Origin of the sequence: Streptomyces olivaceoviridis, from assembly GCF_014650115.1 — a bacterium.
In the GTDB taxonomy this organism is placed as follows: domain Bacteria; phylum Actinomycetota; class Actinomycetes; order Streptomycetales; family Streptomycetaceae; genus Streptomyces; species Streptomyces olivaceoviridis.
Genome location: NZ_BMUI01000022.1, coordinates 1 through 56,705, shown reverse-complemented (window position 1 = coordinate 56,705; position 56,705 = coordinate 1). Strand labels below are relative to the sequence as shown.

Genomic DNA, 56,705 nt, shown 5'->3' with positions numbered 1-56,705 from the left:
GGTGAAGCGCGGGATACCGGGCCGCGCGATCGTTATCGTGGCGCAACCTTCTCGGCGGGACCCGCGCGGAGACACGAGCCGGCCGCGGCGGGCCTTCCGATGACCTGGCATGGGGGAGCCGAGTCGGGCAGTTCGGGAGGACCGGCCGCGGCCGGGGTCCGGGGTGCTGTGGCGGTCAGACGGCTTCGGCGGCCTCCGGCAGGTCGACGGCGAGCTGGTCACTGAGGTCGACCACGGCGGCGAGGTCGCCGTGGTCGCGGGCGGCCGTGTCGACCGTCTTTCGGATACGAGTGTTCACACGCTCGGAGCGGACCTTCTTGGCGATCTCCATGGCGCGCGTGGCATAGGCCGTGCTCTCCTCGGGCTCGCGCTGGAGCAGGTGCACGGTGGCCATGCCGATGAGGTTGAGCGCGTACGACCGCTGGTGCTCGGAGTCGTCGGCGAACAGCTCCACGGCGCGCCGCATGAGCGGCTCGGCGAGGGAGGCGTAGGTGGGGCTGCGCCCGGCCACGTAGGCGAGGTCGCGGAAGGAGTGGGAGTTCTCGCCGTACAGCTCGGCCTCGGAGAAGAAACGGATCCAGTCGGGATCGGGCTCGTCCCACTCGTCGACCTCGGCGAAGGTGTCCTCGGCCATGCGGACGGCGCGCTTGGTCCTGCCGGGCTGGCCCATGTTGGCGTAGGCGCGGGCCTCCATCGCATACAGCATGGACTGGGTGCGCGGGCTCGCGCAGTCGCGGCTGCCGTACTGGGCGAGGTGGATCAGCTCCAGGGCGTCCTCGGGCCGGCCGAGATGGATCATCTGGCGGCTCATGCTGGAGAGGATGTACGAGCCGAGCGGCTTGTCCCCGGCTTCCTTGGCCGCGTGCAGGGCGAGCACGAAGTACTTCTGGGCGGTGGGCTGGAGGCCGACGTCGTACGACATCCAGCCGGCCAGCTCGGCCAGCTCGGCGGCGACCTGGAACAGCTTGCGGGTGACGGCCTCGGGCTGGGGCTCCTGGAGCAGGTCGGTGACCTCGTGCAGCTGGCCGACGACCGCCTTGCGGCGCAGGCCGCCGCCGCACTGGGCGTCCCACTGGCGGAACATGCGCGTGGTGGACTCCAGCAGCTCCAGCTCCGGCCGGGACAGCGGGCCCGGCCTGCGCGCGTCGTGGGCGGGCTGGGGCTCGGCCGGGGCCGGGGCGGCCGGGGTGGGCACGAGCCAGCGCTGCATGGGCTCGATGAGGGAGGGGCCGGCGGACAGCGCGAGCGAGGTCCCGAGGAAGCCGCGCCGGGCGAGCATCAGGTCGCTGCGGGAGAACTCGCCGAGCAGGGCGACGGTCTGCGGTCCCGTCCAGGGCAGGTCGACTCCGGAGGCGGCGGGCGACTGGCGGGCGGCGCGCAGGCCGAGGTCCTCGATGGAGACGACACAGCCGAAGCGCTCGGAGAACAGCTCCGAGAGGATGCGCGGGATCGGTTCGCGCGGGTTCTCGCCGTCCAGCCAGCGGCGTACCCGCGAGGTGTCGGTGGAGATGTGGTTGGCACCCAACTGGCGTGCCCTGCGGTTCACTTGGCGGGCCAGCTCGCCCTTGGACCAGCCGCTGCGCACGAACCACGAACCGAGCAGCTCATTGGGGCGCTTGTCAGCGTGTGTCCCGCTTCCGCCACTGCCGCCCACTGGAACGCCCCCATCCCTGAGACCACTTGCCGCCCGATGCGCCAAGCCCTATCAGAATGCCGGTAAATAGGGCCTCCCGTCCGCCGGTTCTCACCCTTCGAACGGTTTGACGACTTGCCTCCGGCATACCCGCGAGTGCATGTGCCCCGGGGACTCGCACACTCACAGTAATCCTACGATCACCCGTCCAACCACAGGGATCCCTGAAACGCCACCATTCGCCACCCCTTCGAATGAACTCACGGTGGCCCGCGCGCGATTCACTTGACACAGGACGGCCGGAAGTCGGCGGAGTGATGCACTCAGGGGCGCGCGGCCCTCCGATACGCCACCCTCCGCACCTCAAGGCGCTGCCTTAGCGCCGCGTCGCCGGGGGGAGGCGGAGCCGTAGCGTTACGTTCCGTTTCCGTCTCGTTCCGTGGCGTGACCACCGGCGCGCTGGACCCGTTGGAGGGGGCATGGGCTTCACGATCGGCGGCATCCGCGAGATCCGTTCGGGCACGCGCCGGCGCGGCCGGTCGGCGGAGTGCACCGCCGTCGCCGAGTTCACCGGACTGTGGGGCTGGGACGTGGTGCCGGGGGCGCGGGCCGCCGGGGGCGCCTGCTCGTGCGGGCGGTCCGACTGCCCGGCGCCGGGCGCGCATCCACTGGACTTCGCCCCGCCCGTGCCGGCCGGGGCCACGCTGGACGAGGTGGGCAAGGCCTGGTCGGAGTTACCGGGCGCCTCGGTGATGCTGCCGGTGGGCCGGGCCTTCGACGTCATCGAGGTCTCGGAGCCGGCTGGCCGCCGCGCCCTGGTCCGCCTGGAGCGGATGGGCCTCCCGCTCGGCCCGGTGACCGCGACCCCCGACGGCCGCGCCCACTTCTTCGTCGCGCCCGGCGCCGCCGCCGACCTCCCCCGGCTGCTCTACCGCATGGGCTGGGACGACCCGGGCGCGCTGGACCTGCGCGGCCTCGGCCCCGGCACGCACATCACCGCGCCGCCCTCCGACCGGGGCGGCCTGGGCCCGGTGCGCTGGCTGCGCCCGCCCGCGCTGGACTCGGCGACGCGCCCCCCGGCGGCCCGGCTGCTGCTCGGCACGCTGGCGTACGTGGCCCACCGGTCGCGGGCCAGGGCGTAGGACGGCCCGGCCAAGACGAAGCTCCCGTCCCCGACTGCACCTCGGGGCGGGAGCTTCTTGGTGACCACGTGACCACCTGCCGGCGTGCGCGGGTGGTTCACTCTCCGATAAGCGCATCCACGAACGCCTCCGGCTCGAACGGCGCGAGGTCGTCCGCGCCCTCGCCGAGCCCGACCAGCTTGACCGGCACGCCCAGCTCGCGCTGGACCGCGATGACGATGCCGCCCTTGGCCGTACCGTCCAGCTTCGTCAGCACGATGCCGGTGATGTCCACGACCTCGGCGAACACGCGGGCCTGGACCAGGCCGTTCTGGCCGGTGGTGGCGTCCAGGACGAGCAGCACCTCGTCCAGCGGCGCGTGCTTCTCGACGACGCGCTTGACCTTGCCCAGCTCGTCCATGAGGCCGGTCTTGGTGTGCAGGCGGCCGGCGGTGTCGATGAGGACGACGTCGACCCCCATCTCCTTGCCCTCCTTGACCGCGTCGAAGGCGACGGAGGCGGGGTCGCCGGCCTCGGGGCCGCGCACGGTGTAGGCGCCGACGCGCTCGCCCCAGGTCTGGAGCTGGTCGGCGGCGGCGGCGCGGAAGGTGTCGGCGGCGCCGAGCACGACGCTGCGGCCGTCGGCGACGAGCACGCGGGCGAGCTTGCCCGTGGTGGTGGTCTTGCCGGTGCCGTTGACGCCGACGACCATCACGATGCCCGGCTTGCGGTCCTCGGGCTCGGTCCTGACCGTGCGGTCGACGTCGGTGCCGATCAGCTTGACCAGCTCCTCGCGGAGCAGGCCGCGCAGCTCCTCGGGGGTGCGGGTGCCGAGGACCCGGACGCGTTCGCGCAGGCGCTCGACCAGTTCCTGGGTGGGCTGCACGCCGACGTCGGCGGTCAGCAGCGTGTCCTCGATCTCCTCCCAGGTGTCCTCGTCCAGGTGCTCGCGCGAGAGCAGCGTGAGCAGGCCCTTTCCGAGGGCGTTCTGCGAGCGGGACAGGCGGGTGCGCAGGCGGACCAGCCGGCCTGCCGTGGGCTCCGGGATCTCGATCTCGATCTCGGGAGCCTCGACCACGGGAGGCTCCTCGACGGCGACCGGTGCGGGGCCGCCGGGAAGATCCACCTCCTCGATCGTCCGGCGCGGTTCGTCGCGCGGCGTCTCCGCCTCGTCGCCGACGTGCGGCTCGGCCGGGGGCGCGGTGATGTCGGGCGCTTCGGGGGGCGGCGGGGGCAGCGGCTTCCGGCGCCGGCTGCCCACGATCAGCCCGCCGAGCGCGCCGAGCACGACCACGGCGATGACTACAGCAAGGATGATGGTTTCCATAACCCGTCCAGTATCGGCCATGGGGTCTGCGCGGACCCCGTTTGTGGCTTCCTCCGAGAGACAAACGCCACGTATTGCCAGGAGTAGGAGCAAAGTACGATGGTGGGCGCGCTATTGACGCGCGTAGAGTCCCCTCGTCCCTGTCCCCCCACGTCTGGCACCTCTTTCATGACGAAAACCGTCGAGACCGAAGGCGCTCTCGAAACGCGCGGTATCGAACAGGTCCCCGACCACGAGCGCACGGCGAAGACCCGGGAACTGTTCCCCACCTGGGTCGGTGCGAACATCAGCGTGCTGCTGCTGACGATGGGCGCGAGCCTGGTCGTGGCGTACCACCTGAACATCTGGCAGGCGCTGGTCGTCGCGGTGGCGGCGCCGGTCGTGTCGTACGGCCTCGTCGGCCTGATCGGCATCGCGGGCAAGCGGGGCGGCGCGCCCGGCATGGCGCTGTCGCGGGCGGTGTTCGGACAGCGCGGCAACCTGCTGCCCGGTTCGCTGATCTGGGTCGCGCGCTGGGGCTGGGAGACGATCAACGCGGTGACCGGCGCCTACGCGATGCTCACCATCCTGGACATCCTGTTCGGCATCAGGGCGAACAGCGTGCTGGACATGGTGACGCTGCTGGTGTTCGTCGTCGCGACCTTCGCGATCTCCGGGCTCGGCATCAACGCCGTGCAGAGGTGCAACAAGTACGCGACCTACCTCTTCGGTGTCTTCTCGGTGCTGGTCCTGGCCTATCTGGTGGCGAACACCGACTGGTCGCAGGTGATGGACCACAGCGCCGGTTCCACGGCCGCGGTGATCACCGGCATCGGCATGATCGCGGCGGGCGGGGTGAGCTGGATCCCGACCGCCCCGGACTTCACCCGCTACCTGCCGCGCACGGCCTCGTCCAAGGCGATCGTGGGTACGGCGGTGGGCGGCGCCGGTGTCGTCGTGCTGCCCATGGTCCTGATGGGCGCGGTGATGGCCGTCGCCACGCCGGACCTGGCCTCGGCGAGCGACCCGGTGTCCTTCCTCGGCGAGATCCTGCCGACCTGGATCGCCGTGCCGTACCTGTTCATCGCGCTGATCGGCATGCTGCTGATCAACTCGATGTCGATGTACTCGGCGGGCTTCACCGCGCAGACCCTGGGCTTCACGGTGCCGCGGCACTGGGCGGTCTCGGTCAACGCCGTGATCTCGCTGGTCTTCGGCGGGGTGCTGATGCTGGTGGCGACGAGCTTCATGGGCTCGTTCATCGCCTTCCTGTCGCTGCTGGCGGTCGCCTTCTCGGCCTGGGTCGGCGTGTTCGGCGCGGACATGTTCCGCCGCACGGAGTACGACGGCCGGGCCATGGCCGACACCACCCGCGCCAGCGCCTACTGGTACAAGGGCGGCTTCTCCCCCGCGGCCGTGGCCGCCTGGGCGGTCGGCCTGGTGTCGGGCCTGATGTTCACCACCTCGGACTGGTTCACCGGCCCGCTCGCGACGAACAACGTGATCGGCGAGTACGGCCTCGGCTGGGTCGCGACGATCGTGATCTCCGGCGGCCTGTACCTGGTGCTGCCGAAGCCGGCCCCGGCGCACCCGGCCGGGACGACCGAGCCGGCCGGGGAGCGCACGACCGCCGGCGTGTGACGCGCCTCGGCCGGACGGGTCGCTCCCGCGCCCGCAGGGGCCCTCGCCCCCGGTCATCCCGCGAGCCTGCCCGCCCGGTCCTGGATATCTGACGTATCGTCAGCTAGGGTCCCCCTCCACCGCAGCGCACCGGAGGGGGACCTTCCCATGCCCGTCACGGTCGTACGTTTCAATCTCGTCGCGCCCGGCGCCCCTCCCGCCGCCCTCTCCGCCCGCTACCGGGCCGCCCTGGAGATGGCCGCGTACGCGGACGAGCACGGGATCAGCACGGTGCAGACCGAGGAGCACCACGGTGCCGACGACAACTGGCTGCCGTCGCCGTTCGCCTTCGCGGGCGCGGTGTTCGGAGCGACCCGCCGGATCGCGGTGACGGTGTCGGCGGCGATCGGCCCGCTGCACGACCCGCTGCGGCTGGCGGAGGAGATCGCCGTGCTGGACCTGCTCAGCGGCGGCCGGCTGGTGACCGTGGCCGGGATCGGGTACCGGCCGGAGGAGTACGCCCTGTTCGGCGTGGACTGGCACCGGCGCGGCCGGCTCCAGGACGAACTGCTTCAGACGCTGCTGGCGGCGTGGACCGGCGAGGAGTTCACCTACCGGGGCCGGCGGGTACGGCTCACCCCGCGCCCTTACACCGATCCGCACCCGCTGCTGCTGGTCGGCGGTTCCTCCAGGGCCGCCGCCCGCCGGGCCGCCCGGCTCGGCCTGCCGTTCTTCCCGAGCGCGCACCTGCCGGAGCTGGAGACGTACTACAAGGGGAAGCTGACCGAGTACGGCACCGAGGGCTGGACCATGATGCCGGCGGCCGAGACCCCGCTGCTCCACCTGGCCGAGGACCCGGACCGGGCGTGGGCCGAGTACGGCGGGCACCTCCTGCACGAGGCGCGGACGTACGCCTCCTGGCAGTCGGGTGGGATCCGCTCGGCGGTGCGGTCGGCGGCCACGACCGTGGCGGAGCTGCGCGCGGAGGGCGTGTACCGGATCCTCACACCGGAGCAGTGCGTGGCGCAGGGCCTGGACAGCCTGGTGCTGCATCCGCTGGCGGGCGGCATGCCGGTGGAGGAGGGCTGGCGCAGCCTCCGGCTGTTCGCGCGGCGGGTCATTCCGGCGCTGGAGGGCTGAGCCGGGCGGTGCGGCCGTACGACACCGCCACCCCCGGTCCGGGCAGTGGCCGGGCCGGGGGCGGCGGACGGTTCGAGGAGAGGGGCAGCGGGGACTTGGCCCTTCTCCCCGAGTTCGGGGGGCCTCGCTACGAGGCTCAGCCCATCTCCTCCAGGGACTTGCCCTTCGTCTCCTTGACGAACTTCAGGACGAACGGGATGGAGAGCGCGGCGAAGACGGTGTAGATCACGTAGGTGCCGGAGAGGTTCCAGTCGGCCAGCGACGGGAAGCTCGCGGTGATGGCCCAGTTGGCGATCCACTGCGCGGCGGCGGCCACGCCCAGGGCGGCGGCACGGATCTTGTTCGGGAACATCTCGCCGAGGAAGACCCAGACGACCACGCCCCAGGAGAGGGCGAAGAAGAGGACGAACACGTGGGCGGCGATCAGGGCGACCCAGCCCTGGGTGCTCGGCAGCTTGCCGTCGACCAGGTGGTAGCTGAACGCCCAGGCCTCCAGGGCCAGGCCGACGACCATGCCGATCGAGCCGATGAGGGCGAGCGGCTTGCGGCCGACGCGGTCCACGAAGATCATCGCGATCACGGTGCCCATGATGTTGATGATCGAGGTCGTGAAGGAGTAGAAGAACGACTCCGTCGGGTCGACACCGACCGACTGCCACAGCGTCGAGGAGTAGTAGAAGGCGACGTTGATGCCGACGAACTGCTGGAAGACCGACAGGCCGATACCGACCCAGACGATCGGCTTGAAGAAGAAGGAGCCGCCGAGCAGGTCCTTGAAGGTGGACTTGTGCTCGCTCTTCATCGCCAGCTCGATCTCGGCGACGCGGGCGTCCAGGTCGATGTCCTGGCCCTCGACCTCGGCGAGGATCTCACGGGCGCGCTCGTGCTTGCCGACGGAGAGCAGGAAGCGCGGGGACTCGGGAATCGCGAAGGAGAGCAGGCCGTAGAGGACGGCCGGGACGACCATCACACCGAGCATGACCTGCCAGGCCTCCAGGCCCATCAGCTTGCCGCGCTGGTCGCCGCCGGCGGCGTTGAGCAGGCCCCAGTTGACCAGCTGCGAGATGGCGATGCCGACGACGATCGCGGCCTGCTGGAAGGAGCCGAGCCGGCCGCGGTAGGCGGGCGGGGCGACCTCGGCGATGTAGGCCGGGCCGATGACGGACGCCATGCCGATGGCGAAGCCGCCGACGATGCGCCAGAGGGCGAGGTCCCACAGCGCGAAGGGCAGCGCGGAGCCGACGGCGCTGATGGTGAAGAGGACCGCGGCGATCTGCATACAGCGGATGCGGCCGATCCGGTCGGCGATGCGGCCGGCGGTGGCGGCGCCGATGGCACAGCCGATCAGGGCGATCGCGATGACCTGGGCGAGGGCGGCGGACCCGATGTCGTAACGGCCGCGGATGGCCTCGACGGCGCCGTTGATGACGGAGCTGTCGTAGCCGAAGAGGAAGCCGCCCATGGCGGCTGCCGCCGCGATGAAGATGACGTGCCCGAGATGTTCGGGGTGAGCCGTCCTGGCTCCTGGCTGAGGTGCCTGCGCTGTGCTGGTCACGTGTAACTCCTCGGGCCACGGCAGCGCTGCCGCGGGTATGGGGCCCTTACAGGTAGGACCTGAAGGTAAAAGCAACGTTGCAGAGACTATGCCTTCAAGTTTCGAAGTCAATACTTCAACAGCTGTGAGTTTTCAGATATGCCCATGATCTGCGTGTTCATTTCTTGAACACAGAGTCAGTTGATCTTGAGGAAGTCCTACCGAAGGCGCTGGGAGATGACCTTCGAGACGCCATCGCCCTGCATGGATACCCCGTAGAGCGCGTCGGCGACCTCCATCGTGCGCTTCTGGTGCGTGATCACGATCAGCTGCGAGGTCTCCTGCAACTCCTGCATGATCCGGATCAGCCGCTGGAGGTTGGTGTCGTCCAGCGCGGCCTCGACCTCGTCCATGACGTAGAAGGGGCTCGGCCGGGCCTTGAAGATCGACACCAGCAGCGCGACGGCCGTCAGCGAGCGCTCGCCGCCCGACAGCAGGGAGAGCCGCTTGACCTTCTTGCCCGGCGGGCGCGCCTCGACGTCCACGCCCGTGGTGAGCATGTTCTCGGGGTCCGTCAGGATCAGCCGGCCCTCGCCACCGGGGAAGAGGCGACTGAAGACCCCCTCGAACTCCCGGGCGGTGTCCCGGTATGCCTCGGTGAAGACCTGCTCGACGCGCTCGTCGACCTCCTTCACCACCTGGAGCAGGTCGGCGCGGGTCTTCTTCAGGTCCTCCAGCTGCTCGCTGAGGAACTTGTGCCGCTCCTCCAGCGCCGCGAACTCCTCCAGCGCCAGCGGGTTGACCTTGCCCAGCTGCTGGTACGCCCGCTCGGCCGCCTTGAGCCGCTTCTCCTGCTCGGCCCGCGCGAAGCGGCGCGGCTGGTTGCGCGGGTGGTCCGGGTCCTCGGGCAGCTGCTCGCCATCGGCGGGGGGCGAGGGCGGCACGAGCTGGTGCGGCCCGTACTCCGCCACCAGACCCTCCGGCTCGACACCCAGCTCCTCCAGCGCCTTGGTCTCCAGCTGCTCGATGCGCAGCCGCTTCTCCGCACCGAGTACCTCGCCCCGGTGAACTGAATCCGTCAACTTGTCGAGTTCGGCCTTCAGTTCACGTCCCGCCGTACGGGCGGCGGCCAGCTCCTGCTCACCCCGGGCCTTCGCGGCCTCGGCGGCGGAACGCTCCTGCTCCGCGCGGGCGAGGGACACCTCGACGTGCGCGAGCAGTTGTCGGGCGCCGCCGGCGACGGCCTCCGCGACCGCCGCCTCGTGCCGCAGCCGGGCCCGGCGCCGCTCGGCACGCGCGCGTGCCTCGCGTTCGGCGCGGGCCGCCCGGTCGAGCGAGTCGGCGCGTCCGGCGAGCCCCTTGACCCGCTCCTCGTGCGTACGGACCTGGAGGCGGGCCTCCATCTCGGTCTGCCTCGCGTTGGCCCCGTCGGCGGCGAGCCGGTCGCGCACCGAGGTGTCCGGCTCCTCCTCCACCGGCATCTCCTCGGCCACCGCCAGCCGCTCGGCGAGTTCCTCGGCCTCCTGTACGGCCTTCTCCAGCGCCTCCTGCGCGCGGGCAGCCGCCGCGGATGACCGCTCGGCCTCCCCGGCGGCGCCCCGGGCCTGTCCGGCGAGCCGGCCGAGCTGCTGGGCCACGGCCGACTTCTCCCGGTCGGCCGCCCGTCGCCGCTCCCCCAGTTCCTCCACCAGGGCCGCGGCCTGCCCGCGCTGCTCGGCCGCGGCCCGCTGGGCCTCGGTCAGCTCCCGGCAGCGCACCTCCAGCTCGGCCAGCTCGGCCGCGGCCTCGTCGACGGAGGCCCGCACCTCCAGCAGGCTGGGCGCGCCCGCCGAGCCGCCGTGCGCGAAGTGGGCGCCGAGGAGGTCGCCCTCGGCGGTGACGGCGGTCAGCTCGGGATGGGCGCGGACCAGGGCCTCGGCGTCGTCCAGGGTGTCGACCACGACGATGCCGGCCAGGAGGCGGCGGACGGCCGGCATCAGCTCGGCGGGACCGCGGACGAGGTCGGCGGCGGGCCGGTGGTCGGGGGCGACGAGGTCAGCGGCGGGGCGGTGGTCGGGCGCGACGAGGTCGGCGGCGGGGCGGTGGTCGGGCGCGACGAGGGGGGCGGTGGGTCGGTGGTCGGGCGCGACGCGATCGGCGGCGGGCCGGGGGTCGGGCGCGACGAGGGGGGCGGTGGGCCGGGGGTCGGGCGCGGGACCGTCGTGGTTGCTCGCGGCGTTCTCCGGGCCCCCTCGCGGCGCTGATCCGCCCTGGTCGAGTGCCGGTTCGACGTGGTTGCCGGCGCCGTTCCCCGTGGCCCCGTCCGGCACGTTCTCGGGGGCTCCCGCGAGGAGGAGGGTCGCTCGGCCGCCGTCCTGTTTGCGGAGGAGGTTGATGGCCTCGCTCGCCGCCGCGGGGGTCGTCACGGCGACGGCGTCCGCCGCTGTGCCCAGGGCCGCGGCCAGCGGCATCTCGTAGCCCGGTGTGATCGTCAGCAGCTCTGCCGCAGGGCCGAGGACTCCGGTGAGGCGGTCCCGGGCGCCGAGCAGTATGCCGGTGCCGTCCTTCCGGCGCAGGCCCAGCGCCAGCGCGTCGTGGCGGGCCCGGGTCGCGGCACGGCTGCGCTCGGCGGCGGTCAGGGCCTCGCGGGCCGTGGTCAGGGCGGTCTCGGCCTCCGCCAGCCGCCGTTTCGCCGTCTCGTGCTGCTCGGCCAGGTCGGCGTCGCCGGCGTCGAGGCCGTCGACCTCGGCCTGGAGGGCCTCGTACTCCTCCTGGGCGCGGACGGCGCGTTCCTGTGCCTCGTCGCGGGCCGTGGCCAGCCGGTCGATCTCGGCCTGGGCGGAGGCGGCGCGCGAACGGGCCGCGTTGACCTGTCCGGAGAGGCGGGCCAGCCCCTCGCGGCGGTCGGCGATGGCACGGGCGACGTCCTTCAGCCGGCGTTCCTCGACGGCCAGCTCGCGCTCCAGTTCGGCCCGGTGGGCGACGGTGTCGTCCAGTGCCCGCTGGGCCGCTTCCAGGGCGGCCTCCAGTTCGGCCTCCTGCTCGCGGATGCGGGCGGCCTCGCGCTCCAGGTCCTCCGGGTCCCGGCCGCGCCGCTCGTCGGGGGGCGCGGAGGTGGCGCTCTTGACCCGGGCGTCGGCCAGCGAGACCGTGCCGCGCACGCGTTCGGCCAGCTGGGACAGCTCGTACCAGGTCTGCTGGGCGCGCTGGAGGCGCGGGGCGAGCCGGCGTACCTCGTCCTCCAGCAGGGCCTCGCGGTGCAGGGCCTTCTTCAGCTCCTGCTCGGCGGTCTCCTTGCGCTCCTTCAGGGCCGCCTCGTCGGCGATCTCGGCCCGGAGGGCTTCGCGCAGGCGGACGAGGTCGTCGGCGAGGAGGCGCAGGCGGGCGTCGCGGAGGTCGGCCTGGATGACGGCGGCCCGGCGGGCGACGGCGGCCTGCCGGCCGAGGGGCTTGAGCTGGCGCCGCAGCTCGTCCGTCAGGTCCTGCACGCGCGCGAGGTTGGCCTGCATCGCGTCCAGCTTGCGGAGCGCCTTCTCCTTGCGCTTGCGGTGCTTGAGGACGCCGGCCGCCTCCTCGATGAAGGCGCGGCGGCCCATGGGGTCGGCGTGCAGGACCGAGTCGAGCTGGCCCTGGCCGACGATGACGTGCATCTCGCGGCCGATGCCGGAGTCGGAGAGCAGTTCCTGGATGTCGAGGAGACGGCAGGTGTCGCCGTTGATCTGGTACTCGCTGCCGCCGTTGCGGAACATGATCCGCGTGATGGTGACCTCGGCGTACTCGATGGGCAGCGCGCCGTCGGAGTTGTCGATCGTCAGGGACACCTCGGCGCGGCCGAGCGGCGGACGGCCGGTGGTGCCGGCGAAGATGACGTCCTCCATCTTGCCGCCGCGCAGCGACTTGGCGCCCTGTTCGCCCATGACCCAGCTGAGCGCGTCCACGACATTGGACTTGCCCGAGCCGTTCGGTCCGACGACACACGTGATGCCCGGTTCGAGCCGGAGTGTGGTCGCCGAGGCGAACGACTTGAACCCGCGGAGGGTCAGGGCCTTGAGGTGCACGCCGCTGGACTCTACCCGCCGCCGCTATCTCACTCCATGAACCCTCGCAACCGCGCGGTTTCACTCGTGACCATGCAGGGCACACCAGATGTTAAAGAGCGCGAAAGGATGCACGGGCTAACGAGCGGCGGGGGAAGAAACGGCCCGGGGGAAGACGGGGGGGAAGAACGAAGGGACGCCGAAGCGTCCCTTGCAACTCTGACGGCTGGATCTCAGCCGTCCGATCAACTGAGCGGTTGATACGGGCAGCCCGATCGTTGCGACTGCTGTCGTGGAGCGATGCAACGATCAGGTGAGCGCAGGCTCCGCCTGGTGTGCGTCGATGCTCTCCATGATCCTGTCCTGAGAAGCGGCAGCCGTCAGCGCTTCGTTCTCCGCCTGGATCCGTACGAGCTCGGACTCCAGGTCCTGGACGCGCTGCTGCAACCGTCGCATCTCGGCGAGGAGTCGAGGGTCGGAGCCGCCGACGTAACCGAGAAGCGCCTTTGCCATGATGGATGGTCCTCCACACTGAGTGACCGACCGATGCGGTGTGGGTCGTGAGGGATTTCGCACCCGTGGTGCTTGGCACATCCGGGTGTTGCTCTGGTGTTGCTCCATGCCAAACAGCTAAGGTGCGCGGGGCTTTCAGCGTCTCACCAAAAAGTTTGACGGTCAACACGATCACGCCCCGTATTGGCGGGCGAACCGGGGCGCGCGGCCGGTGAAGCGGCGGCGCTGCGCATCTTCCGGACCCTCAGGGCGTGGCGACCAGCAGTAAAAGCGGAGCCTGCCATGCCACGCCTGTCTTGGCAACCACCAGGGCGTTTCCGTCTTCCGCATGTGCCCCCGGCAGCTTGCCACGCTCCGGCGGGCGGGACCGAGCCCTCCGGATCAGCGGATGGCGAAGCCGTCGTAGCCGCCGCGCGGTGTGTCCCAGATCTCGGTGACACCGTCCACATGCCCGGGCGTGTCGCTGCCCTGGAGCCAGTCCAGCAGCCCCTCGCACCCCTCCCGCGGCCCCTCCGCGACCACCTGGACCCGGCCGTCGGTCAAATTGAGAGCAAAACCACTCAGACCGCCGATCTCCAGCGCCTTGGCGCGCGTGAACCAGCGGAATCCCACGCCCTGTACGTGTCCACGCACCCAGGCGATCAGTCGCACTTCCTCACTCATGGGTGCAACCTAACCGGCCGGTGTCGGCCGGGACACATCGTCCCCGAGCACCATGGGGTACGGTCCGGAATCAATCCATCTCATATGAAACCCACTCGATCGAGTGGGTTTGGTTGGCCAGGGGGAGTCACTCGCCACAAGTCGCTCGCCGGGGACTCACTCGCCGTGCAGGCGCCGGTCGACCGCAGGCACGAGGAAGAGGGCAAGGACATGGGACGCCACCGACGCTCCGCCGCCGGCCGCGCCGCCACGGGCCGCGCCACGGGGGACGACCACACGCAGCACTCGGGCTCCGGGAGCGACGACCCCCAGCACTCGTCCGCGGGGGAACGGCGGGTGCCGACGGGCATCGCGCCCTACCTGAACCCGGAGGGCTACGCCGAGGCCGCGGCGAAGGCCCAGGCGTACCTGTTCGCGACGGGCGACGACTCGACGCCGGGCACGCCCGGCGCCGGCGACGGCGGTTCCACCCCGGCCGGCGGGCACCGGCGGCGGAACAAGCTCGGGCGGCCGGTGCGCGTGGGCCTGCTCGGCGTGTCCGTGGCCGTCGCCCTCGGCACGGTCGCGGTGGCCACGGGTGTCGTACCGGGCCTGGAGCACCACCGGCTCGGCGGTGGTACGCACACCACCGGCGGGGACCGGCTACGGACCGCGGCGGCCCCCAGCAACACGGCCGGCGAGCAGGGCGGTGCCTCGGGCCGCGCGGAGGTGTCCGGCAGCGGGAACAGTGCGCGCGGCGGCTCCGCGAGCGCGTCGGCGTCCGTCTCGGCGTCGGCGTCGACCTCCGCCTCGCATTCGCCCTCCTCTACGCACTCCCCCTCCGCGCCTGCCTCGAAGCCGACCTCCTCCCCTAAGCCGACGCTCCCCTCGAAGCCGACGCTCCCCTCGAAGAGGGCCACCGCATCGAAGACGGTGTCCCCGTCGAAGTCGGCGTCCCCGTCGAAGAGGGCCACCCCCTCCAAGACCGCGTCCCCCTGGAAGCCGACGTCCCCCGCGAAGACGGCGTCCGGCTCGAAGGCGGCCACCCCCTCCAAGACGGCGGCCGAGAAGCCGACGCCGGCCAGGACGACGCCGAGGACCACGCCGAGGACCACGCCCTCCGCACCTGCCAAGTCGGCGGCACCACCCAAACCGACTGCACCGACCAAGCCGGCGGCACCATCCAAACCGCCCACTGCGTCCAAACCAGCGGCACCGGCCAAGCCGCCCATGCCGAGGGCCACCCCGACCCGTACAGCCACCCCGACCCGTACAGCCATCCCGACCCGTACAGCCATCCCGACCCATACGGCCACCCCGACCCGTACAGCCACCCCCACCCATACAGCCACCCCGTCCCCCACGGCCACCAAGGCGCCGCCGTCGACGTCCTCGCCGGTGACGGTGTCGCGGGAGGCCGCTGCCGAGGCGCAGGTGCTGAAGCTCGTCAACGACGAGCGGGCGAAGGTCGGCCGTAGCCCGCTGGCGGCGAACTCCTCGCTGACGCAGCTGGCCGGGGCCTTCAGTGACGACATGGCGGCGCGCGGCTACTTCGACCACACCGACCCGGACGGCAGGACGCCGTGGGACCGGGCTGCGGCGGCCGGCATCACCGATCTCGGCGGCGAGAACACAGCCCGCGGTCAGGCCGACGCCGCGGCCGTGATGGCTGCCTGGATGAACAGCCCCGGTGACCGTGCCAACATCCTGAACGGCGGCTTCAAGTCCCTCGGTGTCGGCGTGCACTTCGGCCCGGGCGGACCTTGGTGGACGCAGGACTTCGGGTACTGAGCAGAGCCCCGGGCAGAGCCCCCGCCCCCGCAGCAGGCGTTACGCGGCGACGCGTCCGCGGGTGAAGATCTTCGCCGTCTCCGTCACCCGGCGCCCCAGGTGCTCGGCGGTGGCCACGTCGGCCTTGTGGACGCCCTCGGGGCCCTGGTCGTTGTTGCTCTGGGCGGCGGCGCCGGCGAAGAAGCCGAGGCGGTTCAGGTCGTGCTCCGAGGCGGTGCTGCTGTTCCAGCCGGGGAGCAGACCGAGGTTGACCCAGTGCATGCCGTGCTGGGCGGCGAGCGTCTGGAAGAACTGAAGGGTGTGCAGCTTGTCGCCGCTCTTGGAGGCGGAGTTGGTGAAGCCGGCGGCCAGCTTGTCCTTCCAGCCCTGGCCGGACCAGCGCTTGGAGGTGGCCTCGGCGAAGACGTGGAAGGCGCCGGAGGCGGTGCCCATGTAGGTGGGCGAGCCGAAGACGATCACGTCGGAGCGGTCCAGCGTCTCCCACTGCTCGTCGGTGATCCCGTCCACCTTGATCAGGTGCACCTCGGCACCCGCGTCGAGGGCGCCGGCGCGGACGGCCTCGGCGAGGACTGCGGTGTGGCCGTAGCCGGAGTGGTAGGCGATGGAAACGACGGGGGTGGTCATGAGGACTCCTCGAAACGAACAGCGGTGAACGGCGGCTCAGGAGAAGAGAGCAGCCCGCGAGCACTAACCACAGGAAAGCACTAACTAGAAGTTAGTGCAACCTGGTGGAGAGCGCTGTGCGGGCGTACTCTTGCGGGTATGACCGTGACCACCCAGGACCACGACGACCTCGCCTACAACGTCTTCGCCAAGGCGTGCCCGTCACGGGCCACGCTGGAGCACGTCACGGGCCGCTGGGGCGGGCTGACGCTCGGCGCGCTGTACGAGGGTCCGCTGCGCTTCAACGAACTGCGCCGGCGCGTGGACGGGGTGAGCGAGAAGATGCTGTCCCAGACGCTGCACGCGCTGGAACGCGACGGCCTGGTGCACCGCGAGGCCCAGCCGACGAACCCGCCGCGCGTGGACTACGAGCTGACGCCCCTGGGACGGCAGGTCGCCGAGCGGCTGCTGGCGCTCATCCACTGCGTGGAGGGCTCGATGGACGACGTCCTCGCGTCCCGCGCGCGTTACGACGAGACGCGCGGCGCCCTCTGACACTGGGGGCAGAAGTAGCTGGACCGGTTCATCCAGGGGCGCCGACGCATGGGGGTGCCGCAGCGGCGGCAGGGCTCGCCCTCCCGGCCGTAGGCGTCCAGGGAACGGTCGAAGTAGCCGGATTCGCCGTTGACGTTGACGTACAGGCTGTCGAAGCTGGTGCCGCCGACGGCGAGGGCCGCGTTCATCACGTCCCGGATGTGACCGAGGAGTTCCGCCGTGACCGGGCGGGTGAAGTTCGCCGTGGGGCGTTCGTAGTGGATGCGGGCGCGCCACAGGGCCTCGTCCGCGTAGATGTTGCCGACGCCGCTGATCAGCGACTGGTCCAGCAGGGCCCGCTTGATGGTGGTCCGCTTGCGGCGCAGTGCCTGGTGGAAGGCCTCGTCGTCGAACAGCGGGTCCAGCGGGTCGCGGGCGATGTGCGCGATGACGTCGGGCAGGCCGTCGGGGGTGTTGTCGTGCAACGACAGCCCGCCGAAGGTGCGCTGGTCGACGAAGCGGAGTTCCGTGCCGAGGGTGTCGGCGAACCGCACACGGATGCGCAGGTGCTTCTCGTCCGCCGTCTCGTGCGGCTGGACCAGTAGCTGGCCGCTCATGCCGAGGTGGGCGAGGACGGACTGGTTCGTCTCCTCCAGCGGCAGCCACAGGTACTTGCCGCGCCGCCGGGGCGTGCCGATGTGGTGGCCCTTGAGCCGGTGCGCGAAGTCGTCGGGCCCGGCGACATGCCGGCGTACGGCTCGCGGGTGCAGCACCTCGGTCTCGGTGACGGTCCGGTGGGCGACCCAGCGCTCCAGGCCCCGGCGGACGACTTCGACCTCGGGCAACTCGGGCACGACACTCCTTCGGGCGACTGCGGAAGAGCTGAGGGCAGGGTATCCCGGGGCCCGGGGGTCCCACCGGGCCGGTGGATCCCCTCTGCCTGCCGGCGGCGCCCGTGGATGGCCGAGCGCCCGTCCCGCGGGTGGCGGGGCGGGCGCTCGGGTGGTGCTGTTCTGTTCCGGTCAGGCGGTGGCGGACGACGCGTCGCCGCCCTTGACGGCCTGGCTGCCCCTGACGGCCTCGTCGGCCGTCTCCTTGATGGGCTCCTTGGCCACCTTGGCCCGCTCGTCCGCGGCGGCCCGGATGGCCCGCCAGGCGGACTCGGCTGCCTGCTGTTCCGCCTCCTTCTTGCTGCGGCCGGTGCCGGTGCCGTACGAGACGCCCCCGACGCGGGCGGCAGCAGTGAAGGTCTTCTCGTGGTCGGGGCCGGTCTCCGTGACCAGGTACTCGGGCACGCCGAGCCCCTCGATCGCGGTGAGCTCCTGGAGGGACGTCTTCCAGTCCAGGCCGGCACCGAGGTTGGAGGACTTCTCGATCAGCGGGTCGAACAGGCGGTGCACCAGTTCGGAGGCCGCGTCGAGGCCCTGGTCGAGATAGACCGCACCGATCACCGCTTCAAGGGTGTCGGCGAGGATGGATGCCTTGTCCCGGCCGCCCGTGCCCTCTTCACCCCGGCCAAGCCGGATGAAGGCGCCCAGGTCGAGGCCGCGCCCGACCTCCGCCAACGCACGCGAGTTGACCACCGCGGCCCGCAGCTTGGCCAGCTGGCCTTCGGGCAGGTCGGGGTGGGTGCGGTACAGCGTGTCCGTGACGACGAGGCCCAGCACGGAGTCCCCGAGGAACTCCAGGCGCTCGTTCGTCGGCAGACCGCCGTTCTCGTACGCGTAGGAACGGTGGGTCAGCGCTCGCACCAGAAGGGCGGACTCGACCTGGTAGCCGAGCCGCCCTTCCAGAAGCGTGTGGGACGAGGCCTGGTTGTCCGCAGAGGTTTTCTTCGGCGTGGACACAGTGCCTCTCACCAGCCCGCTCAGACTTCGAGGACCTGGCGCTTGTTGTAGGTGCCGCAAGACGGGCACGCGATGTGCTGCTGCTTGGGCTCGTGGCAGCGCTCGCACGCAACCAGGGTGGGGACCGCAGCCTTCCACTGCGACCGGCGGTGGCGCGTGTTGCTGCGCGACATCTTCCGCTTCGGAACAGCCACGGCTACTTCTCCTGCTTCTCGTCGACGCCCGCTTCGGCGCCGCTCATCTCGTCCTTATCGCCGGCTTCGAGTGAATCGGCGAATCCCTGCAAAGCCGCCCAACGGATGTCGACGGCGTCGTGGTGGTGGTCCGGGTCGTCCGCCAGCCGCGCCCCGCACTCGGAGCACAGACCGGGGCAGCCTTCCTGGCACACCGGCTGCATCGGCAGTGCGAGCACCACCGCATCGCGCAGCACGGGTTCGAGGTCGATCAGACCGTCCTCGATAAAGAGCCTGTCCTCGTCGTCCTCGGCGTCGTCGCCCGGTTCCGCGATCACACGGCCCCGGTCGTCGGCGTCAGGGTACGTGAACATCTCCTGGAAGTCCGCTTCGAGCTCCAGCTCGACCGGCTCCAGACACCTTACGCACTCCCCCTTGGCCGTTGCACGGGCGGTGCCTGTGACAAGCACCCCTTCCATGACCGACTCAAGGCGGAGTTCGAGCTCCATCGGGGCGCCTTCCGGCACTCCGACGACTCCCTGGATGCCGAGATCCCTGGGAGCGTCGACCTCGCGGGTCAGGCGTTGCAGCGCGCCAGGACGCCGGCCCAGCTCGTGCGTGTCGATCACGAGGGGGTTTCGGTGGTCGAGGCGGGCGTTGGAAGCCATTCCTGCTTTCGATCTTCGAACTCGAAGGGACGCCGCCCGTCGGTGCTCCGGACAGCGGTGATCGCGGACATACGCGCGACCGAAGAGCCAGGATACTGGACCTTTGGCTCAGCGCCCAATCCGCCCGCGGCTACAGACCCCGGCCCTGCTCGTACGCCCTGAGCTGCTCCGCGCTGATCATGCTCGTGTCGAAGAGGCTGGTCTCGTCCAGGGCGTAACCCTGCTGGTCCTGGTGCTGCGGCTGCTGCTGGGGTTGGTGCGACTGCTGGGCCTGCTGGGGGTCGTAGCCGGCCTGCTGGGCGTCGTAGCCCTGGAAGGGGGCACCTCCCGCCGGAGCGTAGCCGGAGGCGGGGGAATACGGATCAGCCTGCTGGTAGCCGTACGAGTCAGGCTGCGGGGCGTACTCCGGCTGCTGCGGGAAGCCCGCGTAGGGGTCCGGCTGCTGCTCGTAGCCATAGGCCGGCTGCGGCTCGTACGACGGCTGGGGCGGCTCGGGCTGCCGTTGTGCCGCGCGGTCGCTGTCCGCGAGGGCCGCGAGGTCGGCGAGGTAGTCGGCGTCGCTGGAGTGCTGGAAGGTCGTGGTGTCGTCGGCGAGGGCGCCGAGGTCGTCGGTGGCGATGCGGCCGTGCAGCTTCTGCCGGCCCCGGCCGACGGCCTCCAGGGTCTTGGCGAGGACCGCCTCGAAGGCGCCGAGCTTGGCGTCCACGTAGGCGTCGGCGTTGTGGCGCAGGGTCTCCGGGTCCTGGCTGCGCTCGGGGGCGTCCTCGTCCGCGTAGCCGTTCTCGTCCAGGCCCGGGCCGGTGCCGAGGAGCTTCTCGCGGCCCCGGCCGACCGAGCCGAGGGTCTTGGTGAGGACGACCTCGAAGTTGGCGAGCTTGGAGTCGACGTAGTCGTCGGCCTCGGCGCGGATCTCCTCGGCCTCCTTGCGGGCCTCGGCGAGGATCCGGTCGGCCTCGGCCTGGGAACGGCGGGCGATCTCGGTGTCGGAGATCAGCGAGCCGCGCTGGGCGTGCGCGTTCTCGATGATCCGCTCGGCCTCCAGCCGGGCCTGCTCGACCATCTGCTCACGGTCGCCGATCAGTTCCTGCGCCTGGGCCAGCGAGCCGGGCAGCGCCTGGCGCACCTCTTCGAGCAGCGCGAGCAGCTCGGCTCGGTTGATCACGCACGACGCCGACATGGGCATGCCCCGGGCGCCGGAGACCGCGGAGACGATCTCGTCGAGCTTCTTCTGCACGTCCACCTGTGCTCGCCACTCTCTACAGCCGGGTTGGAGACGGACGGGACGACTGTAGCCCCATCAGCCCTTGGCGAGGCGCTTGTTCAGTGCCTCCAGGACCTCGGCCGGCACCAGGTGGGAGACGTCGCCGCCCCAGGCCGCGACCTCCTTGACGAGGGAGGAGGAGAGGAAGCTGTAGGTGGGGTTGGTGGGCACGAACAGCGTCTCCACGCCGGTGAGGCCGTTGTTCATCTGCGCCATCTGGAGTTCGTAGTCGAAGTCGCTGACGGCACGCAGGCCCTTGACGATGGCGGGGATCTCGCGCTGCTTGCAGAAGTCGACGAGGAGGCCGTGGAACGCCTCCACCCGGACGTTGGCGTACTCGGCAGTGACCTGGCGGATCAGCTCGATCCGCTCCTCGATCCCGAACAGGCCCTTCTTGGACTTGTTGATCATCACCGCCACGTAGACCTCGTCGTAGAGACGGGAGGCTCGGGCAATGATGTCGAGGTGTCCGTTGGTGATCGGGTCGAAAGACCCGGGACAGACGGCGCGGCGCACTTGTGATCCCTCGCTCTCCGGTCCGGTCATCGTGCGTCTTCGCACGTAGAGGCGGCGCGACCGTACCAAAACGTTCCCTCGCCGTAGCGACGGGACCGAACGGCCTCGAAGCCGTCCGGCCAGTGGAATTCGCCGCCTCTGGTGCTGCGCTCCACGGTGACGAGGGCTTCTTCGCCGAGCCAGCGTTCCGAGCGGAGTGTGAGCAGGATCTCCTGAAGATCGTCGTCGGAGACGGCGTACGGCGGGTCGAGGAAGACCAGGTCGTACGGCTCTTCCGGGGTGGTTTGCCTGATGACCTGTTCCGCTTTGCCCGTTCTGACCTCGGCGCCCGGCAGGCCCAGGTTTTTCACGTTCTCCCGCACGATCCGCGCGGCCCGGGCGTCCGCCTCGACCAGCAGGACGTGGCCCGCGCCGCGGGACAGGGCCTCCAGGCCCACGGCGCCCGAGCCGGCGTAGAGGTCCAGGACCCGTTCGCCGTCCAGGGGGCCGCCGAGGAGGGACTGCCAGGTGGAGAAGAGGCCCTCGCGTGCGCGGTCCGAGGTCGGCCGGGTTCCGGTGCCGGGCGGTACTGAGAGGCGCCGTCCGCCTGCCCGGCCGGCGATCACGCGAGTCATCTTCGGTCCTTGTTCGGGGGTGGTTACGGACTCAGTCTGGCAGGCGGCGGGGACGCTGCACCTCAGCCCTTCTCCAGGTACTGCTCCCTCTCCTCGTCCAGGAGGGCGTCCAGGGCCGTCCGCAGGGCCGGGAGGCCGGTCAGGTCCGGGTCGGCCGCGACCACCGTCGCCGCCTCCTGCCTCGCCTCCGCGATGACCTCCTCGTCCTCGATGACCGCCAGGACCCGGAGGCTGGAGCGGGCGCCGGACTGGGCCTGGCCGAGGACATCGCCCTCGCGGCGCTGTTCGAGGTCGATGCGGGAGAGTTCGAAGCCGTCGAGGGTGGAGGCGACGGCGCCCAGGCGCTGGCGGGCCGCGCTGGCCTCGGGCATCTCGGTGACCAGGAGGCACAGGCCGGGGGCGGAGCCACGCCCGACCCGGCCGCGCAGCTGGTGGAGCTGGGAGACGCCGAAGCGGTCGGCGTCCATGATCACCATGGCCGTGGCGTTGGGGACGTTGACGCCGACCTCGATGACGGTGGTGGCGACCAGGACGTCCGTCTCCCCCGCGGCGAAGCGGCGCATCACGGCGTCCTTGTCGTCGGGGTGCATACGGCCGTGCAGCACCTCCACCTTCAGGCCCTTCAGCGGGCCGCGGCCGAGCTGGTCGGCCACGTCGAGCACGGCCAGCGGAGGACGCTTCTCCGCCTCGTCCTCGGGCGTCTTCTTCTTGCCGGACTTCTTGGGATCGTCCTCCTCGTCCCCGATCCGGGGACAGACCACGTACGCCTGGTGGCCGTTCGCGACCTCCTCGCGGACCCGTTCCCAGGCGCGGGCCAGGAAGTGGGGCTTGTCGGCGGCCGGGACGACGTGGCTGGCGATCGGGGAGCGGCCGGCCGGGAGCTGGTCGAGGACCGAGGTCTCCAGGTCGCCGAAGACCGTCATGGCGACCGTGCGCGGGATGGGGGTGGCCGTCATGACGAGGAGGTGCGGGGGCTGCTTCCCCTTGCCGCGCAGGGCGTCGCGCTGCTCCACGCCGAAGCGGTGCTGTTCGTCCACCACGACCAGGCCGAGGTCGTGGAACTGGACCTTGTCCTCGATGAGCGCGTGGGTGCCGATGACGATGCCGGCCTCGCCGGTGGCCAGGTCCAGGAGGGCCTGACGGCGGGCGGCCGTGCCCATGGAGCCGGTGAGCAGGACGACCTTGGTGGCGTGCTCGGCGCCGCCCAGCATCCCTCCCTCTGCCAGTTCGCCCATCATCTCGGTGACCGAGCGGTGGTGCTGCTGGGCGAGGACCTCGGTGGGCGCGAGCATGGCCGCCTGTCCGCCCGCGTCGACCACGGCGAGCATGGCGCGCAGGGCGACCATCGTCTTGCCCGATCCGACCTCGCCCTGGAGGAGGCGGTGCATGGGGTGGGCGGTGGCGAGGTCGGCGAAGATCTCCTCGGAGACCTTCCGCTGGCCCTCGGTGAGGGTGAAGGGGAGGCGGTCGTCGAAGGCCGTGAGGATGCCGTCCGGCCTGGGGACGCGGGGGACGGCGGGGAGCTGGGTCTCGGCGTGCCGGCGGCGGGCCAGGGCGACCTGGAGGACGAAGGCCTCGTCCCACTTCAGGCGGGCGCGGGCGTCGGCGATGTCGGCCTTGGTGTGCGGGCGGTGGATCTTGAGGAGGGCCTCGGGGAGCGGCAGCAGGCCGCGGCCCGCGCGGAGGGTGTCGGGCAGGGGGTCGAGGGCCTCCTGGGCGCTCGGGAGGACCGTCTGCACGGCTTTGCCGATCTTCCAGGACTCCAGTTTGGCGGTGGCCGGGTAGATCGGGATCAGGGCGCCCGCCCAGGTCTCGACGGTCTCCTCGCTGTCGCCTCGCAGCAATTCGTAGGCAGGGTGGGCCAGTTGGAGGCGGTGGTTGAAGACGGAGACCTTGCCGGCGAACATCGCGCGGGTGCCCGGCAGCAGCTCCTTGTGGGGTTTGTGCACGCCGTTGCCGAAGAAGACGAGCTGGAGCCGGCCGCTGCCGTCGGTGATGGTGACTTCGAGGCGCTGGCCCTTGCCGCGGGGTGCCTTGGCCGAGGCGAAGGTGTGCAGGCGGGCGTCGGCGACCTGGGCGACCACCGTGACGTGCTCGTCCATGGGGAGGTCGGCGAGGTGCGTGAGCTGGCCGCGTTCCTCGTATCTGCGCGGGTAGTGGTGGAGCAGGTCGCCGACGGTGTGCAGGCCGAGGTGCTCGGCCATCACCTTCGCGGTGGCGGGGCCGAGCACCTTCTTGAGCGGTTCTTGCAGTGCGGGCACGAGATCCATTGCACACCACGGCACTGACAATGCCGTACACCCTGCCCTGCGGATTCCCGGCCGGATGCCGTAAACATCAGGGAAACTCCTGGTCAGGCACGCGTCCCGGCTCTAGGATGGCGCGCTCCGGCCATCCTTCGCGGTCACCGCCCCGCCGGGACCGCCCGACCCCGCGCCGCACGCTCGCCCCCCTCCGGCGCAGTGACGATGGACTCCCACAGCTCTCAGGCATCCCAGCCATCCCAGTCACCTCATCCACCTCACAGCTTCCAGGTCGACCTGCGTGGTCTGGTGGACCTGCTCTCCCATCACCTCTACTCCAGCCCCAAGGTCTATCTGCGCGAGCTGTTGCAGAACGCCGTGGACGCCGTCACCGCCCGTCGGGCCGCCGAACCGGACGCCCCGGCGCGGATCCGGCTGTACGCGGCGGACGGCGGGCTGCGGGTGGAGGACACCGGTGTCGGGCTCACCGAGCCGGACGTGCACAGCCTGCTGGCGACCATCGGCCGCAGCTCCAAGCGGGCCGAGGGCCTGGAGGAGGCCCGGTCGGACTTCCTCGGCCAGTTCGGCATCGGGCTGCTGGCCTGCTTCGTCGTCGCCGAGCGGATCCGGGTGGTCAGCCGCAGCGCCCGCACGCCCGGGGCCCCGCCGGTGGAGTGGACCGCCCGGGACGACGGCTCGTACACCGTGCGCACGCTGCCCGACGCCGAGCGGCCCGAGCCGGGTACGACCGTGTACCTGACCGCGCGGGCCGGTGCGGCCGAGTGGCTGGCGCCGGAGCGGGTCCGCGCCCTGGCCCGGGACTTCGGCTCGCTGCTGCCGTACGACGTGCGGGTCGGCGACGAGCCCGTCACCGAGCTGCCCGCGCCCTGGGACCGCGCCCATCCCGGTCCGGCCGGCCGCCGGGCGGCGCTGGCCCTGCACTGCCGTGAGCTGTTCGGGTTCACCCCGCTGGACTCCATCGACCTCGACGTGCCGGTGGCCGGGGTCCGCGGGGTGGCGTACGTGCTGCCGTCGGCGGTCAGCCCGGCCCAGCGGGCGACCCATCGGGTGCACCTGAAGGGCATGCTGCTCACCGAGCGGGCCGAACAACTGCTGCCGGACTGGGCGTTCTTCGTGCGCTGCGTCCTGGACACCGACAGCCTGCGGCCGACCGCCTCGCGCGAGTCGCTGTACGAGGACGAGACGCTGGCCGCCGTGCGGGACGCGCTCGGGACGCGGATCCGGTCCTGGCTGACAGGGCTCGCGGCCGGTGATCCGGAGCGCCTCGCGGCCTTCCTCGCCGTGCACCACCTGGGCGTGAAGTCCCTCGCCCGGCACGACGCCGGCATGCTGCGCACGATGCTGCCGTGGCTGCCGTTCGAGACGACCGACGGGCAGCTCCCGCTGGAGGAGTTCGCGCGGCGGCACCCGGTGGTGCACTTCACGCGGACGGTCGAGGAGTACCGGCAGGTCGCGCCGATCGCCGCCGCGCAGGGCGTCGGGGTGGTCAACGGCGGTTACACCTACGACAGCGAGCTGGTCGAGGCGCTGCCGCGGGTGCGGCCGGGGACGGTGGTCGCCGAGCTGGACGCGGACACCGTGACCGCGCACCTGGACGCGGTCGACCCGGCGGAGGAGCTGGCGCTGTCCGGGTTCCTGGCCGCCGCGCGGGACCGGCTCGACCCGCTGGGCTGCGACGTCGTCCTGCGGGCCTTCCATCCGCTGTCCGTGCCCGCGCTGCACCTGGACGACCGGGCCGCCCGGCACGAGCAGGCCCGCGCGGTGGCCGAGGAGCAGGCCGACGACCTGTGGGCGGGCATCCTGGGCTCGCTGCGCGGCAGCGCCCCGCGCGCGCGTCTGGTCCTCAACCACCTCAACCCGCTGGTCCGGCGGATCGGTTCGCTCGGCGACCCGGAGCTGATCGGCACCGCGAGCGAGGCGTTGTACGGCCAGGCCCTGCTGATGGCGCGGCGCCCGCTCAGGCCGGCCGACTCGGCGCTGCTCAACCGGGCGTTCATCGGGCTGCTCGAATGGGCGACCCACGGGGAGGGGGACGGACGATGAGTGAGATCACCGACTTCGACGCGCTGCGCCGGGCGCTGGCGGAGAACTCCGAGCAGCCGGAGGGCCCGGCCCGCAACGCGCGCGCGGAGCAGCTGCTCGCCGAGGCAGAGAAGCTGGACATCCCGCTCGCCGTGATCGAGGCGCTCGGGCACCAGCTGAAGGTCTACAACTACAGCTCCGAGAAGGACAAGATGTTCGTCCCGTTCGCGCGGCTGCTGCGCATGTGGGACGAGCGGCCCGAGGACTTCGACGCGTACGAGACGCACTCGCTGTACTGGGTCTTCAAGTGGATGTCGGCGGGCATGCTGGACCAGCCGCACATCCCGCTCGCCTCGGTCGAGAAGTGGCTGGGCGAGATGGAGCACCGCTACCGGCTCGCCGGACACTCCGAACGGGCCGTGCGCAGCGCCGAGTTCAGTGTGGCCGCGCACATCGGGGACGTCGCGCGCGCGGAGCGGGCGTACGCGGCGTGGCTGGCCGCCGACCGGGACCGGATGGCCGACTGCCACGCCTGCGAGCTGCGCGGGCAGGGCGCCTGGCAGGCGCGGTGCGGTCGGGACGCCGAGGCTCTCCGGCTGTGGCGGCCGGTGCTGGAGGGCGAGTTCGCGTGCGCCCACGAGCCGCACAACGTGCTCGCCTCCTCGCTGGCCCCGCTGCTGCGGCTGGGGCGCGTCGAGGAGGCCCGCGCGCACCATCTGCGGGGCTTCCGGCTGGTGCGGTCCATGGAGAGCATGCGGGGCGCGTACGCCGATCATGTGGAGTTCTGCGCGCTGACCGGGAACGAGGCGCGCGGTCTGGAGCTGCTGGCGGAGCGGCCGGCGTACTTCACGGACACCGGGCATCCGCGCAGCCGGCTGGACTTCCTGGCCGTGGTGACGCTGCTGATGGACCGGCTGGCCGAGCTGGGGCACGGCGGGCAGCGGGTGCCGGGGCCGGCCGGACGGACCTGGACCGCGCGGGAACTCGCCGCGCACGCGCGCGCGGAGGCGACGGAGCTCGCCGAGCGGTTCGACCGGCGCAACGGCACGTCCGCCGTCGGCGACCGCGTCCGCGCGCGCATCGCCCAGCGCCCGCTGGTGGACCGCCTCCCGCTGGGCCTGCGTACGGTACGTCCCGCGCCGGCGCCGGCGGTCGCCCCCTTGTCGCCGGCGACCCCCGCCGAACCGGACCTGCCCGCCCTGCTCGCCGAGGCGCGGCGCCTGTCGGACACGCTGCGACCGCAGGCCCTGGAGGCCTGGGCGGCGGTCGCACGGGCGGCGCCGGACGGCGCCGGCCTCACACCACGCGACCGCGCGGAGGTCGCCGACCACGAGGCGATGGCGCGGGGGCCGGAGGGGCTGGAGCTGTTCGAGCGGGCGGCGGCCCTGTACACGGAGGCGGGCGACCCCGGCGAGGCCCTGGCGGCACGCGCGCGCGGGGCGTACATCCGCGCCCTGACGGGCGAGCCGGACACGGCCCTCACCACCGTCACGTCCCTGTACGACGAGGCACTCGCCCTGTACGCCGACGAGGGCACCGGAGTGCGCCAGACGGCGTCGGTGGCGATGAGCCGGGCCCGGGTACTGATGCGCCGGGTGCACGAGACGGTGGGGAGGGGCGCCGGGGACGGCGGGGGCCAGGAGTTCGAGCAGTTCACCGGGGCGGGTTCCGGGGAGGCCGTCCCGGAGACCGGGCCCGGCGTCGCTGAGGCTGAGGTTGCCGTGCGGGAGGTGTTGGCGCTCGTCGGCGGGCATGGTGGCGGTGACATGCGGTTGGCGGCGCGGGGGGCCGAGGCGTGGGCCATGCTCGGCGAGTTGGCCGGGGTGACCGGGGACGCCGGACGGGCGGCGGAGCTGTTCCGGCGGGCCGCCGGCACGTACGTGGCCGCCGGTCTTCCCTGGTTCGCGCTGGAGTACCAGGTGCAGGTCGCCGCCCTGGCCCACCAGGCCGGTGACCTGGCCGGGGCCGAGGGGGCGCTGCGTGCGGCCCTGGAGCACGGCGCGCCGTACGTGGAGCCGGTCGGACGGGCCCAGTTGCACCTTCAGCTCGCCGAGGTGCTCGGTGGCCGGGACGCGCCCGGTGAGGCGGCCGAGCACGCGCTGGAGGCCGCGCACTGGGCCGACGAGGCCGGTGAGAGCGGCACCCTGGGCGCCTGGGCGCGGCACCAACTCGGCGGGTACCTGCTGCGCCGGGGCCGGTACGCGGAGGCCGCCGAGGTGCTGGAGTCCGCGCTGGCCGACCTCTGCGCCGGCACGCACGGCGACGGGACGGTCGTCCAGGCGCGCTGGTGGCTCGGGGACTGCCTGGCCGAGCTGGGCGAGCACCGGGCCGCCGCCGAACAGCGGCTCAAGGCCGCCGACCTCGCGCGGCACTGGCCCGAGCAGCAGGACCACGCCACGCTCGCCCACCTCGCCGCCGAGTCACTGGGCAACGCCGGGCTGGCGGCGGAGGCGGACCGCGCGTACGCGCGCGCGGGCGAGCTGTGGCGCGCGCTCGGCAACACCCCGTTCCTGGTCCGTTCGCTGCGCGCCCGCGCCTGGCTCGCCCTCGACGGCGAGCCGGGGGCGGCGGACGCCCACGCGCTGATGACCCAGGCGGTCCGGGAGTGCGAGACGGCGCTGGCGGTGGCGGAGGAGGCGGAGCGGGAGGAGCTGGCCACCGAACTGGGCGGCACTTACCGGCAGTTCGCGGAGCTGCTGGCCCGCTCGGCGCCCGAGGCGCCCGAGGAGACCGAGGACCCGGCGGTCCGGGCCGCGTTCGAGGCGGCGCTGGAGCAGATGACCCGGGCCGTGGCGGTGTTCGCGACGCTCGGCGCGGCCGGGCTGCACCACCGTACCGGTGCCGAACTGGCCGCGGGCCGGCTGGAGGCGGACCTCGGCCGTCCGGCGCGGGCGGCGGCACGCGCGCGTGGAGTGCTCGCGGCCTACGAGGGCGCGGGTGAGGGGGACGAGACGGTCCTGGCCCTGCGGGAAGAGGCGGCCTGCTTGCTGGAGGCGGCACATGAGCAGGCGGAGGAGGACGCCGAACGGGGCTGAGCCGTCCCCGCCGTCACTCCACGCCGATGAGCAGCAGCGCCCCCTGCCGGCCGCCCCGGTACACCACCGTGTCCACGGCCAGGTAGGACTCCCGTACGCGTGCCTCCAGCTGCGCGGCGACGGTCCCGGGCGCCTCGTCGCCGACGACGAGCGTGACCAGTTCGCCGCCGGCCTGGAGCATGCGGTCCAGGAGGGTGCGGGCGGTGGCGGTGACGTCCGCGCCGATCACCGCGACATCGCCGTCGATCAGGCCGAGCACGTCCCCGGCCTGGCAGATGCCGGCCGTCGTCCAGGACTGGCGCTCGGCGACGACGACTTCGGCGTACCGGGTGGCGCCCGCCGCCGAGGTCATCTGGACGACGTCCTCGTCGAACCGGCGCCCCGGCTCGTGCACCGCGAGCGCGGCGATGCCCTGGACCGCCGAGCGGGTCGGGATCAGGGCCACGCGGATGCCCTCGGTGCGGGCCTGTTCGGCCGCGGCGGCGGCCGTGTGGCGCAGGTCGGCGTCGTTGGGCAGCAGCACGACCTCCCGCGCGTGGGCCCGCCGTACCGCCTGCACCAGCTCCCCGCTGGCGGGCGGCTCGCCGGGGCGCGCGAGGACGGTGGTCGCGCCCGACTCGGCGTACAGCCCGGCCAGCCCCTCGCCCGGTACGACGGCGACGACCGCCCGCTGGGCACGCTCGCGCGGCGGGCGCTCGCGGCCGGTGTGCACATCGCCGAGTCCGAAGTGGGTGATCCGGATCCGGTACGGCCGCCCGGCCTCCACGCCGGCCTCCACGGCGGCGCCGGCGTCGTCGACGTGCACATGGACGTTCCACAGCCCGTCGCCGCCGACCACGACCAGGGAGTCCCCGAGGGCGTCGAGCCGCGCGCGCAGCCGGGCCACGGCCGCGTCGTCGGCCTCCAGGAGGTAGATCACCTCGAACGCCGGTCCGCCGGGTCCGGCCGCGTCGGCGCATCGCTCGGTGGCCGCCACGCGCGCGTGCGCGGGTGCGTCGCCATCGGGAGCGGATGCGGGTACGGACACGGCTCCCTGGGGCCGCGGGATCTCCCGCAGCAGGGACTCGCGTACCGGAAGCTCCCGTACCGGTGACTCACGTACCGGAAGCTCACGTGCCGGAGGCTCCCGTACCGCCTCCCCCGTGAACGCCTCCACCAGCGCCCCCAGCACCGCCACCAGCCCCCGGCCGCCCGCGTCGACCACGCCGGCCCGCTCCAGCACGGCGAGCTGGCCCGGGGTCGCCGCGAGGGCCGCCCGCGCTCCCTCGTAGGCGGCCCGCGCGACCGTCCGGCAGTCGCCCTCGGCTCCCTCGGCGGCTTCGGCGGCGGCCGAGGCGACCGTGAGCACCGTGCCCTCGACGGGGTGGGCGACGGCCTGCCGGGCGGAGTCGGCGGCCCGGCGCAGAGCCAGTCGCAGCCCCGGGCCGTCGATGTGAGAGGCGTCACCGTCGTCCGCGAGCACCTGTGCCATCCCGCGCAGGAGCTGCGCGAGGATCGTCCCCGAGTTGCCCCGGGCCCCGATCAGCGCCCCGTGGGCCATGGCCCGGACGGCGTCCGCCAGCGCGGGCTCCCCGGAGCCGGTCTCGTACCCGGCGAACACCGCCTCCACGGCCGTCGCCGCCGACTCCAGGGTCAGGTACAGATTGGTCCCGGTGTCACCGTCCGCCACCGGATAGACGTTGATCGCGTCGATCTCCTCACGGGCCCTGCCCAGGGCCCGGAGCGCCAGACCGCACCAGGTGCGCACCGCGAGAGCATCGAGGAATGTCTGCGGTACCTGCGTCACCTGCGCCTCCTTGAGCTGGCTTGACGTGGGACGCAGCGTAGACCCCGGACCGGTGTCCTCCGGAAGAGGGCCGGGGACGGGGGTCTGAGCTGCCATGGTAGTTTCGTTGTACGGGCGCAGTCGTTGTATGCTGCTCCGGTTGCCCGATCCGATCGGGCCATTCCCCTGGCAGCGCCACTCAAGATTCAGGTCTTATAGGATCTCGATTCCCGGCATGCCGGGATCAACCGTAAGTGCATCTGAAGTCTTTGGAGTGACCCGTGGCTGCCAACTGCGACGTCTGCGGCAAGGGGCCGGGCTTCGGCAACAACATCTCGCACTCGCACCGCCGTACGTCCCGCCGCTGGAACCCGAACATCCAGCGTGTGCGTACCGTGGTCGGCGGGACGCCGAAGCGCGTGAACGCTTGCACCTCGTGCATCAAGGCCGGCAAGGTCTCGCGCTGACGCTACAGCTGAGCGCGCGGCCACTGCCTGGTTCGCTGCACTGAGCCGGTCCGCCCCCGGGTGGGCCGGCTTTTTGCCGTACCCGTGAGTGCGGCGTGAGTGCGGCTCATGAACGGCCGCCGCCTGCCAGAATCCACGGAATGCGCTTCGGCATCCTGGGCCCGGTCGAGATCCGCACCGACGACGGCACTCCCCTCGACCCCGGCGGTCCCCGGCCCCGCGCCCTGCTCACGCTGCTGCTGCTCGACGCCGGCCGCGCGGTGTCCGTGGAGCGCCTGCTGGACGGCCTGTACGGCGCCGAGCCGCCCGCCGGGGCCATGGGCGCGCTGCAGTCCCAGGTCTCCCGCCTGCGCCGGCGTCTCGCGCCGCACGCCGGCGTCGACGCCGTTCCCGCCGGCTACGCCCTCGCCGTCGCCCCGGACGCGGTCGACGTCCACCGTTTCGCACGCCTGGCCGCCGAGGGCCGTACGGCGCTCACCGCCGGCGATCATCAGCGGGCGGCGGTCCTCCTGCGGGACGCCCTCTCGCTGTGGCGCGGGCCGGCGCTGCCCGACCTGCCGGACGCGCACACCGACCGGGCACGGCTGGAGGAGCTGCGGCTGGCCGTCGTCCAGGACCGGACCGACGCGGAGCTGGGCCTCGGGGGCGGGCCGAAGCTGGTGCCCGGGTTGCGGGCGCTGCTCCGGGAGCGTCCGCTGGACGAACGGCTGTACGGGCAGCTGATGCGGGCCCTGCACGCCGCCGGGCGGTCCGCCGAGGCGCTCGCGGTGTTCGAGGAGGCGCGGCGCAGCCTCGCCGACGAGCTGGGCGCCGACCCGTCGCCCGCCCTGTCCGCGCTCCACCTCGACCTGCTCCGGGACGGGTCGCAGACCCCGGCCCGCCCGCGCCTGCCGGCCCAGCTCACCCGCTTCGTGGGCCGCGAACCGGAACTGGCCCGGATCGACCGCGCCCTCACCGACTCCCGCCTGGTGACGCTGACGGGTCCCGGCGGCGTCGGCAAGACCAGGCTCGCCCTGGAGGCGGCGGCCCGCGCCTGGACCGACGCGAGCGCGACGCGGTCCGCCACCGGCGCGGACACCCGCCCCGCCGCCGCCCGAGACGTCTGCCTGGTGGAACTCGCGCCCCTCACCGACGGGGCCCGGATCCCGTACGCGGTGCCGGCGGCGCTCGGGGCGCGGGACGGCTTCCGCAGCCCTGCCACGGACGCCCTGGACCGGCTGCTGGCCGCGCTGGCGGACCGTGAGGTGCTGCTGGTGCTCGACAACTGCGAGCACCTGGTCGAGTCCGCCGCACGCACGACCGCGCTGCTCCTCGGTGCCTGCCCCGGGGTCCGCGTCCTGGCGACCGGCCGGGAGTCGCTGGGCATCACGGGCGAGGTGCTGGTGCCGGTGCCGCCGCTGCCCGAGGAGCCGGCCGTACGGCTGCTGCTGGACCGCGCGCGGGCGGTGCGGCCCGATTTCGACGGCCACGCACGCGTGGCGGAGATCTGCCGGGCGCTGGACGGGCTGCCGCTGGCGATCGAACTGGCGGCGGCCCGGCTGCGCACCCTCTCGGTGGACGAGCTGGCGGACCGGCTGCACGACCGGTTCCGGGTGCTCGCGCGCGGGGACCGGGCCAAGGCACCCCGGCACCGCACGCTGCGCGCGGTGGTGGAGTGGAACTGGGAGCTGCTGGACGCGGCGGAACGGGACCTGGCGAGCAGGCTGACCGTCTGCGCGGGCGGGGCCACGCTGGACGCCGTGGCGGCCGTCTGCGGGGTGCCGTACCCGGAGGATCCGCTGGCGTCCCTGGTCGAGAAGTCGTTCCTGGAGGTGTCCGACGGGCGCTACCGGATGCTGGAGACGATCCGCGCCTTCGCCGCCGAGTCACTCACGGGTCCCCGACAGCCGGGCACCATTCCCGCCGGCCCCCCACAGCGGAGCACCACGTCCACGGCCCCCCAAGGGCCCGGCACCACGCCCGGCGAGCCGTCCGCCGATGCCCGCCGGCGAGCCCGGCCGCTGTGTCGGACTCAGCAACTACGACGGCGACCCGGAGCGCGCCGGCGCCCTGCTGGTCTTCCGGTCCGAGCGGCTGGCGTACGACCGCCGGGACGTCGCGGCGCAGAAGCGGATCCTCGCCGAGCGGTTCGCCGGGACGAGCTGGGAGACGCCGGCCGTGCTGAAGGGCCTCGCGGAGGCGGACGACCTGTACTTCGACGCCATCGCCCAGATCCACGTCGACCGTCTCGTCCAGGGCCGGGTGGCGCTGCTCGGGGACGCCGGGTACGGGGCGACGATGGGCGGCATGGGCACGGGTGTGGCGATCGTCGGCGCGCATGTCCTCGCCGGTGAGCTGGCCCTGGCGGGCGGCGATCACCGGGTCGCGCCGGCCGCCTACGAGAGCCGGGTCCGCGACTTCGCCAGGGGCTGCCAGAAGATCTCCGGCAACGCGGGGCCGTTCTTCGCCCCGGCCACCGAGCGGCGCATCCGCAGCCGGGACCGGATGTACCGGCTGCTCGGCTCCCGGCCACTGGCCGGCTTCTCCAAGCGGCTGACGGAGAGGGCGGCGACCGCGATCGAGCTCCGGGACCACCCCGCCTGACCTCGGCGACTACCTCGCCTGACCAGGGCGAGTGCCCCGCCTGGTGCTCAGGGGGTGTCCCGCCTGAGCGCCCACCCGTGGTCCACGGGCCCGATCCCGGCGCCGAGGGCGAACCCGGCGGCGATGGCCCCGGTGACGTACTCCTTGGCCGCCGCGACCGCCTCCGGCACGGGCTGTCCCTGGGCCAGGCCGCAGGCGATGGCGGAGGCGAGGGTGCAGCCGGTGCCGTGGGTGTGCCGGTTGTCGTGGCGGGGCGCCCGCAGCAGGTGGACCTCGGAGCCGTCGGTGAGCAGGTCCACCGCGTCGCCCGCCAGGTGTCCGCCCTTGACCAGCACCCAGCGCGGCCCGAACTCCAGCACGGCCGCGGCGGCACGTCGCAGATCGTCCTCCGACTGGACGCGGACGCCGGTGAGTTGGGCCACCTCGTCCAGGTTCGGGGTGGCCACGGTCGCCACCGGCAGCAGCTTCGTCCGTACGGAGTCCAGGGCGGAGGCGGCCAGCAGCGGGTCGCCGTGCTTGGAGACGCCGACCGGGTCCACCACGGCCGGTGCGTCCGTGCCGGAGATCAATTCGGCGACCGCCTCGACCAGTTCGGCGGAGGCCAGCATGCCGGTCTTCACGGCCTGGACGCCGATGTCGTCCACGACGCTGCGGTACTGGGCCCGGACCGCCTCCACGGGCAGCTCCCAGGCGCCCTGCACCCCCACGGAGTTCTGCGCGGTGACGGCGGTGAGCACGCTCATGCCGTGCACGCCGAGCGCGAGCATCGTCTTCAGGTCGGCCTGGATGCCGGCGCCGCCGCCGGAGTCCGAGCCGGCCACCGTGAGCACCCGGGGGATCATGACTCGATGTCCCCGAAGTGGTCCCAGCCGCCCTTGCTGGTCCAGGGCGCCCCGTCGACGGTCACCTGGGGCAGCGCGGAGGGGTTGAGGACCTCGCCGATGACCTTCCAGCGGGCCGGGAGCTTGACGTCCGGCGGGAAGGTGGCCACGATCGCGTGGTCCTCTCCCCCGGTGAGCACCCACTGGAGCGGGTCCACGCCGACGGCCTGTCCGATGTCGTTCATCTGCGTCGGGATGTCGATCGCGCCGGAGCGGATGTCGATGCGGACCTTGCTGGCCTCGGCGATGTGCCCGAGGTCGGCGATCAGACCGTCGCTGACGTCGCACATCGCGGTGGCGCCGAGCGCGGCGGCGGCCGGGCCCGCGTGGTACGGCGGCTCGGGGCGCCGGTGGGCCTCCACGAAGGCGCGGGGCGAGCGGAAACCGCGGACGAGCACCGCGTACCCGGCCGCGGACCAGCCCAGCCAGCCGGTGACGGCCACGAGGTCGCCGGGCTGGGCACCCGCGCGCGTGACGGGCTCCTGGTTGCGCAGATCGCCGAGCGCGGTGATCGACACCATGATCGTGTCGCCGCGTACGACGTCCCCGCCGACCACGGAGGCGCCGGCGACCTGGCACTCGTCGCGCAGGCCGTCCATGAGCTCGGTCGGCCAGGTGACCGGCAGCTCCGCGGGGACGACCAGGCCGAGCAGCAGCGCGGTCGGCACGGCGCCCATGGCGGCGATGTCCGCGAGGTTCTGTGCGGCGGCCTTGCGGCCGACGTCGTAGGCCGTGGACCAGTCGCGGCGGAAGTGCCGGCCCTCCAGCAGGATGTCGGTGCTCGCCACCACCCGCCGATCGGGCGCGGCGACCACCGCGGCGTCGTCGCCGGGGCCGACCCGGACCACCGGGGTGGTGGTGAGACGGGAGGTCAGCTCCCGGATGAGCCCGAACTCACCTAGCTCACCCACTGTGCCCTTCATTGCCTCAAGCCCCTTCTGTGCCTTGCCACGCCCGGTCGCGCGTCACCAGTGTCCCCGATACGGTCGAGGTGACCGTCAACTTCCGTCGTGCCTGCACCCTGGCGCGCAAGCCCGGTTCCCGCAGGTCTCCCCTCGGGGAGCGGCGACGCGATACCGTGGCGTTCCTTTTCCCCACATGATCCTCGTGGCCGCCCTGGAGGTTCCGTGGTACAGGCGTACATCCTGATCCAGACGGAGGTCGGCAAGGCGTCGACCGTCGCCGAGACGATCAGCAAGATTCCCGGAGTGATCCAGGCCGAGGACGTGACGGGGCCGTACGACGTCATCGTGCGCGCCCAGGCCGAGACGGTCGACGATCTCGGTCGCATGGTGGTCGCCAAGGTCCAGCAAGTGGACGGCATCACGCGCACCCTGACCTGTCCGGTGGTGCATCTGTAGCCCCCGTCTACGCTTGGCCGGTGAACATCTTCCGTCACCGGCCCCTCGCCCTGCTCGCGCCGGCCCTGCTCATCGCGGTCGCGGGCTGTTCCACGGCGGACGACAGCGGCACCGTGGCGGTTCCCACCCCAGACACGCGGACCGCCCCGCTCTGCCGGGACCTGGACAAGGTCCTGCCGCGGACGGTGGACGGGCGGACCCGCGTCGACCCCGAGCCCCGGTCCGCCTACACGGCGGGCTGGGGAAGCCCGGCGATCATACTGCGCTGCGGCGTCGTCCGGCCGCCGAAGATGATCGACGCCAAGGTGGCGCAGGGTGACGACCCGAACGCGATCGGCGGCGGGGTGAACGGCGTCGACTGGCTGATGGAGAAGCAGGGCGACGGCACCTGGCGGTTCACCACGTCCAATCGCCGGGCGTACGTGCAGGTGACCCTGCCCGAGAAGCTGTCCGGGCCGGACGACAGCGCCCAGGTGATGGCGGACCTGGCGCCGGCCGTGAAGAAGGCGATCCCGAAGGGGATCGCCTCCATGCGCGGATGAGACCCGACGGGGTCAGCGCAGCCCCGTCGGGCGGCGCAGCGCCGCCTGCACCAGGCGGTCCACCAGCTCGGGGTAGCTGATCCCGCTCGCCTGCCACATCTGCGGGTACATCGAGATCGGCGTGAAGCCGGGCATCGTGTTGATCTCGTTGATCACGAACTCGCCGTCCTCGGTGAGGAAGAAGTCCGCGCGGACCAGGCCCTCGCAGGAGGTCGCCTCGAACGCCTCGACGGCGAGCCGGCGCACCTCGGCGGTCTGCTCCTCGGTGAGCGGGGCCGGGACGACGCCGGGCGTGGAGTCGATGTACTTGGCCTCGAAGTCGTAGTACGCGTGCGCGTCCGGCGGCGGGATCTCGGCCGGGACGGAGGCGCGCGGGCCGTCCTCGAACTCCAGGACGCCGCACTCGATCTCACGGCCGCGCAGGGTCGCCTCGACCAGGATCTTCGGGTCGTGGGCCTGCGCCTCGGCGATCGCCTCGTCCAGGCCGGACAGGTCGTCGACCTTGGTGATGCCGATGGACGAACCCGCGCGCGCGGGCTTCACGAACAGCGGCCAGCCGTGCGCGCCGGCGAAGTCGATGATCTTCTTGCGGGCGGCGGACTCGTCCCGGGCCCACTCGCGGGGCCGGATCACCAGGTAGGGGCCGACCTTCAGCCCGTAGGAGGTGAAGATCCGCTTCATGTACTCCTTGTCCTGGCCGACGGCCGAGGCGAGCACGCCGGAGCCCACGTAGGGCACTCCGGACAGTTCCAGCAGGCCCTGGAGGGTGCCGTCCTCGCCGTAGGGGCCGTGGAGCACCGGGAAGACCACGTCGACCTCGCCGAGCGCCTTGGGCACGGAGCCGGGCTCGCTGTAGACGACCTCGCGGTTCGCCGGGTCGACGGGGAGCACCACGCCGCCCTCGTTCGACTCCGCCAGCTCCGCCACGCTGGGGGTGCGGCGGTCGGTGATGGCCATCCGCTCCGGCTCGTCGGCCGTCAGCGCCCAGCGGCCGTCCGTGGTGATGCCGATCGGCAGGACGTCGTACTTCGTCCGGTCGATGGCCTTGAGGACGGCGCCGGCGGTGACCACGGAGATCCCGTGTTCGGAGCTGCGCCCACCGAACACGACGGCCACGCGCGGCTTGCGCGACGGCTGCTCAGGGCTGTGGGGAAGGTTCTCGGTGCTCATATCGCGTTGAGAGTACCCGTAGGTAGCGCCCAAGTCAGCGCGCGCTCCCGGGCCGTCGCTCAGCGTCGCACGGACGGTCGCTCACCGTCGTGCCGAGCCCCTGCCGAACGGACTCGACGCCTTCCCCGGGCCCGGCGTCTGCCGGGGTCGGCGTCTCCCGGGCTCAGTGCCTCTCGGGCTTGGCGCTGCGTGCCATCAGTTCCTTCAGCGCGACGACCGGTGACTTGCCCTCGTGCACGATGCTGACGACCGTCTCGGTGATCGGCATGTCGACACCGTGCCCGCGGGCCAGATCCAGCACGGACTCGCAGGACTTGACGCCCTCGGCGGTCTGCCTGGTGACCGCGATGGTCTCCTCCAGGGTCATGCCCTTGCCGAGGTTGGTGCCGAAGGTGTGGTTGCGGGACAGCGGCGAGGAGCAGGTGGCCACCAGGTCGCCCAGGCCCGCGAGTCCGGAGAAGGTCAGCGGGTCGGCGCCCATCGCGAGGCCGAGCCGGGTGGTCTCGGCGAGGCCGCGGGTGATGAGCGAGCCCTTGGCGTTGTCGCCGAGCCCCATGCCGTCGGCGATCCCCACCGCGAGCCCGATGACGTTCTTGACCGCGCCGGCGAGTTCGCAGCCGACCACGTCGGTGTTGGTGTACGGCCGGAAGTACGGCGTGTGGCAGGCCGCCTGGAGCCGCTGGGCGACCCGCTCGTCGGTGCAGGCCACGACGGCCAGGGCGGGCATGCGGGCGGCGATCTCGCGGGCCAGGTTGGGTCCGGTGACGACCGCGATCCGGTCGGCGCCGACCTTGGCGACGTCCTCGACGACCTCGCTCATCCGCATGGTGGAGCCGAGTTCGACGCCCTTCATCAGGGAGACGAGGACGGTGTCCGGGGCGAGCAGCGGGGCCCACTCGGCGAGGTTGGCACGCAGGGTCTGGGAGGGGATGGACAGGACCGTGAAGTCGGCGCCGGCCGCCGCCTCGGCCGGGTCGGTGGTGGCCCTGACGTTCTCGGGGAGTTCGACGCCCGGCAGGTAGTCGGGGTTGGTCCGGGTGGTGTTGATCGCCTCCGCGACCTCCGGCCGGCGGGCCCACAGGGTGACCTCGCAGCCGGCGTCGGCGAGCACCATGCCGAAGGCGGTGCCCCACGAACCGGCGCTGAAGACCGCCACCCTTACCGGTGCGCTCACTTGCTCTGCCCTTCCACTTGCCGGCCCTCCGCCTGCGCCTGGGTGCGGCGGCGCTGCTCGATCCGCTCACGGCGCGGGTCGTAGGGCGTCTCGGGCGCCTTCTCGCCGCGGATCTCCTCCAGCAGGCGGGTGATGGCCGCCATGATGACCTCGGTGGCCTCCTTCAGCACCTCCGGGGTCATCTCCTGGCCGTAGAAACGGGAGAGGTCCACGGGGGGTCCCGCGAGCACGTGGTGCGTCTTGCGCGGGAAGAGGTTCGGCTTCTTGGCGTACGGCGGCAGCAGTTCGTTGGCGCCCCACTGCGCGACCGGGATGACCGGGCACTTGGTCTGAAGGGCGACCCGGGCGGCGCCGGTCTTGCCGGTCATGGGCCAGCCGTTCGGGTCGCGGGTGAGGGTGCCCTCGGGGTAGAACGCGACGCACTCGCCGCGCTCCACGGCGTCGATCGCGGCCCGGAAGGCGCTGAGGGCATCCGTGGACTCGCGGTAGACGGGGATCTGCCCGGTGCCGCGCATGGCGGCTCCCACGAATCCCTTCTTGAAAAGGCCGCTCTTCGCCAGGAATCGCGGGACCCGTCCGGTGTTGTACTGATAGTGCGCGTACGCGAAGGGGTCCACGTGGGAATTGTGGTTCACCGCGGTGATAAATCCGCCCTCGGTCGGAATGTGCTCCATTCCACGCCAGTCCCGCTTGATCAGAACCACCAGCGGCGGTTTGCAGATCACCGCGGCGAAGCGGTACCAGAAGCCGATTCTGCGGCGGGACACAAGGACACCTTCCTCTAGGGCTGCAACCCCGGCGGGGGCCGCACAAGTGTGGCCCCGGGCCGCCGGTCTGTCGAGAACACCGTACGCCCCGCCCCCCGCGGCACCGGATGGCGCGGGGGACAATGAGCGCGACGAGAGAGGGACGGTACGCCGGTGCAGTGGACCTTGGTCATCCCCCTGAAGCCCCTGACGCGGGCCAAGAGCAGGCTCGCGGACACCGCCGACGACGGGGTGCGCCCGGGCCTGGCACTGGCGTTCGCGCAGGACACGGTGGCCGCGGCGGTGGCGTGTCCGGCGGTGTCGGATGTGGCGGTCGTCACGGACGACGAACTGGCCGGCCGGGAGCTCGCGGCGCTGGGCGCGCGGATCGTGCCCGACTCCCCCGGCAGCGGCCTGAACGCCGCGCTGGCGCACGGCGCGGCCGTCGTACACGCGATCCGTCCCGGCGCCGCGGTGGCGGCCCTGAACGCCGATCTGCCGGCGCTGCGTCCGGCGGAACTGTCCCGGGTACTGGCAGCGGCTTCGCAATTCCCGCGCGCGTTTCTCGCGGACGCGGCGGCACTGGGCACGACTTTGCTGGCGGCGGCCGGCGATCGTGAATTGCGGCCGGCGTTCGGCATCGATTCCCGTGCCCGCCACCGGGCCTCCGGCGCGGTGGAACTCGCGCTCACCGGGGTGGATTCGGTCCGCCAGGACGTCGACACGGCCGCGGACCTGCGAGCGGCACTGACACTGGGCGTGGGCCCGCATACGGCGGCGGCGTCGGCGGGGCTCCTCATCCCGGGCCCCTGAGGCGCCCCGGAGGGGGCGCGGGGCTGTATCGATGTGCGGCTCCGCCGCGTGGGCGCGGGCAACCACGACGGCCCCGCAGCCGGGGTGCGGCCCGCACCCCAACGGCGAACCGCGGGACGCACTACGCTGGCCGCCATGCAAGCGACCGCATACACCTACGACCCCGAAACCCGCAGCGGCCAGGTGCTCCTCGACGACGGCACCCCGGTCCCCTTCGACGCGGCGGCGTTCGACCGGGGCGGACTGCGGCTGCTGCGCCCGGGCCAGCGGGTGCGGATCGAGACGGAGTCCGAGGGCGGCGCCCTGCGGATCACCCTCGTAACCCTTCAAACCCTCTGACCGTCCTTACACACGCCGCGGGCCGGGCTCCCCAGGGGAGTCCGGCCCGGCGCGTGAATGCCCTGGCGGCCTTACGACGTCGCCTTGCGGGCGGTGGTCTTCTTGGCGGTGGTCTTGCGGGCCGTCGACTTCTTCGCCGGGGCCTTCTTGGCGGTGACCTTCTTCGCCGGAGCCTTCTTGGCCGTCGTCTTCTTGGCGGCGGCCTTCGTCGCGGTGGTCTTGGCGGTCGCCGTGGTCTTCTTGGCGGGAGCCTTCTTCGCCGTGGTCTTCTTCGCGGCGGCGGTGGTCTTCTTCGCCGCCGTCTTCTTCGCCGCGGTAGCCGCGGTCTTCTTCGCCGCGCCCGCCGTCTTCTTGGCGGCGGCCTTCTTGCCGGCGGCCTTCGCGATGGTGGGCGGCGGGCCGGACAGGCTGCCCTTCGGCGCCTTCTTGACCGCCACCTCGCCCCCGCGCGGGAGCTTCTTCGAACCGCTCACCAGGTCCTTGAAGCCCTGACCGGCGCGGAAGCGCGGCACGGAGGTCTTCTTGACCCGAACCCGCTCGCCCGTCTGAGGGTTGCGCGCGTAGCGGGCGGGGCGGTCCACCTTCTCGAAGGACCCGAAGCCGGTGACGGAGACCCGCTCGCCCCCGACGACCGCGCGGACGATGGCGTCCAGAACATGATCGACAGCGTCGGCGGCCTGCTGGCGGCCCCCCAACTTGTCGGCAATCGCTTCTACGAGCTGCGCCTTGTTCACGTCTTCCCCTTCGGAGACATCGCCAGAACGAAAGTGTTCAAGCTTTTTCGCACGTTAGGCAGATATATACCGCAAATCAAACACGAAACGGGCTTATCACCCTTGTGCCGCAACGGACTCGGCTGTCCCGGACGGTTCAGCGGTCCTCTTCCGGGATCCGACCCGCGTCGAGATCCGCCGTGAACCGATCGAGCCGCCTTGCCGCGTCGGCGAGATCGTGCTTGGCCGCGGCCGTAATGACCAGCAGCTTCCGGGTCAGCGCCATCCGTACGCCCTCCGGGACTTGCAGTGCGCGCACCCTTGCGTGCGCTTCCTTGAGCTGGTTCGCGACTGCCGTATAGAGCTGTAGTTGGCCGTCGTGTTCCATGCACAGATTGTGCCATCTGGGGCGAGTTGTCGCCTGCGCAGGGTGCAACTACCGCCTCAAATGGCCTTCCAGGCACTTGCGGAAGACATGAACACAGCACTCACCTACCCGGACAACGGCCTTCGTAACGTGGGAAGTTGAGCGAACCAGGGCAGAGCCGCAGGGCCGTTCGGGTGCAGACATGGCTGTACCCCCAATCGTGGCGATCGGGGGTACAGGCGAGGCGTTGGGGTGGCCGAAACCCGACCTTCGCGGGGCCCGGTCGGCGCCGGATCAGACCGGGAGCGTCCGCGGCTTGTAGCCGGGCCGCCCGGCCTCGTAGGCGGCGATCTCGTCCTCGTTGCGGAGGGTGATGGAGATGTCGTCCAGGCCGTTCAGCAGCCGCCAGCGGGAGTTCTCGTCCAGCTCGAAGGAGGCGGTGATGCCCCCGGCGCGCACCTCACGCGCCTCAAGGTCCACAGTGACCTCAGCAGTGGGGTCCGCTTCCGTGAGCTCCCACAGCGCGTCCACGATCTTCTGGTCCAGGACCACCGTGAGCAGGCCGTTCTTCAGCGAGTTGCCCCGGAAGATGTCGGCGAAGCGGGAGGAGATCACGGCCTTGAAGCCGTAGTTCTGCAACGCCCAGACGGCGTGCTCGCGGGAGGAGCCGGTGCCGAAGTCGGGGCCGGCGACCAGGACCGTGGCGCCCTGCCGCTCGGGGCGGTTGAGGATGAACTCGGGGTCCTTGCGCCAGGCCTCGAACAGCCCGTCCTCGAAGCCGTCCCGGGTGACCTTCTTGAGCCAGTGAGCAGGGATGATCTGGTCGGTGTCGACGTTGCTGCGGCGCAGCGGGACGGCCCGGCCGGTGTGGGTGGTGAAGGCTTCCATGATTCTCAGACTCCAGCGGGCGTGCGGTCGTCGGTCAGATCGGCCGGGGAGGCCAGGTGGCCCAGGACGGCGGTGGCCGCCGCGACCTGCGGCGACACCAGGTGGGTACGACCGCCCTTGCCCTGCCGGCCCTCGAAGTTGCGGTTGGAGGTGGAGGCGGAGCGCTCGCCCGGGGCCAGCTGGTCGGGGTTCATGCCGAGGCACATCGAGCAGCCCGCGTGCCGCCATTCGGCGCCGGCCTCCTTGAAGACCACGTCCAGGCCCTCGGAGACGGCCTGGAGACCCACGCGCGCGGAGCCCGGGACGACCAGCATCCGTACGCCGTCGGCGACTTTGCGGCCCCGCAGGATGTCGGCGGCGGCGCGCAGGTCCTCGATGCGGCCGTTGGTGCAGGAGCCTACGAAGACGGTGTCCACGTCGATGGACCGCAGCGGCTGCCCGGCCTCCAACCCCATGTATTCCAGGGCCTTTTCGGCGGCCAGGCGCTCCGAAGCGTCTTCGTACGAAGCCGGGTCGGGGACGTGCGCCGAAAGCGGCGCGCCCTGGCCGGGGTTGGTGCCCCAGGTGACGAACGGCGACAGCTCGGCGGCGTCGATGACGACCTCGGCGTCGAAGACGGCGTCCTCGTCGGTCCGCAGCGTCTTCCAGTACGCGACCGCGGCGTCCCAGTCGGCGCCCTCGGGGGCGTGCGGGCGGCCCTTGAGGTACGCGAAGGTGGTCTCGTCGGGGGCGATCATGCCCGCGCGGGCACCGGCCTCGATCGACATGTTGCAGATGGTCATCCGGGCCTCCATCGAGAGCTTCTCGATGGCGGAGCCGCGGTACTCCAGGATGTAGCCCTGGCCGCCGCCGGTGCCGATCCTCGCGATGATCGCCAGGATCAGGTCCTTGGCGGTGACGCCCTCGGGCAGCTCGCCGTCGATCGTGATCGCCATGGTCTTCGGGCGGGCCAGGGGCAGCGTCTGGGTGGCCAGCACGTGCTCGACCTGCGAGGTGCCGATGCCGAACGCCAGCGCGCCGAACGCGCCGTGCGTGGAGGTGTGGGAGTCGCCGCAGACGACGGTGGTGCCCGGCTGGGTCAGACCCAGCTGGGGGCCGACGACGTGGACGACGCCCTGCTCGACGTCGCCCAGCGGGTGCAGCCGCACCCCGAACTCGGCGCAGTTCTTGCGCAGGGTCTCCAGCTGGGCGCGGGAGACCGGGTCCGCGATGGGCTTGTCGATGTCGAGGGTCGGGGTGTTGTGGTCCTCGGTCGCGATGGTGAGGTCGAGGCGGCGCACCTGGCGGCCGTTCTTGCGGAGCCCGTCGAAGGCCTGCGGGCTGGTCACCTCGTGCAGCAGGTGCAGATCGATGTAGAGGAGGTCGGGCTCGCCCTCGGCGCGCCGGACGACGTGGTCGTCCCAGACCTTCTCCGCGAGTGTCCTACCCATCGCTTTCCCTCCGGCCGGCAAGCGTCCACCGACCCAACTAGAGATCTTGAGGAGCGGTGGCTGCCCGTCTCGGGCCCCTGAACGTCGTGATTCCGGGCGTCCACCGCCAGGCCCGTTGGTCCGCGGGCCGCTGTGTGATTCCAGGGTGGCGCGTTCCACGGAAAATTGAACTTGCGTTTCACAGAGTGAGACGCGAGTATCGTTGCATGGACAACAGTAGCGGCGTCGGCGTTCTGGACAAGGCGGCCCTCGTCCTGAGCGCTCTGGAGTCCGGTCCGGCCACCCTCGCGGGTCTGGTCGGCGCGACCGGACTGGCACGACCCACGGCCCACCGCCTGGCCGTGGCCCTGGAACACCACCGCATGGTGGCACGCGACATGCAGGGCCGGTTCATCCTCGGCCCGCGTCTCGCGGAGCTGGCGGCAGCGGCGGGCGAGGACCGCCTGCTCGCGACGGCGGGCCCCGTGCTCACCCACCTCCGCGACGTCACCGGCGAGAGTGCTCAGCTCTACCGCCGCCAGGGGGACATGCGGATCTGTGTGGCCGCCGCGGAACGCCTGTCCGGCCTGAGGGACACGGTCCCGGTCGGCTCCACGCTCACGATGAAGGCCGGCTCCTCGGCGCAGATCCTGCTCGCCTGGGAGGAGCCCGAGCGCCTGCACCGCGGCCTCCAGGGCGCCCGCTTCACGGCGACGGCCCTGTCGGGTGTACGGCGGCGCGGCTGGGCCCAGTCCATCGGCGAGCGCGAACCGGGCGTCGCGTCCGTCTCCGCGCCCGTGCGCGGCCCCTCCAACCGCGTGGTGGCCGCCGTCTCCGTCTCGGGCCCCATCGAGCGTCTGACCCGTCACCCGGGCCGCATGCACGCCCAGGCGGTCATCGACGCGGCGGGCCGCCTCTCGGAGGCCCTGCGCCGCTCGGGCTGAGAGCGGGAGAACCGCTCCGGCCGGGAAGGGGCCGCCTCAACGCCGCGGCAGCTTCTTCCCGACCGGAGCGGATCACCCTCCCCCACGGTGCCTAGCCGCCCGACCGGTAGGCGAACCGGTCCTTCGCGGAGCGCCCCCGCCTCTCCAGCGGCACCTGCCCGTGCGCGGCGGCCAGCCCGAACGCAGGCATGTCGCCGTAGATCGCCTCGTACGACCCCTCCGGCACGACGTACGACTCGTGCCATATCCCGACCTGGCCGCGCAGCTTCCCGGTCCGCTCCTTGCGGTTGAGCCGCGCCCACGCCTCGTGGTGGAAGGCGTCGGGCGCGGTCGCGTAGGCGTACAGCTTCTCCTTGGACTCCCAGTACTGCACGACGTAGTACGTACGCGGTGACGCCGTCAGCAGCACCTTGGCGAGCAGCCCGCGCCGGGGGTCCTTCTCCAGTTCCCGCAGCATGCGCAGCATCGCGAGCATCACCGGCAGCCACAGGCGAACGGCCCGGAAGCGGTTGATGCGCATGCCGATCAGCAGGACGACGACGTCGCCCTTCGCGTCGGCGGTCGTACGGGTCACCATGACGTCCCCCTGGTCGGTGAGCGGCACTATCCAATGGCCGATGCTTGGATAGTGGCGGTATCCAAAGAGGGGCGCAAGACATGCGGCTCGCCGAGTTGAGCAGACGCAGCGGTGTGGCCACCGCGACGATCAAGTACTACCTGCGCGAAGGCCTGTTGCCGCCGGGCCGCCAGGTCAACGCGACGACGGCCGAGTACGACGACGAGCATCTGCGCCGGCTGCGGCTGGTCCGCGCGATGATCCAGGTCGGCGGCCTCCCGGTGGCCACGGTCCGGGAGGTGCTGCGGAACGTCGACGACGAGTCCCTGGGCCGGACGATCCGGCTGGGCGCGGCCCTGTGGGCGCTGCCGCAGGTGCCGGAGCCGGACGAGGACGACGAGTACGTCCGGGCCGCGCGCCGGGAGGCGGAGGCCCTGCTGGACCGGCTGGGCTGGTCGAACGCGAGGCTGCTGACGACGATCTCCCCCGCGTACCGCTCCCTGGTGGTGGCGGTGGCCGCGTTCCGCCGGCTCGGCTACGACTGGGGCAGCGAACTGCTCGTCTCCTATGCCGAGTTGATGCACGAGGCGGCCAGACTCGACCTGGACTTCGTGGAGACCCGTCCGTCGGAGGCGGAGAAGGTGGAGACGGCGGTGCTCGGCGCGGTGCTGACCGAGCCGATCCTTCAGGCCCTGCGCCGGCTGGCCCAGGAGGAGGAGTCGGCCCGGCGGTACGGCTTCGAGTAGCGCCCGGCACGACGAAGGCCCCCCACCGAAGTGGAGGGCCTTGCCCGTGCGTACCCCCGACCGGATTCGAACCGGCGCTACCGCCTTGAGAGGGCGGCGTGCTAGGCCGCTACACAACGGGGGCGTGGACTCTGCGTTTCCGCAGGTCCGAGCTGGTCTACCTGGACTCGAACCAAGACTAACTGAACCAGAATCAGTCGTGCTGCCAATTACACCATAGACCAATGATGGTTTAGACCAGTCAGTACCCCCGACCGGATTCGAACCGGCGCTACCGCCTTGAGAGGGCGGCGTGCTAGGCCGCTACACAACGGGGGCCCTAGCGATCCCGACGAGGTCGAGATCAGTACCCCCGACCGGATTCGAACCGGCGCTACTGCCTTGAGAGGGCAGCGTGCTAGGCCGCTACACAACGGGGGCTTTGCAGATAAGCTCTGCGAGCTGGCCTACCTGGACTCGAACCAAGACTAACTGAACCAGAATCAGTCGTGCTGCCAATTACACCATAGGCCACTGGAACTCAAGCCCCTACGGGGTTCTCGTTCTAGCTTGCTCCTCGGGGCTCCGGCCTTCCGGCCCGCTCCCCTCGGCGCAGGAAGAACATTACCTGAAGGTGGACGGGGCTCCAAAACGGGTATCCGCGCGGACGAGCGCCGGGAGTTCGGCGAGGGTGGAGATCCGGTGCGCCACGACCTCCCCGGCGGCCCGCGCGTAGGCCGCCCCGCGGTCGATCCACACCGACAGCAATCCGGCCTCGGCGGCGCCCCGCCCGTCGATGTCGGGGTGGTCGCCGACGTACGCCACCTCGTGCGGGCGCAGCCCCAGCGCCTCGCAGGACGCCAGGAAGGCGCCCGGCTCCGGCTTGGAGACGCCCAGCTCGGCGGCGCACAGCACGGACTCGAAGCGGTGGAGCAGGCCGAGCGTGCGCAGCTTGTGCTCCTGGACGGCGATGCTGGAGTTGGACAGCACCGCGTGCCGGTGGCTGGCCGCGAGGGCCTCCAGAGCGGGCAGGACGTCCGGGAAGACGCTCCAGGCGGCCTCGTAGTGCCCGATGTACCGCCCGAACCAGTCGTCGGCCTCCGCGTCGGTCAGGTCCTTGTCCAGGAAGGTCCGGACCCGGTCGCGCCGCTGGTCCTGGAAGGTGGTCTCGCCGGCCGCGTAGCGCGCCCACTGCCGCTCGGTGATCTCCCGCCACCGCACCAGCGCGGCCTCGGCACTGCCGTGGCCGGCGAGCAGCCCCTCCACCGCGAGATGGGCCCGCATGCCCTCCCGGTCGGCGGTCGTGTAGTCGAACAGGGTGTCGTCCACGTCCCAGACCACGGCTCTGATCGTCATACGACCGACGGTACCGCCGCACCGGCCGGGGCGCCGGGGAATCGGATCGTTGCTCGTCAGGCGATATCAGGCCTGGTCGGAGGCGGGGTCCGGGGCCACGAAGAAGTCCGTCAGGAAGCAGGTGACCTCACCCGACGCCGAACGGCCCGTCCAGGTGGGATAGCAGCCGTCGCCCCAGCCGGAGGTGAACGCGGCCAGGGTGTGGCCGCCGTCCGTGGACCTGACCAGGAACGGCCCCGGCGACCAGTCGCTGCTCTCGAACGCGTCCCACAGCGGACCTTCCTCCTCCTGGGTCTCCGGGAACGCCTCCTCGGCCGAGGCGTCGTAGAAGCAGCCCGTGCCGGCGTCGACGCCGTACCCGAAGAACTCGTCGTCCTTGAGTTCGGCGGGGTCCTGGCCGGGGAGCAGGGCCAGTTCCCAGGTGACGGCCGGCTCGTCGCGGATGACGAGACGGGCGGCGGCCACGCGCAGGTGGGGCACGTCGGAGGGGGGCTCACCCGGCCGGGTGAGGGTCGCGACGGCCGCTTCGACGCGGTAGCGGCCGGGCTCGACGGTGGCCGTGAAGGGCTCGATGTCACCGCTGCCGAGGTAGACGAACGGGTCGCTCGCGACGACCCGGCCGGTGGGGAGGTCCAGTTCACCGCCGTCGGCCACGTGGATCACACCCGTGGTCCCGGACTCGTAGCTGAACGTGCTGCCCGGGGTGAACAGCCAGGTGTAGTCCCGCGGACTCATCGGCATGACGGCGCCCTTCTCGATCGCGCTCGCTGTGCGAGCCGTGTGCGCCGAAACACTAGTGCGAGCCGCTGACAGACATGCCGGAGGGGCGGCAGCCGTACGGCCACCGCCCCTCGGGAACGCGCGCGCCTACTCGGCCAGCCTGGCCAGCGCCGCGTCGACGCGGGCCAGGGTCTTCTCCTTGCCCAGGACCTCCAGGGACTCGAAGAGCGGCAGGCCGACGGTGCGGCCGGTGACGGCCACGCGGACCGGGGCCTGGGCCTTGCCGAGCTTGAGGCCGTGGGCCTCACCGGCGGCCAGGACGGCCTCCTTGAGGGACTCGGCCGAGGTCCAGTCCGCCGACTCCAGCTTCTCGCGGGCGGTGCGCAGCAGGGCGTCGGAGCCCTCCTTCATCGCCTTGGTCCACGAGGCCTCGTCGAAGACCGGCTCCGGCAGGAACAGGAAGTCGACGTTGTCGGTGATCTCCGACAGGACCTTCAGGCGGGTCTGGGCGTGCGGGGCGATCGCCTGCCACTTGGCCTCGTCGAAGTCCCCCGGCGCCCAGGGCGCGAACGGCGGCTTCAGCCACGGGCGGCAGCGCTCGGTGAACTCCTTCACGTCCAGCATGCGGATGTGGTCGGCGTTGATCGCCTCGCACTTCTTCAGGTCGAAGCGCGCCGGGTTGGGGTTCACGTCGGCGATCTCGAAGGCCCGGACCATCTCCTCGATCGTGAAGATGTCCTGGTCCGCGGAGAGCGACCAGCCCAGCAGGGACAGGTAGTTGAGCAGGCCCTCGGGCAGGAAGCCGCGCTCGCGGTAGAGGTTGAGGGACGACTGCGGGTCGCGCTTGGACAGCTTCTTGTTGCCCTCGCCCATGACGTACGGCAGGTGGCCGAACCGCGGGATCTCCTTCGCGATACCCAGCTCGATCAGCGCCTTGTACAGCGCGATCTGGCGCGGGGTGGAGGAGAGCAGGTCCTCGCCGCGCAGGACGTGGGTGATCTCCATCAGGGCGTCGTCCACCGGGTTCACCAGCGTGTACAGCGGGGCGCCGTTCGCGCGGACGATGCCGTAGTCGGGCACGTTCTCCGGCGTGAAGGTCAGCTCGCCGCGGACCAGGTCGGTGAAGGTGATGGTCTCGTCCGGCATGCGGAAGCGGACGATCGGGGTGCGGCCCTGCGCCTGGTACTCCTCGACCTGCTCGGCGGTCAGGTCGCGGCAGTGGCCGTCGTAGCCGGAGGGCCTGCCGGCGGCGCGGGCGGCCTCGCGGCGGGTGTCCAGCTCCTCCTGGGAGCAGTAGCAGTGGTAGGCGTGGCCGCCGTCGAGGAGCTTCCGGGCGACGTCGGCGTAGATGTCCATGCGCTGCGACTGGCGGTACGGCGCGTGCGGGCCGCCGACCTCGGGGCCCTCGTCCCAGTCGAAGCCGAGCCAGCGCATCGCGTCGAGCAGCTGGTTGTACGACTCCTCGGAGTCGCGGGCCGCGTCGGTGTCCTCGATGCGGAAGACCAGGGTGCCCTGGTGGTGCCGGGCGAACGCCCAGTTGAACAGGGCGGTGCGGACCAGGCCCACGTGGGGGTTACCGGTGGGCGAGGGGCAGAAACGGACGCGTACGGAGCCGGGTGCGCTAGCCACGCTTGACAACCTTGTTGGTGAGAGTGCCGATGCCTTCGATGGTGACGGCGACCTCGTCGCCGACGCTGAGGGGGCCGACCCCCGCGGGGGTGCCGGTGAGGATCACGTCGCCGGGGAGCAGCGTCATGGCCTCGGAGATGTTGACGATCAGGTCCTCGATGGGGTGGATCATCTCGCTCGTGCGGCCGAGCTGGCGTTGTTCGCCGTTGACCGTGAGCTGGACGGTGAGGTCGTTCGCGGCGTCCACCGAGAGGTCGGTCTCCACCCAGGGGCCGAGCGGGCAGGAGGTGTCGAAGCCCTTGGCCCGGGCCCACTGCTTCTCGCGCTTCTGCACGTCGCGGGCGGTGACGTCGTTGGCGCAGGTGTACCCGAAGATCACGTCCTTGACGCGGTCGCGCGGGACCTCGCGGCACAGGCGGCCGATGACGACGGCCAGCTCGGCCTCGTGGTGCAGTTCCTGGGAGAACGAGGGGTACTGGATGTCGTCGCCGGGGCCGATCACGGAGGTGGACGGCTTGAAGAAGGCGAACGGCGTGTCGGGCACCTCGTTGCCCAGTTCGCGCGCGTGCTCGGCGTAGTTGCGGCCGAACGCCACGACCTTGTTGGGGAGCACCGGCGGGAGCAGCCTGACCTTGCTCAGCGGCACCTTCGTCCCGGACAGCTCGAAGTCCGCGAACGGGATGCCCTTGATGATGTCGAGGACGAGTTCGTCCTGCTTGTCGCCCTCGACCGCGCCGAAGGCTACGTTCCCGTCGATGGAGAACCTGGCGATGCGCACGGGATCCTTGCGCCCCTCACTGAGAACCGGCGTACTGACGCCTCAGGTTATCGGAGCTATGCGAAGTTGTTCGCTTCCGGGGGCATCGTCGCAGGTCAGGGGCGGGTCACCGCGGCGGGCTCGGCCAGGGTCGCCACTGTGGCGCCGGCCGCGGGGCCCGGGAAACGCGAGCGCGGCCGGAAGGGACCGTCGTGGTCCTTCCGGCCGCGCCCGGCGGAGCCGTCGGCTACTCGCCGGCCGGGGCGCCCGCGCCGGCCGGGACCTCCATCAGGACGGTGCGCCGGGGGTTGGCCGTCTGGGCGGGGAGGTCGACGGAGTGCTCCGGCAGCTCGGGCGTGTGCAGTTCGCCTGCGTCCTTCAGGTGAGCCAGGGTTGTGCGCCGCGGGTTGGCGATCTTGTGGAACATCATCGTCGTCTTCACCGTTGTCGTCCTGTGCCCTCTGGTCGAGTGGTTGGCAGAGTCGTCCGTCTTGTAAAGCGTCAGGCTAAACATCCGATTCCCCGACGAAGGTGCCAACTGACCCCGGGGCGCGTGTGAGTTTGCTCACGAACTCACGGGCAAACCGGTCAATTCCGACCGACAACTCGCCTCAGCGAAACGGACATTGACCTACTGAAGCCACCATTCCGCTCCTGATCATGGCGACTGGGACACAGGGCGACGCACGGCGACTCGCATGGGTACGCCCGTTATGCCCAAGATCAGGTTCCACTGCCGGTAATCCGCCACTCACTGGCCGTCACGGAGGTCACAGCTCGGCCCGCTGCCCTTGTTGGAGATCCTGCACTGTGCTGGAATTCCACGGACCGCCGCGGGATGGAACCGGCGCAGGGGGCGCGCACAGCGCCGAGCGGCGGCGAGACAGGGGGGAACCAGCGCCGGTCACTCAAGACCACCGGGGGGCGTATTCAGGGCGCTCTCCACAACGCCGACACCGTGTCCCTCCGTTCACGCGGAGGGGCGCCTGGTCCAGAGGTTGCGACGCTAGTGCAGGGACGTTTCAAGAGGGATGGCAGCGCTTCGGCGGAGCCGGAGCCGCACGGCGGGACTGGCCCCAAGGCCGTCAGCTCCTCGCCCCAGCACGCCCAGAACCCGGGACCGGGCCACGCCACGGACGGCGGTGAGCGCGGCGGTCGTCCCGGCGCCTCGGCCGCGTCGGCCTCCGCGACCGCGGCGCCCTCGGGCGACCCCGCGCCCACGGTGAAGCCCGTGCAGGGCCCGACCGGCACCGGTTCACGGCTCGCCCTGCGCAACTGGCGCATCTCCACCCGCCTGGTGTCACTGCTCGCGCTGCCGGTGGTCGCGGCCACCTCGCTGGGCGCGCTGCGCATCGACCAGTCCATCGAGGACATCCAGCAGCTCGACAACATCAAGCTGCTGACGGAGATGACCAAGCAGGCCACCGAGCTGGCCCACGCGCTCCAGGAGGAGCGCGACCAGTCCGCCGGTCCCCTGGCGCACGGCGGCCTGAAGTCGAACGACTACCAGATCAAGGCGTACCAGCAGAAGACCGACCGGGCCCGCGAGAACTTCCTCGACGCCTCCGAGCAGATCGACGCGGCCAGCAAGGACGGCAATCTCCAGGGCGTCCGCGACGCGCTGGTCGGCCTCGCCAACCAGCTGGACGACCTCGCCAAGATCCGCAAGTCGGCCTACTCGTCCAAGGACAACGCGACCCAGACGGTCGAGTCCTACCACCGGCTCATCACCCAGCTGATCGGTCTCTCCCAGGACATGGCCGAGGCGTCCAGCAACCCGGAGATGATCTCGCGCACCCGCGCCCTGGCGGCCTTCTCCACCGCCAAGGAGTACGCCTCCGAGCAGCGCGCGATGATCGCCGCCGCACTGCCCGCGACCACCAGCACCAAGGGCGACCTCTCCGAGAACGACCGCCTCTACGGCCAGTCGGCGTACGAGAGCGAGGGCTCCGAGCTGGCGATCTTCCGGAAGATCTACGCCGGCCAGAACGCCGAGGAACTGCTCAAGCCGATCGACGAGGGCAACCCGACGATCGAGTCCGCCGACACCTACGCCAAGCGCTCCTTCGAGTCCCCGGACGGCCTCCAGCAGCTCCCGGCGCGGTCGTACAAGGACTGGGTGGACGACAGCTCGACCAAGATCGAGCAGATGAAGAAGATCGAGCGCACGCTCCTGGAGGAGATGGAGCAGAAGGCGCGCGAGCTGAAGAGCGCGACCCAGCGTGACGCGATCATCTCCGGTGCGCTGATCCTGCTCGTGCTCGGTGTCTCGCTGGTCGGCGCGTTCGTCGTCGCCCGGTCCATGATCCGCTCGCTGCGCCGGCTCCAGGAGACCGCGACCAAGGTCGCCCAGGACCGTCTGCCCGAGCTGGTCAAGCAGCTCTCGGAGTCGGACCCGCAGGACATCGACACCTCCGTCGAGTCGGTCGGTGTGCACTCCCGGGACGAGATCGGCCAGGTGGCCGCGGCCTTCGACGACGTGCACCGCGAGGCGGTCCGCCTCGCCGCCGAGCAGGCCCTGCTGCGGGGCAACGTCAACGCGATGTTCACCAACCTCTCGCGCCGCTCCCAGGGCCTGATCCAGCGCCAGCTCTCGCTCATCTCCGAACTGGAGTCCCGCGAGGCCGACCCGGACCAGCTCTCCTCGCTCTTCAAGCTCGACCACCTCGCGACGCGTATGCGCCGTAACGGTGAGAACCTCCTCGTCCTCGCGGGTGAGGAGCCCGGCCGTCGCTGGACCCGTCCGGTCCCGCTGGTCGACGTGCTCCGCGCCGCCGCGTCCGAGGTGGAGCAGTACGAGCGCATCGAGCTGGCCGCCGTACCCACCACCGAGGTGGCCGGCCGGGTCGTCAACGACCTCGTGCACCTGCTCGCCGAGCTGCTGGAGAACGCGACCTCGTTCTCCTCGCCGCAGACCAAGGTCAAGGTCACCGGTCACGCGCTGCCCGACGGCCGCGTCCTGATCGAGATCCACGACACCGGTATCGGCCTCTCCCCCGAGGACCTCGCGGCGATCAACGAGCGGCTCGCCTCGCCGCCCACCGTGGACGTCTCCGTCTCCCGCCGCATGGGTCTGTTCGTGGTCGGCCGGCTGTCCCAGCGGCACGGCATCCGCATCCAGCTCCGCCCGTCCGACTCCGGTGGTACGACCGCCCTGGTCATGCTGCCCGTGGACGTCGCCCAGGGTGGCAAGAAGCCCGCTCCGGGCAAGCCCGGCGCCCCCATGTCCACCGGTGGACCCGCCGCCGCGCAGGCCGCCGCCGGTGCGGCCGCGGCCCGGCGGCAGACCGCCGGCAACGGCGGCGCCCCGGGCGGTGGCGGTCTGCTCGGTTCCGGTCCGGGCCCGCGTGGCCAGGTCGGCTCCGCCCAGGGTCCCCGGACCCCGCTGCCCGGCACGGGCCTGGGCGGCCGTCCCGGTGCGCCGGGCGCCCGCGGTCCCCAGGGCGGCCGGCCGGCTCCGGCCGGTGCCGGTGCGGGCGGCTTCGGCGGTCAGGCGCCGGGCGCCCCTCAGGGCTTGCAGGCCGCGAACCCGGGCGGGCCGCAGCAGGACGCCTTCGGCGGTCGCGGCCCGAAGCGGTCCGGCGGCGCCCCCGACCAGGGCCGCCGGCCCCAGCTCCCGCCGCGCGGCGGCCCGCGCGCCGAACTGCCCGGCGGTGACCCGCAGTCCCGCACGCCGGACTGGAGCGACGCCCAGGCCCCGCTGTCGCGTGCCTCGCTGGACACCCCGCGCGGCCACGACGAGCAGGACCCCGCGCAGACCGCGCACATGCCGCGCGTGGACGACCGGCAGGGTCCGGGCTCGACCGCGGAGATGCCGCGGATCGACGCCCAGGGACCGGCCTCGACCGGCGAGTTCCCGCGCGCCGAGCTGAACGGCGGCTCGCACACGGGGCAGTTCGCCCGTCCGGACCTCCCCCAGCAGAGCGGCCAGTTCGGGCGTCCGGAAGGCGCCCAGGACACGGGCCAGTTCGCGCGTCCCGACGACCTCCAGCAGACCGGACAGTTCGCGCGTCCCGACGACCTCCAGCAGACCGGACAGTTCGCGCGTCCCGACGACCTCCAGCAGACCGGCCAGTTCGCGCGTCCCGAGAACCCTCAGGACACGGGCCGGTTCGGGCTCCCCGACGACGGCCGGCAGCAGGGCCGTTTCGACGGCGGCGACCAGCAGGGCACCGGCTCGTTCGTCCGCTCCGACGTGTTCGGCACGCCGGCGCCCGGCCAACGGGACAACGGCGCTCAGCACACGGGCCAGTTCCCGGCCCAGCAGACCCCGCAGGGGTACGACGGCGGCTACGAGGGCAGCTCCACCGGGCAGCACGCGCTGCCCGGCCGCCAGAACCCCGGCCACACCGGGCAGTTCGAGCGCCCGCAGCCGGCCCGTGCCGACTTCGGCACCCCCCGTCCGCCGGCCCCGCAGCAGCGTCCGCTCCAGCAGGAGCCCGGCAACCGGGGCGCCGCCCAGGCACCGGGTGACGGATGGGCCCTGCCCCCGGCCAGCGGTCCGGGTGACGGCCGTACCCCGCTGTACGACACACTGGAGACCAACTGGTTCCACGGTCAGCAGCAGGAGGACGCGCCCGCGCAGCGGCAGCAGCCCCAGGCGCCCGCTCCGCAGCGCCCCGCGCCCGCCGGCAACAACGGCAGCGCCAACGGTTCCTGGCGTACCTCGCCGAACGACGAACTCGTCCGGCAGGCCGAGCGCGTCCGTCAGCCCGCGGCCGGCGGGATCACCACCTCCGGCCTGCCGCGCCGCGTGCCCCGGGCGAACCTCGTGCCGGGCACGGCACAGCAGCAACAGCACCAAAGCGGTCCGCAGGTCTCGCGCGCGCCTGACGACGTGCGCGGACGGCTGACCAATCTCCGTCGGGGCATCGCTCAGGGCCGTCAGGCCGGCAGCGGCCAGACCGGCAGCTTCCCGAGCCCCACTCACCAGCAGGAGCGTTAGTTGAGTCCGATGAGCCAGGCGGCACAGAACCTGAACTGGTTGATCACCAACTTCGTGGACAACACCCCTGGGGTGTCCCACACCGTGGTGGTCTCCGCCGACGGCCTTCTGCTGGCGATGTCCGAAGGCTTCCCGCGGGACCGCGCGGACCAGCTCGCGGCCGTCGCGTCCGGTCTGACCTCGCTGACGGCCGGGGCGTCCCGGATCTTCGAGGGCGGCACCGTGGCGCAGACGGTCGTCGAGATGGAACGCGGGTTCCTCTTCCTGATGTCCATCTCGGACGGTTCGTCGCTCGCGGTCCTTGCCCATCCCGAGGCGGACATCGGTCTCGTCGGCTACGAGATGGCACTGCTCGTCGACCGCGCAGGGGCGGTACTCACCCCGGACCTGCGCGCCGAACTCCAGGGAAGTCTGCTTCACTGACCGCCCCCAGCACCACCCACCTCACAAAAACACCGTCCGGCCGCCACAATCCCCCCACCGGCCCCTTCAGACGGCTTGACTGACCGACTTGCTGTCCCGCCCGGAGGATTCATGACCCCGCCCACCGCCCATCATGATCCGTACGCGGAGCCGTACGGGGACGAGGGCGACCAGCCGCTGGTGAGGCCGTACGCCATGACCGGCGGCCGGACCAGGCCTCGCTACCAGCTCGCCATCGAGGCGCTGATCAGCACCACGGCCGACCCGGCAGCGCTCATGGGGCTGCTCCCGGAGCACCAGCGCATCTGCCACCTGTGCCGTGAGGTCAAGTCGGTCGCGGAGGTCTCCGCGCTGCTGGCCATGCCGCTCGGTGTGGCCCGGATCCTGGTGGCCGACCTCGCCGAGGCCGGCCTGGTCGCCATCCACCAGCCGGGTGGCGACGAGAACAACGGTGGCGCACCGGACGTGACGCTGCTCGAAAGGGTGCTCAGTGGACTTCGCAAGCTCTGACGGGGGCCGGGCCACCACCTCCGCGAAGATCGTGGTGGCGGGCGGCTTCGGCGTGGGCAAGACCACGTT

At 71.9% G+C, this 56,705-nt stretch carries 48 protein-coding genes, 5 tRNA genes and 3 pseudogenes; 20 read left to right on the top strand and 36 right to left on the bottom strand.

The window, feature by feature from the left end:
* Nucleotides 1–175: 175 nt before the first annotated feature.
* Nucleotides 176–1,654, bottom strand: a complete 1,479-nt coding sequence (gene nsdA, locus IE273_RS32220) for a transcriptional repressor NsdA (RefSeq protein ID WP_189818689.1) — start codon at nt 1,652–1,654, stop codon at nt 176–178.
* Between the two features lie 458 nt (nt 1,655–2,112).
* Here nsdA and IE273_RS32215 point away from each other — a divergent pair, with 458 nt between their 5' ends.
* Nucleotides 2,113–2,775, top strand: coding sequence for a bifunctional DNA primase/polymerase (locus IE273_RS32215; RefSeq protein ID WP_189818688.1), 663 nt, complete (start codon nt 2,113–2,115; stop codon nt 2,773–2,775).
* A 97-nt stretch (nt 2,776–2,872) separates the two neighbouring features.
* On the opposite strand, the gene ftsY is transcribed toward IE273_RS32215, so the two are convergent.
* Nucleotides 2,873–4,081, bottom strand: coding sequence for a signal recognition particle-docking protein FtsY (gene ftsY / locus IE273_RS32210; RefSeq protein WP_189818687.1), 1,209 nt, complete (start codon nt 4,079–4,081; stop codon nt 2,873–2,875).
* A 168-nt stretch (nt 4,082–4,249) separates the two neighbouring features.
* Between ftsY and IE273_RS32205 the strand changes: the two genes are divergently transcribed.
* Nucleotides 4,250–5,701 carry a cytosine permease gene (locus tag IE273_RS32205; protein WP_189818686.1) on the top strand — a complete coding sequence of 484 codons (1,452 nt, stop codon included), beginning with the start codon at nt 4,250–4,252 and terminating at the stop codon, nt 5,699–5,701.
* A gap of 147 nt (nt 5,702–5,848) precedes the next feature.
* Nucleotides 5,849–6,820, top strand: coding sequence for an LLM class flavin-dependent oxidoreductase (locus IE273_RS32200; RefSeq protein WP_189818685.1), 972 nt, complete (start codon nt 5,849–5,851; stop codon nt 6,818–6,820).
* A gap of 136 nt (nt 6,821–6,956) precedes the next feature.
* On the opposite strand, the gene IE273_RS32195 is transcribed toward IE273_RS32200, so the two are convergent.
* The 4 genes from IE273_RS32195 to IE273_RS32180 form a co-directional block, all read right to left on the bottom strand.
* Nucleotides 6,957–8,375, bottom strand: coding sequence for a sugar porter family MFS transporter (locus IE273_RS32195; RefSeq protein ID WP_189818684.1), 1,419 nt, complete (start codon nt 8,373–8,375; stop codon nt 6,957–6,959).
* Nucleotides 8,376–8,572: 197 nt separating this feature from the next.
* A complete protein-coding gene (locus tag IE273_RS32190; RefSeq protein WP_189818683.1) occupies nt 8,573–12,391 on the bottom strand; it encodes an SMC hinge domain-related protein in 3,819 nt (1,272 codons plus the stop codon).
* A 288-nt stretch (nt 12,392–12,679) separates the two neighbouring features.
* On the bottom strand, nt 12,680–12,883 hold the full coding sequence (locus tag IE273_RS32185; RefSeq protein ID WP_014675251.1) for a hypothetical protein: 204 nt from the start codon (nt 12,881–12,883) through the stop codon (nt 12,680–12,682).
* Nucleotides 12,884–13,264: 381 nt separating this feature from the next.
* Nucleotides 13,265–13,546, bottom strand: coding sequence for an acylphosphatase (locus tag IE273_RS32180; RefSeq protein WP_189818682.1), 282 nt, complete (start codon nt 13,544–13,546; stop codon nt 13,265–13,267).
* Between the two features lie 165 nt (nt 13,547–13,711).
* Here IE273_RS32180 and IE273_RS32175 point away from each other — a divergent pair, with 165 nt between their 5' ends.
* Nucleotides 13,712–15,316: a CAP domain-containing protein gene (locus tag IE273_RS32175; protein ID WP_189818681.1), complete on the top strand. Its 1,605-nt coding sequence runs from the start codon at nt 13,712–13,714 to the stop codon at nt 15,314–15,316.
* A gap of 39 nt (nt 15,317–15,355) precedes the next feature.
* On the opposite strand, the gene IE273_RS32170 is transcribed toward IE273_RS32175, so the two are convergent.
* Nucleotides 15,356–15,940, bottom strand: coding sequence for a flavodoxin family protein (locus IE273_RS32170; protein ID WP_189818680.1), 585 nt, complete (start codon nt 15,938–15,940; stop codon nt 15,356–15,358).
* Between the two features lie 138 nt (nt 15,941–16,078).
* Here IE273_RS32170 and IE273_RS32165 point away from each other — a divergent pair, with 138 nt between their 5' ends.
* On the top strand, nt 16,079–16,474 hold the full coding sequence (locus IE273_RS32165) for a winged helix-turn-helix transcriptional regulator (protein WP_189818679.1): 396 nt from the start codon (nt 16,079–16,081) through the stop codon (nt 16,472–16,474).
* Here IE273_RS32165 and mutM read toward each other — a convergent pair.
* From mutM to recG, 8 genes are all read right to left on the bottom strand, one after another.
* Nucleotides 16,447–17,307: a bifunctional DNA-formamidopyrimidine glycosylase/DNA-(apurinic or apyrimidinic site) lyase gene (mutM, locus tag IE273_RS32160; RefSeq protein ID WP_189818678.1), complete on the bottom strand. Its 861-nt coding sequence runs from the start codon at nt 17,305–17,307 to the stop codon at nt 16,447–16,449. The two genes, IE273_RS32165 and mutM, sit on opposite strands and share 28 nt — an antisense overlap.
* 168 nt (nt 17,308–17,475) lie before the next feature.
* Nucleotides 17,476–18,312, bottom strand: coding sequence for a ribonuclease III (rnc, locus tag IE273_RS32155; protein WP_373309423.1), 837 nt, complete (start codon nt 18,310–18,312; stop codon nt 17,476–17,478).
* A gap of 8 nt (nt 18,313–18,320) precedes the next feature.
* Nucleotides 18,321–18,494: a 50S ribosomal protein L32 gene (gene rpmF, locus IE273_RS32150; protein ID WP_003951102.1), complete on the bottom strand. Its 174-nt coding sequence runs from the start codon at nt 18,492–18,494 to the stop codon at nt 18,321–18,323.
* Between the two features lie 2 nt (nt 18,495–18,496).
* A complete protein-coding gene (locus tag IE273_RS32145) occupies nt 18,497–19,141 on the bottom strand; it encodes a YceD family protein (protein ID WP_189818676.1) in 645 nt (214 codons plus the stop codon).
* A 130-nt stretch (nt 19,142–19,271) separates the two neighbouring features.
* Nucleotides 19,272–20,381 (bottom strand): F0F1 ATP synthase subunit B, encoded by a 1,110-nt coding sequence (locus tag IE273_RS32140; RefSeq protein ID WP_189818675.1) that lies wholly within the window; start codon nt 20,379–20,381, stop codon nt 19,272–19,274.
* Nucleotides 20,382–20,438: 57 nt separating this feature from the next.
* The gene (coaD, locus tag IE273_RS32135; protein WP_189818674.1) at nt 20,439–20,918 is read right to left on the bottom strand and encodes a pantetheine-phosphate adenylyltransferase; all 480 of its coding nucleotides are present in this window, start codon (nt 20,916–20,918) and stop codon (nt 20,439–20,441) included.
* Nucleotides 20,919–20,944: 26 nt separating this feature from the next.
* Nucleotides 20,945–21,532 (bottom strand): 16S rRNA (guanine(966)-N(2))-methyltransferase RsmD, encoded by a 588-nt coding sequence (gene rsmD / locus IE273_RS32130; protein ID WP_189818673.1) that lies wholly within the window; start codon nt 21,530–21,532, stop codon nt 20,945–20,947.
* A gap of 62 nt (nt 21,533–21,594) precedes the next feature.
* A complete protein-coding gene (recG, locus tag IE273_RS32125) occupies nt 21,595–23,802 on the bottom strand; it encodes an ATP-dependent DNA helicase RecG (protein ID WP_189818672.1) in 2,208 nt (735 codons plus the stop codon).
* Nucleotides 23,803–24,000: 198 nt separating this feature from the next.
* On the opposite strand from recG, the gene IE273_RS32120 reads away from it, so the two are divergent.
* Together IE273_RS32120 and IE273_RS32115 are read left to right on the top strand one after the other, a co-directional pair.
* The gene (locus IE273_RS32120) at nt 24,001–25,839 is read left to right on the top strand and encodes an HSP90 family protein (protein ID WP_189818749.1); all 1,839 of its coding nucleotides are present in this window, start codon (nt 24,001–24,003) and stop codon (nt 25,837–25,839) included.
* Nucleotides 25,836–28,853, top strand: a complete 3,018-nt coding sequence (locus IE273_RS32115; protein WP_189818671.1) for a tetratricopeptide repeat protein — start codon at nt 25,836–25,838, stop codon at nt 28,851–28,853. The genes IE273_RS32120 and IE273_RS32115 overlap by 4 nt, the downstream gene beginning before the upstream one ends.
* A 13-nt stretch (nt 28,854–28,866) precedes the next feature.
* Here the strand turns inward: IE273_RS32115 and fakA are convergent, their stop codons facing one another.
* The gene (gene fakA / locus IE273_RS32110; protein WP_189818670.1) at nt 28,867–30,639 is read right to left on the bottom strand and encodes a DAK2 domain-containing protein; all 1,773 of its coding nucleotides are present in this window, start codon (nt 30,637–30,639) and stop codon (nt 28,867–28,869) included.
* A gap of 260 nt (nt 30,640–30,899) precedes the next feature.
* Here fakA and rpmB point away from each other — a divergent pair, with 260 nt between their 5' ends.
* The 3 genes and pseudogenes from rpmB to IE273_RS32095 all read left to right on the top strand — a co-directional run.
* Nucleotides 30,900–31,085, top strand: coding sequence for a 50S ribosomal protein L28 (gene rpmB, locus IE273_RS32105; RefSeq protein WP_003993230.1), 186 nt, complete (start codon nt 30,900–30,902; stop codon nt 31,083–31,085).
* 140 nt (nt 31,086–31,225) lie between these two features.
* A pseudogene (locus tag IE273_RS32100) lies at nt 31,226–32,956 on the top strand (AfsR/SARP family transcriptional regulator); the annotation flags it as partial.
* A 118-nt stretch (nt 32,957–33,074) separates the two neighbouring features.
* Nucleotides 33,075–33,668 (top strand): annotated as a pseudogene (locus tag IE273_RS32095) (Rossmann-fold NAD(P)-binding domain-containing protein); the annotation flags it as partial.
* Between the two features lie 47 nt (nt 33,669–33,715).
* Here the strand turns inward: IE273_RS32095 and thiD are convergent.
* Entirely contained in the window at nt 33,716–34,510 is a 795-nt protein-coding gene (gene thiD / locus IE273_RS32090) for a bifunctional hydroxymethylpyrimidine kinase/phosphomethylpyrimidine kinase (protein WP_014675234.1), read from the bottom strand.
* Nucleotides 34,507–35,472 (bottom strand): thiamine-phosphate kinase, encoded by a 966-nt coding sequence (locus IE273_RS32085; RefSeq protein WP_189818669.1) that lies wholly within the window; start codon nt 35,470–35,472, stop codon nt 34,507–34,509. The genes thiD and IE273_RS32085 overlap by 4 nt, the downstream gene beginning before the upstream one ends.
* 204 nt (nt 35,473–35,676) lie before the next feature.
* Between IE273_RS32085 and IE273_RS32080 the strand changes: the two genes are divergently transcribed.
* Nucleotides 35,677–35,910, top strand: a complete 234-nt coding sequence (locus IE273_RS32080) for an Lrp/AsnC family transcriptional regulator (RefSeq protein WP_014675232.1) — start codon at nt 35,677–35,679, stop codon at nt 35,908–35,910.
* A 20-nt stretch (nt 35,911–35,930) separates the two neighbouring features.
* Nucleotides 35,931–36,452 (top strand): DUF3515 domain-containing protein, encoded by a 522-nt coding sequence (locus tag IE273_RS32075; RefSeq protein WP_189818668.1) that lies wholly within the window; start codon nt 35,931–35,933, stop codon nt 36,450–36,452.
* 12 nt (nt 36,453–36,464) lie between these two features.
* Here the strand turns inward: IE273_RS32075 and IE273_RS32070 are convergent, their stop codons facing one another.
* From IE273_RS32070 to IE273_RS32060, 3 genes are all read right to left on the bottom strand, one after another.
* Nucleotides 36,465–37,622: a D-alanine--D-alanine ligase family protein gene (locus IE273_RS32070; RefSeq protein WP_189818667.1), complete on the bottom strand. Its 1,158-nt coding sequence runs from the start codon at nt 37,620–37,622 to the stop codon at nt 36,465–36,467.
* A gap of 163 nt (nt 37,623–37,785) precedes the next feature.
* The gene (locus IE273_RS32065) at nt 37,786–38,796 is read right to left on the bottom strand and encodes an NAD(P)H-dependent glycerol-3-phosphate dehydrogenase (RefSeq protein WP_189818666.1); all 1,011 of its coding nucleotides are present in this window, start codon (nt 38,794–38,796) and stop codon (nt 37,786–37,788) included.
* Entirely contained in the window at nt 38,793–39,563 is a 771-nt protein-coding gene (locus IE273_RS32060) for a lysophospholipid acyltransferase family protein (RefSeq protein WP_189818665.1), read from the bottom strand. The genes IE273_RS32065 and IE273_RS32060 overlap by 4 nt, the downstream gene beginning before the upstream one ends.
* Nucleotides 39,564–39,716: 153 nt before the next feature.
* Here IE273_RS32060 and cofC point away from each other — a divergent pair, with 153 nt between their 5' ends.
* On the top strand, nt 39,717–40,355 hold the full coding sequence (cofC, locus tag IE273_RS32055; RefSeq protein WP_189818664.1) for a 2-phospho-L-lactate guanylyltransferase: 639 nt from the start codon (nt 39,717–39,719) through the stop codon (nt 40,353–40,355).
* 135 nt (nt 40,356–40,490) lie between these two features.
* Nucleotides 40,491–40,694, top strand: a complete 204-nt coding sequence (locus IE273_RS32050; protein WP_014675226.1) for a hypothetical protein — start codon at nt 40,491–40,493, stop codon at nt 40,692–40,694.
* A 71-nt stretch (nt 40,695–40,765) separates the two neighbouring features.
* Here the strand turns inward: IE273_RS32050 and IE273_RS32045 are convergent, their stop codons facing one another.
* The 4 genes from IE273_RS32045 to leuC all read right to left on the bottom strand — a co-directional run bounded on the left by IE273_RS32045 (nt 40,766) and on the right by leuC (nt 44,092).
* Entirely contained in the window at nt 40,766–41,428 is a 663-nt protein-coding gene (locus tag IE273_RS32045; protein WP_189818663.1) for an HU family DNA-binding protein, read from the bottom strand.
* A gap of 136 nt (nt 41,429–41,564) precedes the next feature.
* Entirely contained in the window at nt 41,565–41,795 is a 231-nt protein-coding gene (locus IE273_RS32040) for an SCO5555 family protein (protein WP_030649187.1), read from the bottom strand.
* 273 nt (nt 41,796–42,068) lie between these two features.
* Nucleotides 42,069–42,662 carry a 3-isopropylmalate dehydratase small subunit gene (gene leuD / locus IE273_RS32035; protein WP_189818662.1) on the bottom strand — a complete coding sequence of 198 codons (594 nt, stop codon included), beginning with the start codon at nt 42,660–42,662 and terminating at the stop codon, nt 42,069–42,071.
* A 5-nt stretch (nt 42,663–42,667) separates the two neighbouring features.
* Nucleotides 42,668–44,092: a 3-isopropylmalate dehydratase large subunit gene (gene leuC / locus IE273_RS32030; RefSeq protein WP_189818661.1), complete on the bottom strand. Its 1,425-nt coding sequence runs from the start codon at nt 44,090–44,092 to the stop codon at nt 42,668–42,670.
* A gap of 206 nt (nt 44,093–44,298) precedes the next feature.
* Between leuC and ndgR the strand changes: the two genes are divergently transcribed.
* Nucleotides 44,299–45,015 (top strand): IclR family transcriptional regulator NdgR, encoded by a 717-nt coding sequence (gene ndgR / locus IE273_RS32025; protein WP_014675221.1) that lies wholly within the window; start codon nt 44,299–44,301, stop codon nt 45,013–45,015.
* 91 nt (nt 45,016–45,106) lie between these two features.
* Here ndgR and IE273_RS32020 read toward each other — a convergent pair whose 3' ends face one another.
* On the bottom strand, nt 45,107–45,592 hold the full coding sequence (locus tag IE273_RS32020) for a DUF4188 domain-containing protein (protein ID WP_189818748.1): 486 nt from the start codon (nt 45,590–45,592) through the stop codon (nt 45,107–45,109).
* 80 nt (nt 45,593–45,672) lie between these two features.
* Here IE273_RS32020 and IE273_RS32015 point away from each other — a divergent pair, with 80 nt between their 5' ends.
* Nucleotides 45,673–46,317, top strand: coding sequence for a MerR family transcriptional regulator (locus IE273_RS32015; RefSeq protein WP_189818660.1), 645 nt, complete (start codon nt 45,673–45,675; stop codon nt 46,315–46,317).
* A 51-nt stretch (nt 46,318–46,368) separates the two neighbouring features.
* Here the strand turns inward: IE273_RS32015 and IE273_RS32010 are convergent.
* The 10 genes from IE273_RS32010 to IE273_RS31965 form a co-directional block, all read right to left on the bottom strand.
* Nucleotides 46,369–46,441, bottom strand: a tRNA-Glu gene (locus tag IE273_RS32010).
* A 28-nt stretch (nt 46,442–46,469) separates the two neighbouring features.
* Nucleotides 46,470–46,541: transfer RNA gene (locus tag IE273_RS32005), tRNA-Gln, on the bottom strand.
* 21 nt (nt 46,542–46,562) lie between these two features.
* Nucleotides 46,563–46,635: transfer RNA gene (locus IE273_RS32000), tRNA-Glu, on the bottom strand.
* Nucleotides 46,636–46,664: 29 nt separating this feature from the next.
* Nucleotides 46,665–46,737, bottom strand: a tRNA-Glu gene (locus IE273_RS31995).
* A 21-nt stretch (nt 46,738–46,758) separates the two neighbouring features.
* Nucleotides 46,759–46,830, bottom strand: a tRNA-Gln gene (locus IE273_RS31990).
* 90 nt (nt 46,831–46,920) lie between these two features.
* A complete protein-coding gene (locus IE273_RS31985) occupies nt 46,921–47,652 on the bottom strand; it encodes an HAD family hydrolase (protein WP_189818659.1) in 732 nt (243 codons plus the stop codon).
* A gap of 66 nt (nt 47,653–47,718) precedes the next feature.
* Nucleotides 47,719–48,393, bottom strand: a complete 675-nt coding sequence (locus IE273_RS31980) for a DUF4241 domain-containing protein (protein WP_059264114.1) — start codon at nt 48,391–48,393, stop codon at nt 47,719–47,721.
* 126 nt (nt 48,394–48,519) lie between these two features.
* Nucleotides 48,520–50,001 (bottom strand): glutamate--tRNA ligase, encoded by a 1,482-nt coding sequence (gene gltX / locus IE273_RS31975; protein ID WP_189818658.1) that lies wholly within the window; start codon nt 49,999–50,001, stop codon nt 48,520–48,522.
* A complete protein-coding gene (locus IE273_RS31970; RefSeq protein ID WP_189818657.1) occupies nt 49,994–50,779 on the bottom strand; it encodes a fumarylacetoacetate hydrolase family protein in 786 nt (261 codons plus the stop codon). The genes gltX and IE273_RS31970 overlap by 8 nt, the downstream gene beginning before the upstream one ends.
* A gap of 226 nt (nt 50,780–51,005) precedes the next feature.
* Nucleotides 51,006–51,200 carry a hypothetical protein gene (locus tag IE273_RS31965; protein WP_189818656.1) on the bottom strand — a complete coding sequence of 65 codons (195 nt, stop codon included), beginning with the start codon at nt 51,198–51,200 and terminating at the stop codon, nt 51,006–51,008.
* Between the two features lie 567 nt (nt 51,201–51,767).
* On the opposite strand from IE273_RS31965, the gene IE273_RS31960 reads away from it, so the two are divergent.
* The 4 genes and pseudogenes from IE273_RS31960 to IE273_RS31945 all read left to right on the top strand — a co-directional run.
* Nucleotides 51,768–55,703 carry a sensor histidine kinase gene (locus tag IE273_RS31960; protein WP_189818655.1) on the top strand — a complete coding sequence of 1,312 codons (3,936 nt, stop codon included), beginning with the start codon at nt 51,768–51,770 and terminating at the stop codon, nt 55,701–55,703.
* Between the two features lie 9 nt (nt 55,704–55,712).
* Nucleotides 55,713–56,126 carry a roadblock/LC7 domain-containing protein gene (locus tag IE273_RS31955; protein WP_014675212.1) on the top strand — a complete coding sequence of 138 codons (414 nt, stop codon included), beginning with the start codon at nt 55,713–55,715 and terminating at the stop codon, nt 56,124–56,126.
* A 111-nt stretch (nt 56,127–56,237) separates the two neighbouring features.
* Entirely contained in the window at nt 56,238–56,636 is a 399-nt protein-coding gene (locus IE273_RS31950; RefSeq protein ID WP_009190816.1) for a DUF742 domain-containing protein, read from the top strand.
* Nucleotides 56,617–56,705 (top strand): annotated as a pseudogene (locus IE273_RS31945) (ATP-binding protein); the annotation flags it as partial. The gene IE273_RS31950 and the pseudogene IE273_RS31945, both read left to right, overlap by 20 nt.

Bases quoted from the DNA above. Each gene is read 5' to 3' on its own strand.
- IE273_RS31955 (WP_014675212.1), top strand. From the start codon at position 55,713: ATGAGCCAGGCGGCACAGAACCTGAACTGGTTGATCACCAACTTCGTG.
- IE273_RS31985 (WP_189818659.1), bottom strand. From the start codon at position 47,652: ATGACGATCAGAGCCGTGGTCTGGGACGTGGACGACACCCTGTTCGAC.
- ftsY (WP_189818687.1), bottom strand. From the start codon at position 4,081: ATGGAAACCATCATCCTTGCTGTAGTCATCGCCGTGGTCGTGCTCGGC.
- IE273_RS32085 (WP_189818669.1), bottom strand. From the start codon at position 35,472: ATGAAGGGCACAGTGGGTGAGCTAGGTGAGTTCGGGCTCATCCGGGAG.
- leuC (WP_189818661.1), bottom strand. From the start codon at position 44,092: ATGGGTAGGACACTCGCGGAGAAGGTCTGGGACGACCACGTCGTCCGG.
- IE273_RS32180 (WP_189818682.1), bottom strand. From the start codon at position 13,546: ATGAGTGAGGAAGTGCGACTGATCGCCTGGGTGCGTGGACACGTACAG.
- IE273_RS32070 (WP_189818667.1), bottom strand. From the start codon at position 37,622: ATGAGCACCGAGAACCTTCCCCACAGCCCTGAGCAGCCGTCGCGCAAG.
- IE273_RS32165 (WP_189818679.1), top strand. From the start codon at position 16,079: ATGACCGTGACCACCCAGGACCACGACGACCTCGCCTACAACGTCTTC.
- IE273_RS31950 (WP_009190816.1), top strand. From the start codon at position 56,238: ATGACCCCGCCCACCGCCCATCATGATCCGTACGCGGAGCCGTACGGG.
- IE273_RS31980 (WP_059264114.1), bottom strand. From the start codon at position 48,393: ATGCCGATGAGTCCGCGGGACTACACCTGGCTGTTCACCCCGGGCAGC.
- leuD (WP_189818662.1), bottom strand. From the start codon at position 42,662: ATGGAAGCCTTCACCACCCACACCGGCCGGGCCGTCCCGCTGCGCCGC.
- IE273_RS32050 (WP_014675226.1), top strand. From the start codon at position 40,491: ATGCAAGCGACCGCATACACCTACGACCCCGAAACCCGCAGCGGCCAG.
- ndgR (WP_014675221.1), top strand. From the start codon at position 44,299: ATGGACAACAGTAGCGGCGTCGGCGTTCTGGACAAGGCGGCCCTCGTC.
- IE273_RS32115 (WP_189818671.1), top strand. From the start codon at position 25,836: ATGAGTGAGATCACCGACTTCGACGCGCTGCGCCGGGCGCTGGCGGAG.
- recG (WP_189818672.1), bottom strand. From the start codon at position 23,802: ATGGATCTCGTGCCCGCACTGCAAGAACCGCTCAAGAAGGTGCTCGGC.
- IE273_RS32215 (WP_189818688.1), top strand. From the start codon at position 2,113: ATGGGCTTCACGATCGGCGGCATCCGCGAGATCCGTTCGGGCACGCGC.
- IE273_RS32015 (WP_189818660.1), top strand. From the start codon at position 45,673: ATGCGGCTCGCCGAGTTGAGCAGACGCAGCGGTGTGGCCACCGCGACG.
- thiD (WP_014675234.1), bottom strand. From the start codon at position 34,510: ATGATCCCCCGGGTGCTCACGGTGGCCGGCTCGGACTCCGGCGGCGGC.
- IE273_RS32020 (WP_189818748.1), bottom strand. From the start codon at position 45,592: ATGGTGACCCGTACGACCGCCGACGCGAAGGGCGACGTCGTCGTCCTG.
- IE273_RS32205 (WP_189818686.1), top strand. From the start codon at position 4,250: ATGACGAAAACCGTCGAGACCGAAGGCGCTCTCGAAACGCGCGGTATC.
- IE273_RS32040 (WP_030649187.1), bottom strand. From the start codon at position 41,795: ATGGAACACGACGGCCAACTACAGCTCTATACGGCAGTCGCGAACCAG.
- IE273_RS32185 (WP_014675251.1), bottom strand. From the start codon at position 12,883: ATGGCAAAGGCGCTTCTCGGTTACGTCGGCGGCTCCGACCCTCGACTC.
- IE273_RS32170 (WP_189818680.1), bottom strand. From the start codon at position 15,940: ATGACCACCCCCGTCGTTTCCATCGCCTACCACTCCGGCTACGGCCAC.
- rsmD (WP_189818673.1), bottom strand. From the start codon at position 21,532: ATGACTCGCGTGATCGCCGGCCGGGCAGGCGGACGGCGCCTCTCAGTA.
- IE273_RS32120 (WP_189818749.1), top strand. From the start codon at position 24,001: ATGGACTCCCACAGCTCTCAGGCATCCCAGCCATCCCAGTCACCTCAT.
- IE273_RS32200 (WP_189818685.1), top strand. From the start codon at position 5,849: ATGCCCGTCACGGTCGTACGTTTCAATCTCGTCGCGCCCGGCGCCCCT.
- IE273_RS32145 (WP_189818676.1), bottom strand. From the start codon at position 19,141: ATGGCTTCCAACGCCCGCCTCGACCACCGAAACCCCCTCGTGATCGAC.